Annotated in this window: 53 protein-coding genes (2 of these 53 running past the window's edge); 14 read left to right on the forward strand and 39 right to left on the reverse strand. The window is 71.1% G+C overall.

Annotation, left to right across the window (positions count from 1 at the left end):
* From ACY34K_RS00555 to ACY34K_RS00570, 4 genes are all read right to left on the reverse strand, one after another.
* On the reverse strand, positions 1-551 hold the 5' portion of the coding sequence (locus tag ACY34K_RS00555) for an antibiotic biosynthesis monooxygenase (protein WP_462742711.1). It extends 154 nt beyond the left edge of the window; the window shows 551 of its 705 coding nt (coding positions 1-551); its start codon is at positions 549-551; the stop codon falls past the left edge of the window.
* A 117-nt stretch (positions 552-668) separates the two neighbouring features.
* A complete protein-coding gene (locus ACY34K_RS00560; RefSeq protein WP_462741736.1) occupies positions 669-962 on the reverse strand; it encodes a DUF4235 domain-containing protein in 294 nt (97 codons plus the stop codon).
* A 6-nt stretch (positions 963-968) separates the two neighbouring features.
* On the reverse strand, positions 969-1,223 hold the full coding sequence (locus ACY34K_RS00565; protein WP_462741739.1) for a DUF3618 domain-containing protein: 255 nt from the start codon (positions 1,221-1,223) through the stop codon (positions 969-971).
* Entirely contained in the window at positions 1,220-1,609 is a 390-nt protein-coding gene (locus ACY34K_RS00570) for a phage holin family protein (RefSeq protein ID WP_462741742.1), read from the reverse strand. Before ACY34K_RS00570 ends, ACY34K_RS00565 begins: the two co-directional genes overlap by 4 nt.
* A 149-nt stretch (positions 1,610-1,758) precedes the next feature.
* On the opposite strand from ACY34K_RS00570, the gene dapA reads away from it, so the two are divergent.
* Entirely contained in the window at positions 1,759-2,658 is a 900-nt protein-coding gene (gene dapA / locus ACY34K_RS00575) for a 4-hydroxy-tetrahydrodipicolinate synthase (protein ID WP_462741745.1), read from the forward strand.
* Here dapA and ACY34K_RS00580 read toward each other — a convergent pair.
* Together ACY34K_RS00580 and dapD are read right to left on the reverse strand one after the other, a co-directional pair.
* A complete protein-coding gene (locus ACY34K_RS00580) occupies positions 2,634-2,846 on the reverse strand; it encodes a hypothetical protein (protein ID WP_462741747.1) in 213 nt (70 codons plus the stop codon). The two genes, dapA and ACY34K_RS00580, sit on opposite strands and share 25 nt — an antisense overlap.
* 99 nt (positions 2,847-2,945) lie before the next feature.
* The gene (dapD, locus tag ACY34K_RS00585; RefSeq protein WP_462741750.1) at positions 2,946-3,929 is read right to left on the reverse strand and encodes a 2,3,4,5-tetrahydropyridine-2,6-dicarboxylate N-succinyltransferase; all 984 of its coding nucleotides are present in this window, start codon (positions 3,927-3,929) and stop codon (positions 2,946-2,948) included.
* A gap of 562 nt (positions 3,930-4,491) precedes the next feature.
* Here dapD and ACY34K_RS00590 point away from each other — a divergent pair.
* Entirely contained in the window at positions 4,492-5,583 is a 1,092-nt protein-coding gene (locus tag ACY34K_RS00590; protein WP_462741753.1) for a hypothetical protein, read from the forward strand.
* On the opposite strand, the gene ACY34K_RS00595 is transcribed toward ACY34K_RS00590, so the two are convergent.
* The 9 genes from ACY34K_RS00595 to ACY34K_RS00635 are packed head-to-tail and all read right to left on the reverse strand — an operon-like array spanning position 5,573 to position 12,553.
* The gene (locus ACY34K_RS00595; protein ID WP_462741756.1) at positions 5,573-5,938 is read right to left on the reverse strand and encodes a VOC family protein; all 366 of its coding nucleotides are present in this window, start codon (positions 5,936-5,938) and stop codon (positions 5,573-5,575) included. The genes ACY34K_RS00590 and ACY34K_RS00595 overlap by 11 nt on opposite strands.
* Before the next feature lie 55 nt (positions 5,939-5,993).
* A complete protein-coding gene (locus tag ACY34K_RS00600) occupies positions 5,994-6,332 on the reverse strand; it encodes a metal-sulfur cluster assembly factor (RefSeq protein WP_462741758.1) in 339 nt (112 codons plus the stop codon).
* The gene (gene sufU / locus ACY34K_RS00605; protein ID WP_462741761.1) at positions 6,329-6,793 is read right to left on the reverse strand and encodes a Fe-S cluster assembly sulfur transfer protein SufU; all 465 of its coding nucleotides are present in this window, start codon (positions 6,791-6,793) and stop codon (positions 6,329-6,331) included. The genes ACY34K_RS00600 and sufU overlap by 4 nt, the downstream gene beginning before the upstream one ends.
* A gap of 12 nt (positions 6,794-6,805) precedes the next feature.
* A complete protein-coding gene (locus ACY34K_RS00610) occupies positions 6,806-8,074 on the reverse strand; it encodes a cysteine desulfurase (protein ID WP_462741764.1) in 1,269 nt (422 codons plus the stop codon).
* Positions 8,071-8,835 carry a Fe-S cluster assembly ATPase SufC gene (sufC, locus tag ACY34K_RS00615; protein ID WP_462741767.1) on the reverse strand — a complete coding sequence of 255 codons (765 nt, stop codon included), beginning with the start codon at positions 8,833-8,835 and terminating at the stop codon, positions 8,071-8,073. Before sufC ends, ACY34K_RS00610 begins: the two co-directional genes overlap by 4 nt.
* A gap of 7 nt (positions 8,836-8,842) precedes the next feature.
* Positions 8,843-9,160: a non-heme iron oxygenase ferredoxin subunit gene (locus ACY34K_RS00620; protein WP_462741770.1), complete on the reverse strand. Its 318-nt coding sequence runs from the start codon at positions 9,158-9,160 to the stop codon at positions 8,843-8,845.
* Positions 9,160-10,341, reverse strand: coding sequence for a Fe-S cluster assembly protein SufD (sufD, locus tag ACY34K_RS00625; protein WP_462741773.1), 1,182 nt, complete (start codon positions 10,339-10,341; stop codon positions 9,160-9,162). The genes ACY34K_RS00620 and sufD overlap by 1 nt, the downstream gene beginning before the upstream one ends.
* 56 nt (positions 10,342-10,397) lie before the next feature.
* Positions 10,398-11,813 (reverse strand): Fe-S cluster assembly protein SufB, encoded by a 1,416-nt coding sequence (gene sufB, locus ACY34K_RS00630; RefSeq protein ID WP_462741776.1) that lies wholly within the window; start codon positions 11,811-11,813, stop codon positions 10,398-10,400.
* Positions 11,810-12,553 (reverse strand): helix-turn-helix transcriptional regulator, encoded by a 744-nt coding sequence (locus tag ACY34K_RS00635; protein ID WP_462741778.1) that lies wholly within the window; start codon positions 12,551-12,553, stop codon positions 11,810-11,812. The genes sufB and ACY34K_RS00635 overlap by 4 nt, the downstream gene beginning before the upstream one ends.
* 461 nt (positions 12,554-13,014) lie before the next feature.
* Between ACY34K_RS00635 and ACY34K_RS00640 the strand changes: the two genes are divergently transcribed.
* The 3 genes from ACY34K_RS00640 (at position 13,015) to ACY34K_RS00650 (ending at position 15,904) form a co-directional block, all read left to right on the forward strand.
* Entirely contained in the window at positions 13,015-13,938 is a 924-nt protein-coding gene (locus tag ACY34K_RS00640) for an ABC transporter ATP-binding protein (protein WP_462741781.1), read from the forward strand.
* A 91-nt stretch (positions 13,939-14,029) separates the two neighbouring features.
* A complete protein-coding gene (locus tag ACY34K_RS00645; protein WP_462741783.1) occupies positions 14,030-14,815 on the forward strand; it encodes an ABC transporter permease in 786 nt (261 codons plus the stop codon).
* 129 nt (positions 14,816-14,944) lie between these two features.
* Positions 14,945-15,904 carry a COX15/CtaA family protein gene (locus tag ACY34K_RS00650; protein ID WP_462741785.1) on the forward strand — a complete coding sequence of 320 codons (960 nt, stop codon included), beginning with the start codon at positions 14,945-14,947 and terminating at the stop codon, positions 15,902-15,904.
* On the opposite strand, the gene ACY34K_RS00655 is transcribed toward ACY34K_RS00650, so the two are convergent.
* From ACY34K_RS00655 to ACY34K_RS00665, 3 genes are all read right to left on the reverse strand, one after another.
* Positions 15,901-17,004, reverse strand: coding sequence for an amidohydrolase family protein (locus tag ACY34K_RS00655; RefSeq protein WP_462741788.1), 1,104 nt, complete (start codon positions 17,002-17,004; stop codon positions 15,901-15,903). The two genes, ACY34K_RS00650 and ACY34K_RS00655, sit on opposite strands and share 4 nt — an antisense overlap.
* A gap of 82 nt (positions 17,005-17,086) precedes the next feature.
* On the reverse strand, positions 17,087-17,407 hold the full coding sequence (locus ACY34K_RS00660) for a hypothetical protein (RefSeq protein WP_462741791.1): 321 nt from the start codon (positions 17,405-17,407) through the stop codon (positions 17,087-17,089).
* A gap of 81 nt (positions 17,408-17,488) precedes the next feature.
* Complete coding sequence (locus tag ACY34K_RS00665; protein ID WP_462741794.1) at positions 17,489-18,430, reverse strand: heme o synthase; 942 nt, start codon at positions 18,428-18,430, stop codon at positions 17,489-17,491.
* A 378-nt stretch (positions 18,431-18,808) separates the two neighbouring features.
* On the opposite strand from ACY34K_RS00665, the gene tkt reads away from it, so the two are divergent.
* Genes tkt through pgl form a run of 5 tightly spaced genes read left to right on the forward strand, consistent with a single transcriptional unit; the run spans position 18,809 to position 25,471 of the window.
* Positions 18,809-20,911 carry a transketolase gene (gene tkt, locus ACY34K_RS00670; RefSeq protein ID WP_462741797.1) on the forward strand — a complete coding sequence of 701 codons (2,103 nt, stop codon included), beginning with the start codon at positions 18,809-18,811 and terminating at the stop codon, positions 20,909-20,911.
* Between the two features lie 35 nt (positions 20,912-20,946).
* Positions 20,947-22,065 carry a transaldolase gene (gene tal / locus ACY34K_RS00675; protein WP_462741800.1) on the forward strand — a complete coding sequence of 373 codons (1,119 nt, stop codon included), beginning with the start codon at positions 20,947-20,949 and terminating at the stop codon, positions 22,063-22,065.
* Between the two features lie 3 nt (positions 22,066-22,068).
* Positions 22,069-23,601 carry a glucose-6-phosphate dehydrogenase gene (zwf, locus tag ACY34K_RS00680; protein ID WP_462741803.1) on the forward strand — a complete coding sequence of 511 codons (1,533 nt, stop codon included), beginning with the start codon at positions 22,069-22,071 and terminating at the stop codon, positions 23,599-23,601.
* The gene (gene opcA / locus ACY34K_RS00685; RefSeq protein WP_462741806.1) at positions 23,598-24,668 is read left to right on the forward strand and encodes a glucose-6-phosphate dehydrogenase assembly protein OpcA; all 1,071 of its coding nucleotides are present in this window, start codon (positions 23,598-23,600) and stop codon (positions 24,666-24,668) included. Before zwf ends, opcA begins: the two co-directional genes overlap by 4 nt.
* Entirely contained in the window at positions 24,665-25,471 is an 807-nt protein-coding gene (gene pgl / locus ACY34K_RS00690; RefSeq protein ID WP_462741809.1) for a 6-phosphogluconolactonase, read from the forward strand. Before opcA ends, pgl begins: the two co-directional genes overlap by 4 nt.
* Before the next feature lie 28 nt (positions 25,472-25,499).
* Here the strand turns inward: pgl and ACY34K_RS00695 are convergent, their stop codons facing one another.
* From ACY34K_RS00695 to ACY34K_RS00770, 16 genes are all read right to left on the reverse strand, one after another.
* Positions 25,500-26,972, reverse strand: coding sequence for a PH domain-containing protein (locus ACY34K_RS00695; protein WP_462742714.1), 1,473 nt, complete (start codon positions 26,970-26,972; stop codon positions 25,500-25,502).
* Positions 26,973-27,151: 179 nt separating this feature from the next.
* Positions 27,152-27,652: a PH domain-containing protein gene (locus tag ACY34K_RS00700; protein ID WP_462741812.1), complete on the reverse strand. Its 501-nt coding sequence runs from the start codon at positions 27,650-27,652 to the stop codon at positions 27,152-27,154.
* Between the two features lie 4 nt (positions 27,653-27,656).
* Positions 27,657-29,309: a glucose-6-phosphate isomerase gene (gene pgi, locus ACY34K_RS00705; protein ID WP_462742717.1), complete on the reverse strand. Its 1,653-nt coding sequence runs from the start codon at positions 29,307-29,309 to the stop codon at positions 27,657-27,659.
* Between the two features lie 58 nt (positions 29,310-29,367).
* Entirely contained in the window at positions 29,368-30,582 is a 1,215-nt protein-coding gene (locus ACY34K_RS00710) for an MFS transporter (RefSeq protein ID WP_462741816.1), read from the reverse strand.
* A gap of 106 nt (positions 30,583-30,688) precedes the next feature.
* The gene (locus tag ACY34K_RS00715) at positions 30,689-31,024 is read right to left on the reverse strand and encodes an RNA polymerase-binding protein RbpA (RefSeq protein WP_003957010.1); all 336 of its coding nucleotides are present in this window, start codon (positions 31,022-31,024) and stop codon (positions 30,689-30,691) included.
* A 110-nt stretch (positions 31,025-31,134) separates the two neighbouring features.
* Positions 31,135-31,365, reverse strand: coding sequence for a preprotein translocase subunit SecG (secG, locus tag ACY34K_RS00720; RefSeq protein ID WP_126883620.1), 231 nt, complete (start codon positions 31,363-31,365; stop codon positions 31,135-31,137).
* A 167-nt stretch (positions 31,366-31,532) separates the two neighbouring features.
* Complete coding sequence (gene tpiA, locus ACY34K_RS00725; protein WP_462741829.1) at positions 31,533-32,309, reverse strand: triose-phosphate isomerase; 777 nt, start codon at positions 32,307-32,309, stop codon at positions 31,533-31,535.
* A gap of 6 nt (positions 32,310-32,315) precedes the next feature.
* Positions 32,316-33,527, reverse strand: coding sequence for a phosphoglycerate kinase (locus ACY34K_RS00730; protein ID WP_462741832.1), 1,212 nt, complete (start codon positions 33,525-33,527; stop codon positions 32,316-32,318).
* A gap of 103 nt (positions 33,528-33,630) precedes the next feature.
* Complete coding sequence (gap, locus tag ACY34K_RS00735) at positions 33,631-34,635, reverse strand: type I glyceraldehyde-3-phosphate dehydrogenase (protein ID WP_462741835.1); 1,005 nt, start codon at positions 34,633-34,635, stop codon at positions 33,631-33,633.
* Positions 34,636-34,821: 186 nt separating this feature from the next.
* The gene (locus ACY34K_RS00740; protein WP_462741838.1) at positions 34,822-37,773 is read right to left on the reverse strand and encodes a M14 family metallopeptidase; all 2,952 of its coding nucleotides are present in this window, start codon (positions 37,771-37,773) and stop codon (positions 34,822-34,824) included.
* A gap of 188 nt (positions 37,774-37,961) precedes the next feature.
* A complete protein-coding gene (gene whiA, locus ACY34K_RS00745; RefSeq protein WP_366130084.1) occupies positions 37,962-38,951 on the reverse strand; it encodes a DNA-binding protein WhiA in 990 nt (329 codons plus the stop codon).
* Positions 38,942-39,964 (reverse strand): gluconeogenesis factor YvcK family protein, encoded by a 1,023-nt coding sequence (locus tag ACY34K_RS00750; protein WP_462741841.1) that lies wholly within the window; start codon positions 39,962-39,964, stop codon positions 38,942-38,944. Before ACY34K_RS00750 ends, whiA begins: the two co-directional genes overlap by 10 nt.
* Entirely contained in the window at positions 39,961-40,929 is a 969-nt protein-coding gene (gene rapZ, locus ACY34K_RS00755; protein WP_462741845.1) for an RNase adapter RapZ, read from the reverse strand. Before rapZ ends, ACY34K_RS00750 begins: the two co-directional genes overlap by 4 nt.
* Positions 40,926-42,938 carry an excinuclease ABC subunit UvrC gene (uvrC, locus tag ACY34K_RS00760; RefSeq protein WP_462741848.1) on the reverse strand — a complete coding sequence of 671 codons (2,013 nt, stop codon included), beginning with the start codon at positions 42,936-42,938 and terminating at the stop codon, positions 40,926-40,928. Before uvrC ends, rapZ begins: the two co-directional genes overlap by 4 nt.
* A 105-nt stretch (positions 42,939-43,043) precedes the next feature.
* Positions 43,044-43,910, reverse strand: coding sequence for a hypothetical protein (locus ACY34K_RS00765; RefSeq protein ID WP_462742721.1), 867 nt, complete (start codon positions 43,908-43,910; stop codon positions 43,044-43,046).
* A 5-nt stretch (positions 43,911-43,915) separates the two neighbouring features.
* The gene (locus ACY34K_RS00770; RefSeq protein WP_462741851.1) at positions 43,916-44,503 is read right to left on the reverse strand and encodes a papain-like cysteine protease family protein; all 588 of its coding nucleotides are present in this window, start codon (positions 44,501-44,503) and stop codon (positions 43,916-43,918) included.
* 227 nt (positions 44,504-44,730) lie between these two features.
* Here ACY34K_RS00770 and ACY34K_RS00775 point away from each other — a divergent pair, with 227 nt between their 5' ends.
* Positions 44,731-45,672 (forward strand): hypothetical protein, encoded by a 942-nt coding sequence (locus tag ACY34K_RS00775; RefSeq protein ID WP_462741853.1) that lies wholly within the window; start codon positions 44,731-44,733, stop codon positions 45,670-45,672.
* A gap of 35 nt (positions 45,673-45,707) precedes the next feature.
* Here ACY34K_RS00775 and ACY34K_RS00780 read toward each other — a convergent pair whose 3' ends face one another.
* A complete protein-coding gene (locus ACY34K_RS00780; RefSeq protein ID WP_462741856.1) occupies positions 45,708-46,166 on the reverse strand; it encodes a Rieske (2Fe-2S) protein in 459 nt (152 codons plus the stop codon).
* A gap of 776 nt (positions 46,167-46,942) precedes the next feature.
* The gene (uvrA, locus tag ACY34K_RS00785) at positions 46,943-50,011 is read right to left on the reverse strand and encodes an excinuclease ABC subunit UvrA (protein ID WP_462741859.1); all 3,069 of its coding nucleotides are present in this window, start codon (positions 50,009-50,011) and stop codon (positions 46,943-46,945) included.
* 194 nt (positions 50,012-50,205) lie between these two features.
* Between uvrA and ACY34K_RS00790 the strand changes: the two genes are divergently transcribed.
* The 3 genes from ACY34K_RS00790 (at position 50,206) to ACY34K_RS00800 (ending at position 52,973) form a co-directional block, all read left to right on the forward strand.
* Positions 50,206-50,889: a maleylpyruvate isomerase family mycothiol-dependent enzyme gene (locus tag ACY34K_RS00790; RefSeq protein WP_462741862.1), complete on the forward strand. Its 684-nt coding sequence runs from the start codon at positions 50,206-50,208 to the stop codon at positions 50,887-50,889.
* 9 nt (positions 50,890-50,898) lie between these two features.
* Positions 50,899-51,555 carry an MBL fold metallo-hydrolase gene (locus ACY34K_RS00795; protein ID WP_462741865.1) on the forward strand — a complete coding sequence of 219 codons (657 nt, stop codon included), beginning with the start codon at positions 50,899-50,901 and terminating at the stop codon, positions 51,553-51,555.
* A gap of 122 nt (positions 51,556-51,677) precedes the next feature.
* Positions 51,678-52,973, forward strand: coding sequence for an MFS transporter (locus ACY34K_RS00800; RefSeq protein WP_462742724.1), 1,296 nt, complete (start codon positions 51,678-51,680; stop codon positions 52,971-52,973).
* A 42-nt stretch (positions 52,974-53,015) separates the two neighbouring features.
* On the opposite strand, the gene ACY34K_RS00805 is transcribed toward ACY34K_RS00800, so the two are convergent.
* The 3 genes from ACY34K_RS00805 to ACY34K_RS00815 all read right to left on the reverse strand — a co-directional run.
* Positions 53,016-53,312, reverse strand: coding sequence for a hypothetical protein (locus tag ACY34K_RS00805; protein WP_462741868.1), 297 nt, complete (start codon positions 53,310-53,312; stop codon positions 53,016-53,018).
* 128 nt (positions 53,313-53,440) lie between these two features.
* Positions 53,441-54,466, reverse strand: a complete 1,026-nt coding sequence (locus ACY34K_RS00810; protein ID WP_462741871.1) for a TerC/Alx family metal homeostasis membrane protein — start codon at positions 54,464-54,466, stop codon at positions 53,441-53,443.
* Between the two features lie 245 nt (positions 54,467-54,711).
* Positions 54,712-56,145, reverse strand: the 3' portion of a protein-coding gene (locus ACY34K_RS00815; protein ID WP_462741874.1) for a TerD family protein. 543 nt of this gene lie beyond the right edge of the window; only the last 1,434 of its 1,977 coding nucleotides appear in the window; the start codon falls outside the window, past its right edge; it ends in the stop codon at positions 54,712-54,714.

The raw sequence follows: 56,145 nt of genomic DNA on the forward strand, positions 1-56,145 counted from the left end.
TCCCACTCGGCGTAGTTGAGGACGCGCGTGCCGTCGACGCCGGTGTGGAAGTGGGCGGATATGCCTCCGGGGTGCGGGGCGGGATCGCTGTCCAGCGCGTCGAAGACGCTGTCGATCCAGGCGCGCTGCCGCTCGGCGTCCGGTCCGTCGAACTCGATCTCGACGATCGCCACGGAGCCGGGGACGCGGGAGTCGTTCTCGGCCGCGCCGCTGCGGTGGAGCGTGTAGAAGTGCAGCTCGACCCGTTCGATCCCGGGCACGGCGGCGTCGATCTCGGCGTTCCGGTCGTCGCGGGAGGTGGCGAAGTAGTCCCGGTAGGACTCTTCGTCCGCCCACTGCGTGTAGTGCAGCAGGGTGTCGCCGTCCTCCCCCGTGAGCACCGTGTACGACAGGAGCCCGGAGTGCGGCCAGTCACGGCTCTCCCAGGTCTTGGCGAGGGCGTCGACGGCGGCCCGCTGTCGCTCGGGCGTACCGACCCGCCAGGTGCTGACGGTCACGACACCGACTCCGGGACGGGCGAAGCGGGGACGGGCCTGGGGGTGCCTGATCACGTTCATGGGCGATGCCTCCTGTCGGCCGCGCCCCGGTGGCGCGGCGGCAGGACCATCGTGGAACGTGAAGCAAGGTTGAGGTCAAGCGCCTTCCTGCGCCCGGCGGTTGGGGCTGGTTCAGCCCGGCCAGGTACCCGTCAGACGGCGGACGCCCAACGCGCCGGAGCGGTCCACGGCCGCCTTGACCGTCGCGAAGATGGCGCCCTCCAGGGCGGCCGCCACCAGGATCTCCTTCCACTGGCGTTCCTCGTCCATGGCGTCCGGGGCGTCACCGTCGCCGACCACCGCCCACGCGCGGGAGAACAGGGCGCTCGCCAGGGCTCCGCCCGCCATGCCGAGGAGGAGACCGACGGGCCGGTAGAGGAGCTTCTGCTTCCTCTTCTTCTTTTTCTTCCGCTTGTCATCGGCCATCGCCGCTCACCCCCACGTTCCTGTGCGCCGCAGCTGCCACGCGACGAGCCCCGCGACCATCACGGAGGCGACGGCGACGAGGATCGGGCGGGGGTGCCTGCGGATCGGCTCGGGGGTCCTCTCGTGCACCAGATGGGCCGCGCGGGCCCGCACGTCCGCCCTGGCCATCAGCTGGTCGATGGTCTCGCCCAGTTCCTGCCGCTTGCGCGCGGCCTCCCGGCGCAGCTCGTCGGGCCCCGCCGGCTTCGGGGTGCGTGTCATCGGTGGACCCTCTCCTTGAGCTCGTGGATGTCGGAACGCATGCCGTCGATGGCCCTTTCCGGTTTGGGCGGGACCGCACGCTTGAGCTGGGCGCGTCCCAGGGCGGCCAGCACTCCGGCGATCACCAGGAACACGCCGGTCGCGATCAGTACCGCGGCCCATACGTCGAGCACGATGGCCAGCGCCGCGGCCACCGAGGCCCAGACGCCGATCAGCCCGACGTAGCCGACGGCCGCCGACGCTCCCAGTAGCCCGCCACCCTTGCCGGCGCGTTTGCCCTTCTGCGCCATCTCTGCCTGTGCGGTGCGGATCTCGACCTTGACGAGGTCGGAGAGCTGCTCCGACGCCTGCTTCACCAGCTCGCCGACCGACGGTTCTCCGGCCACGGCGGATCGCCTCCCATCTCGTACGGGGAGCACTCGGGTACCCGCAGGGCACGATGCCGAACGCGAAAGCGACTCTTCAGTAGTGCTAACCCCCCATCCCAAGAAGATCTAAGTGGACCTTCACGCTCGTGGGCCCGGAGACTACGGAAATGAGTCTTTCCACCACTGAGCGTCCCTTCGGGCGCGCGCTGTGCGCGATGGTCACGCCCTTCACCGCCGCCGGCGAACTGGACTCCGGCCGGGCCGGGGAGCTCGCCGCCGGGCTCGTCGCCGCGGGCTGCGACGGGCTGGTCCTGAACGGCACGACGGGAGAGTCCCCCACGACCACGGACGCGGAGAAGAGCACCCTGATCCGGGCCGTGCGCGACGCCGTCGGCCCCTCGCCGGCCATCGTCGCGGGCGTCGGCACGGCGGACACCCGGCACACGGTCGAACTGGCCCGGCAGGCGGAACGGGCGGGGGCGGACGGACTGCTGGTGGTCCCGCCGTACTACAGCCGGCCGCCGCAGGCCGCTGTCGAGGCCCACTTCCGCCGGGTGGCCGACGCGACGGGCCTGCCACTTGCGCTGTACGACATCCCCGGCCGCACGGGCACCCGGATCGAGCCGGAGACGATGCTGCGGCTGGCCGGGCACCCCCGCATCGTGGCGGTGAAGGACTGCGCGTACGACATGCTGGGCTCGACCAAGGTCATGACCCGCACGTCACTCGCCTACTACTCCGGCTGCGAGGAACTGAACCTGCCGCTGTACGCGCTCGGCGGCGCGGGTTTCATCTCCACGGTCGCCAACGTGGCCCCGCGTCGGATGCGCGCGGTGCTGGACGCGTTCGACGCGGGTGACACCGCGGGCGCGGCGCGGCTCAACGGACTGACGCTGCCGCTGGCCGAGTTGATGATGTCGTCGGGCCTGCCGGGCACGGTGACGGTCAAGGCGCTGCTGGACGCGGGGCCGGTCCGGGAACCGCTGCAGCCCGCCGGGCGCGAGGCGGCCGACGGGCTGCGGGCGGCGTACGAACAGCTGGTTCAGCTGCCGACGACCTCGTTGTGACCGCCGAGGACGGCGACGTGCTCCAGCACGTCCTCCATCGGGTCGTCGATCTGGCCGACGGAGACCAGGGCCACCCGGGGCGCCTCCGAAGCGTGCGTCTCGTCCGCGTGGGCGACGCCCGACGGGATCACGACCGGGAGCACGGCCGCCAGCGCGAGCACTCCCGGGACGAACAGCCTGGTCTTCATGTCGGTCCTCGCCTCTGCCGGTTCATATGACTCTGCGCCGACCTGCCTATCCACCCGAAGGGCGGAAAGGTCACGCATCATCACACGAATCGGTGGGCGTCAGTTGTGGCTGTGGAGGATGTCGTTGAGTCCGCCCCACACCGCGTTGTTCGGCCGGGCCTCGACGGTGCCGGTGACCGAGTTGCGGCGGAAGAGGATGTGGGAGGCGCCGGACAGCTCGCGGGCCTTGACGATCTGGCCGTCGGGCATGGTGACGCGCGTACCGGCGGTGATGTAGAGGCCGGCCTCGACCACGCACTCGTCGCCGAGCGCGATGCCGACACCCGCCTCGGCGCCGATCAGGCAGCGCTCGCCCACGGAGATGATGACGTTGCCGCCGCCGGAGAGGGTGCCCATCGTGGAGGCGCCGCCGCCGATGTCCGAGCCGTCGCCGATGACGACACCCGCGGAGATACGGCCCTCGACCATGGAGGTGCCGAGGGTGCCGGCGTTGAAGTTGACGAAGCCCTCGTGCATGACGGTGGTGCCGGCGGCGAGGTGCGCGCCGAGACGGACGCGGTCGGCGTCTGCGATGCGGACGCCCTTGGGGGCCACGTAGTCCGTCATGCGCGGGAACTTGTCGACGCTGGTGACCTGGAGGTGCAGGCCCTCGGCGCGGGCGTTCAGCCGGACCTTCTCGAGGTCGTCGACGGCGACGGGGCCGAGGCTGGTCCACGCGACGTTGGCGAGCAGTCCGAAGATGCCCTCGAGGCTCTGACCGTGCGGCTTGACCAGCCGGTGGCTGAGCAGGTGCAGGCGCAGGTAGGTGTCGTGCGCGTCGAGCGGCTTCTCGTCGAGCGAGGCGATGACCGTGCGTACGGCGACGACCTCGACGCCACGGCGGGCGTCCACGCCGACGGCCTTGAAGGCGCCCGCGCCGAGCAGGTTCGCGGCCTGGTCGGGGGTGAGCCGCTCGGTGCCGGCCGGGCCGGGCTCGTCGACGAGCTCGGGAGCCGGGAACCAGGTGTCGAGAACGGTGCCGTCGCCCGCGATGGTGGCGAGGCCGGCGGCGACGGCGCCGGTGGTGCGAGGTGCAGAAGTCATACCAGCAACCTAACCGGCGGGGTGGGGGCCGGGCGAACCGGTCTCAGGTGCCGGTCGCCGGACCCGGGCAGACCGGGTCGTGGCCGGTGCGGGCCGCCCGGAGCCGCCCGGCGGCCGGCGGCGGCCGGGGCCGGCACCGGAGGCGCCGGCCCGGGGGGCGTCGTCCCCGGAGGCGTCGTCCCCAGCCCGGAACCCCCGTACCGGAGCGGAAACGGACGCCGGATGTCAGGGGCGCTGCCCCGGCCTGTCCACGACCGCGGTCTTCGCGAGGGCGGTCGTCCCCACCACGGTGTCCTTCGTGGGGGGGTGTCGTCGAGCTTGCCGCCCGCGAGGCAGAGGGTGCGCTTGCCGAGGTACGCATGCGTCTTTCGGGTCGAGGAGCATCTGCTCGCGCAGTCCGTGCCGGTCCGGCACGGACTGGAAGACGGCGAGCGCCGGCCGCCCGAGCGCGTCCTTGGCGCCCTCGGGTTCACGTCCCACAGGGCCGGGCTCGGCCATGCGCACACCCGGCCGGATACCGTGTCCACGTCAGGGGGACCGAAAACCAACGGGAGAACAAGGCATGACGCACGACGCGGGGTGGGGAGCGCCGGGGCCGGCCGGCGCATACGGACCGGGCGGATGGGCGCCCCCGCCGCCACCCCGGCCGGGGGTGATACCGCTGGCGCCGCTCGGCCTCGGCGACATCCTGGGCGGCGCCTTCGCCACGATCGGGCGGCACTGGAAGCAGCTGCTCGGCATCGCCCTCGCCGCGTACGGCATGGCGGCGCTGGTGCTGGGCGGAGCGATCGCGCTCGCCGCCCTGTCGGTCGAGGAGATCCTTGACCGGGCCCTCGACGAGTCCGCCCCGGCGGTCGGCAAGGACGAGGTCATCACGCTGCTCATCACGTTCGGCTCGGTGTACCTCTTCGGCGTGGTGATCCTCCTGGTCGCGAACTCGGTGGTCTACGCGGCCTGCCCGGTCGTCCTCCAGGACGCGGTCCTGGGCCGGCGGTCGGCCTTCGGCGCCGTGTGGCGGCGCGCCTGGTCCGCGATGCCGTCGGTGCTCGGTACCAGCCTGCTGACCGGCCTGATCGCCGCGGTGCCGATCCTGATGTTCACGGCGGCGATCGTCGGGATGTTCGCCTCGCTGCTGTTCGCGGTCCTCGGGGACGACCACGGCGGCGGGCCGATGCTGGTGGTCCTGCTGTGCGGCCTCGGGGCCGTGCTGACCGGCCCCCTGGCGATCTGGCTGTGGGTGAAGTTCAGCCTCGCCCCGGCCGCGGCGGCCATCGAGGGGCATGGCACCCTCTCCGCGATGAGGCGTTCCTCGCAGCTCGTGCGTGGCGCGTGGTGGCGGGTCCTCGGGATCTCGCTGCTCGCCTGGCTCATCGCCGCCGTGGCGAGCTATCTCCTCCAGCTTCCCTTCACCGTGCTGGGCAACATGCCGGGACTCTTCGGTCCCACCGGCGAGACGTCCGACGGCGGGGTGGCGCTCACCTTCCTGATCACGTCGCTGGTCCTCGGTCTGCTGACGCAGCTGATCGCCCAGATCCTCACCGCGGCCTTCCCGCAGCTGGTGAACAGCCTCATCTACATCGACCAGCGCATCCGCAGGGAGAACCTGGGTCATGCGCTCGCGGAGGCCGCGGCGCGCCCTCACGTCAGTCCGTGAGCGACTTCTTCGGCCGCAGAACGCAGAACTCGTTGCCCTCGGGGTCGGCGAGGACCACCCATGTCACGTCCTCGCCCTGCCCCACGTCCACCCGCCGCGCCCCCAGCCCGATGATCCTCTCCACCTCGGCGTCCTGGTCGTCGGGCGCGAGGTCGAGGTGGAGCCGGTTCTTGCCGGCCTTCCCCTCCGGCACGGTGAGGAAGACGATCCCCGGCAGGGTGTTCCCGTCGGCGCCGATGACGACCTCCTCAGGGTCCTCGTAGAGCACTTTCCAGTCGAGCACCCGCGTCCAGAACCGGGCGAGCGCCGGGGCGTCGTGGGTGTCGATCGCGATCTGGTACAGAGAAACGGCCATGCCCGCCAGTGTGCCTGGGGGCATGGCCGCTCGCAGCCGAAAACCGGGGCGTGCGTCAGACGTTGAAGCCGAGCGCGCGCAGCTGCTCCCGCCCGTCGTCCGTGATCTTGTCCGGGCCCCACGGCGGCATCCAGACCCAGTTGATCTTCAGCTCGCTGACGATGCCGTCCGTCGCGGCCTTCGCCTGGTCCTCGATCACATCGGTCAGCGGGCAGGCCGCCGACGTCAGGGTCATGTCCAGGGTCGCGACGTTGGTGTCGTCGATGTGGATGCCGTAGATGAGGCCGAGGTTGACCACGTCGATGCCCAGCTCGGGGTCGACGACGTCGTACAGCGCCTCGCGGATCTCTTCTTCGGTCGCCGGCTTCGTCTGAGCCGTCTCGTTCTCGCTCATGCGCTCTTCCTCTCCGCGCCGTCACCCATGGCCTGGGCCGTCGCGTCCTTCCACGCCATCCAGCTCAGCAGCGCGCACTTCACCCGGGCCGGGTACTTGGAGACACCGGCGAACGCGACCGCGTCCTCCAGGATCTCCTCCATCGCGTCATCGGGTTCGATCTTGCCCTTGGACTGCATCAGCTCCAGGAACGTGTCCTGGATCCGCTGCGCCTCGGCGAGTTCCTTGCCGACGAGGAGTTCATTCAGCACCGAGGCCGAGGCCTGGCTGATGGAGCAGCCCTGGCCCTCGTACGACACGTCCTCGATGCGCGAGCCGTCGTACTTCACCCGGAGTGTGATCTCGTCGCCGCACGTCGGGTTGACGTGGTGCACCTCTGCGTCGCCGTCCCGCAAGCCCCGCCCGTGGGGGTGCTTGTAGTGGTCCAGGATGACGTCCTGGTACATCGAATCCAGCTTCACAAGTGGCCGCCTCTACCCGAAGAAGTTACGGACGTGCTCCAGGCCGTCGATCAGCGCATCGACCTCGGCCGGTGTGGAGTACAGATAGAACGACGCCCGCGTGGTCGCAGGAATTCCGTAGCGCAGGCAGACCGGCCGCGCGCAGTGGTGGCCGACCCGGACCGCGATGCCCTGCTCGTCGAGCACCTGGCCCACGTCGTGGGGGTGGATGTCGCCGAGCGTGAAGGAGATCGCCGCGCCGCGGTCCTCGGCCGTCACCGGGCCGATGATGCGCAGGCCGGGAACCTCCTGGAGGCGGCGGACCGCGTACTCCGTGATCGCGTGCTCATGCGCCGCGATCCTGTCCATGCCGATCGAGGACAGGTAGTCCACCGCCGCGCCGAGGCCGACGGCCTGGGCGATCGGGGGCGTGCCCGCCTCGAACTTGTGCGGCGCCGGGGCGTACGTCGACGAGTTCATCGAGACCGTCTCGATCATCTCGCCGCCGCCGAGGAACGGCGGAAGGTCCTCCAGCAGCTCCTGGCGGCCCCACAGCACGCCGATTCCGGTCGGACCGCACATCTTGTGGCCGGTGAAGGCCACGAAGTCGGCCTGGAGGGCCTGCACGTCCAGCACCATGTGCGGGGCGGCCTGGGACGCGTCGATCAGCACGAGCGCGCCGACCTCCTGGGCGCGGCGGACTATCGCCTCGACCGGGTTGAGCGTGCCCAGGATGTTGGAGACCAGCACGAAGGAGACGATCTTCGTCTTCTCGGTGATGATCTGCTCGATGTTCGACAGATCGAGCCGGCCGTCGTCGGTCAGGCCGAACCACTTCAGCTTCGCTCCGGTGCGCTGCGACAGCAGCTGCCACGGGACGATGTTGGAGTGGTGCTCCATCTCCGTGATGACGATCTCGGTCTCGCGGTCCACCCGGTAGGGCTCGTCGGCCCAGCCCAGCATGTTCGCCACGAGGTTGAGCGACTCCGAGGCGTTCTTGGTGAAGATCACCTCGTCGCGGCTCGGCGCGTTGATGAACGCCGCGACCTTGTCACGGGCGCCCTCGTACAGCGCCGTGGCCTCCTCGGCCAGCACATGCACGCCGCGGTGCACATTGGCGTTGTGCCGCTCGTAGTACTCGCTGAGCACGTCGATGACCTGGCGCGGCGTCTGCGAGGTCGCCGCGTTGTCCAGGTACACAAGCCTCTTGCCGTCGTGGAGCACCCGGTCGAGGATCGGGAAGTCCTTGCGGATCGTCTCGGTGTCGAGAAGGCCGGGGAGCCCCTGGCGGGGGTCTGTCACGCGGATACGCCACCCTTCGTGTACGACTCGTAGCCCTCGGCCTCGAGCTTGTCGGCGAGCTCCGGGCCGCCCGACTCGACGATCTTGCCGCCGGCGAAGACGTGGACGTGGTCCGGCTTGATGTAGCGCAGGATGCGCGTGTAGTGCGTGATCAGCAGGGTGCCGACCTCGCCGGTCTCGCGGACGCGGTTGACGCCCTCGGAGACGATGCGCAGGGCGTCGACGTCGAGGCCGGAGTCGGTCTCGTCGAGGATCGCGATCTTCGGCTTGAGCAGCTCCAGCTGGAGGATCTCGTGGCGCTTCTTCTCACCGCCGGAGAAGCCCTCGTTGACGTTGCGCTCGGCGAAGGAGGGGTCCATGCTGAGGCGCTCCATGGCCTCCTTGACCTCCTTGACCCAGGTGCGCAGCTTGGGGGCCTCGCCGCGGACGGCGGTGGCGGAGGTGCGCAGGAAGTTGGAGACGGAGACACCCGGGACCTCGACCGGGTACTGCATCGCCAGGAAGACACCGGCGCGGGCACGCTCGTCGACGGACATCTCCAGGACGTCCTCGCCGTCGAGAGTGACGGTGCCGCCGGTGATCGTGTACTTGGGGTGACCGGCGAGGGAGTACGCGAGCGTCGACTTGCCGGAGCCGTTGGGGCCCATGATGGCGTGGGTCTCGCCCTGCTTCACGGTCAGGTCGACGCCCTTGAGGATCTCCTTCGTGGCGTTGTCGGCCTCGACGGAGACGTGCAGGTCGCGGATTTCAAGCGTTGCCATGGGTGACTCAGGACTCCTGGGTGACGGAGACGAGCACATCGTCCCCTTCGATCTTTACGGGGTATACGGGGACGGGGCGCGTCGCGGGAAGGCCGGACGGCTTGCCGGTACGGAGGTCGAACGCCGACCCGTGCAGCCAGCACTCGATCTGGCAGTCCTCCACCTCGCCCTCCGACAGCGAGACGTTCGCGTGCGAGCAGATGTCGTGGATCGCGAACACCTCTCCATCGGTCTGGACGATGGAGACCGGCGTGCCGTCGAGTTCCACCCGCTTCGGGGTGTCCTCCTCCAGCTCGCTCAGCCCACAGGCTCGGACGAAGGCCATCAGACGGACGCCTCCAGCTCGGTCTCGATCCGGGCGATGAGGCGCTCCTCGACGTCCGGCAGGCCGATCTGCTGGACGAGTTCGGCGAAGAAGCCGCGGACGACCAGGCGGCGGGCCTCGGTCTCCGGGATGCCGCGGGCCATCAGGTAGAACAGCTGCTCGTCGTCGAACCGGCCGGTGGCCGAGGCGTGACCGGCGCCGGCGATCTCGCCGGTCTCGATCTCCAGGTTCGGTACGGAGTCGACGCGGGCGCCGTCCGTGAGGACGAGGTTGCGGTTCATCTCATAAGTGTCGGTGCCCTCGGCGGCGGCCCGGATGAGGACGTCACCGATCCACACGGCGTGGGCGTCGTCGCCCTGCAGCGCGCCCTTGTAGGCGACGTTGGACTTGCAGTGCGGCGTGTTGTGGTCGACCAGGAGGCGGTGCTCCTGGTGCTGGCCCTTGTCGGTGAAGTAGAGGCCGAAGAGCTCGGCCTCGCCGCCGGTGCCGGCGTACGCGACGCGCGGGTGGAGACGGACGACGTCACCGCCGAAGGTCACGACGACCGACTTGAAGGAGGCGTCCCGGCCGACCAGCGCGTTGTGCTGGGCGACGTGGACGGTCTTCTCGTCCCAGTCCTGGATGGACACGACGGTCAGCTTGGCGCCGTCGCCGATGAGGTAGTCCACGTTGGCGGCGAGCACCGCGTCACCGCTGTGGTCGATGACCACGACGGCCTCGGCGAAGGCGCCGAGCTCGACGACCTGGTGGCCGAAGGCGGTGCCGCCCTCGCCGTGCACGGAGATCCGGATCGGCTCGGTGAGCACGGCCTCCTTGGGGACGGTGACGACCGACGCCTTCTCGAAGGCGGAGTACGCCTGGGCGGCGACGCGGTCCACCGGGGTGCCCGCCTTGCCGAGACGGGCGTCGTCGCGGCCCACCGTCTCGACGGTGACGCCCTCGGGCGCCTCCACCTCGACGCGTACGCCGTCGCCGGTCGCGATCGCCGTGCCGTCGTGCAGACCGCGCAGCCGCTCCAGCGGCGTGAACCGCCACTCCTCCTCACGGCCGTGCGGGACGGGGAAGTCCGCGACGTCGAAGGACGGGGGGGCGCTCATGCGGGTGGCGACGGTGGACTCGGCGGCCACCGCGATGGAGCCGGCGGTGGTGGAGCCCGCCGGGAGGTTCTGGGCGTCAGCCATGGCTGTCGTGTTGCTCTCTTCCTACGTAAAGACCGGGATTGGACGGCGGGGCGGTGTCAGCCGACCGCGCCTTCCATCTGCAGCTCGATCAGCCGGTTGAGCTCCAGCGCGTACTCCATCGGCAGCTCCTTGGCGATCGGCTCGACGAAGCCGCGCACGATCATCGCCATCGCCTCGTCCTCCGACAGGCCGCGGCTCATCAGGTAGAACAGCTGGTCCTCGGAGACCTTGGAGACGGTGGCCTCGTGGCCCATGGAGACGTCGTCCTCGCGCACGTCCACGTAGGGGTACGTGTCGGAGCGGGAGATCGTGTCGACGAGCAGCGCGTCGCACAGCACGTTGGACTTGGCTCCCGGGGCGCCCTCGCCGATCTCGATGAGACCGCGGTAGGAGGTGCGGCCGCCGCCTCGCGCCACCGACTTGGAGACGATGTTGGAGGAGGTGTTCGGGGCCATGTGGACCATCTTGGCGCCGGCGTCCTGGTGCTGGCCCTCGCCCGCGAAGGCGATGGAGAGGGTCTCGCCCTTGGCGTGCTCGCCCATCAGGTAGACGGCCGGGTACTTCATCGTCACCTTGGAGCCGATGTTGCCGTCGACCCACTCCATGGTCGCGCCCTCGTAGGCCACGGCGCGCTTGGTGACCAGGTTGTAAACGTTGTTCGACCAGTTCTGGATGGTCGTGTAGCGGCAGCGGCCGCCCTTCTTGACGATGATCTCGACGACGGCGCTGTGCAGCGAGTCCGAGGAGTAGATCGGGGCGGTGCAGCCCTCGACGTAGTGGACGTAGGCGTCCTCGTCGACGATGATCAGCGTCCGCTCGAACTGGCCCATGTTCTCGGTGTTGATCCGGAAGTAGGCCTGGAGCGGGATGTCGACGTGCACGCCCTTCGGCACGTAGATGAAGGAGCCGCCGGACCACACCGCGGTGTTCAGCGAGGCGAACTTGTTGTCGCCGACCGGGATGACCGTGCCGAAGTACTCCTGGAAGAGCTCGGGGTGCTCCTTCAGGGCGGTGTCGGTGTCGAGGAAGATGACGCCCTGGGCCTCCAGGTCCTCGCGGATCTGGTGGTAGACGACCTCGGACTCGTACTGGGCCGCGACACCGGCGACGAGGCGCTGCTTCTCCGCCTCGGGGATGCCGAGCTTGTCGTACGTGTTCTTGATGTCCTCGGGCAGGTCCTCCCAGGAAGCGGCCTGCTGCTCGGTGGAGCGGACGAAGTACTTGATGTTGTCGAAGTCGATGCCCGACAGGTCGGAGCCCCAGTTCGGCATGGGCTTCTTGTCGAACAGGCGCAGACCCTTCAGCCGCAGCTTCAGCATCCACTCCGGCTCGTTCTTCTTCCCGGAGATGTCGCGGACGACCGCCTCGGAAAGGCCGCGCTGGGCGGCGGCACCGGCCGCGTCGGAGTCGGCCCAGCCGTACTCGTACCGACCCAGGCCCTCGAGCTCGGGGTGGCTGATCTCGGTGGTCATGCGGGGTTCCTCCCGGCCGTGCTGGCAGATGCTGGTGGTGTGGTGGTGCTGGTCTGTGGGGTGCTGTGCGGGATGTACGTGGTGCACACCCCGTCGCCGTGGGCGATGGTCGCCAGTCGCTGGACGTGGGTGCCGAGCAGGCGGGAGAAGATCTCCGTCTCCGCCTCGCACAGCTGCGGATACCGCTCCGCGACGTGGGCGACCGGGCAGTGGTGCTGGCACAGCTGCCGGCCGACCGGCGCGTTGCGCGCCGTGGCAGCGTACCCGTCGGCGCTGAGGGCCCTGGCGAGCGCCTCGGCGCGGTCCTCGGGGGCCGCGGCCTCGACGGCCTCGCGGTATGCCTCGGCCTGGGCCTCGATGCGGTCGCGGGCGAAGGCGGCGACCGCGGCCTCGCCGCCGGCGTTCTGCTCGATCCAGCGCAGGGCGTCGACCGCGAGGGAGTCGTAGGACTGGTCGAAGGCGTCCCGGCCGCAGTCCGTCAGGGCGAACACCTTGGCCGGGCGGCCGCGGGTGCGGGCGCCGTAGACCCGCTGTTCGCGGGGGGCGACGACATCGTCGGCCACCAGTGCGTCGAGGTGACGACGGACGGCGGCCTGAGTGAGGCCGAGCCGCTGTGCGAGCTCGGCCACGGTGGACGGGCCGTGGTCCAGGATCGACCGCGCCACCCGGTTGCGCGTGGAACGCTCCCCGGTGGCGAGCTCCTCCCCGGGAGCCTCGTGACCCTGCCCGACGTTTTTCACAACGCCATTGTTGCGTAATTCCTCGGAGAGTGACAAGCCGCGTCGGGATCACCCGACGGTGCCGTGCATCACTTAGGGAAACCTAACCTGACCTGCGGAAATGATCACGCCGGTCGAAGTGCTGACGCGTGCGCGGGGCCACCCCGGGGCTGCCCCGGGACCGCTCCTGACCCGCCGGCAAGCCCGCGGAGGCCGCCCCGAGGCCGCCCCGAGGAAGTCGTGAGCGGCTGCGCCGAAGAGGTGACGAGCCGGCGCCGGCCGCGGCCCGCCCGCGCTGGGCCTCGGCCGGCGCCCTCCCGTGGGGGAGCTCGGTGTGTCTTCGATCGTGAGGGGTGCGACGGCCGCCCGGGAAGGACGCCCAGGGTGCCGGTTCCGGCCATTTCCGCCGCCCACCCCCTCCGGCCCGGCGGTCCGCGGCCCCGGTGGCCCACAGCGCTCGCGCTCCTCTTTAGACTTCCGCCATGCGATACGAGTCCGTCGTCCAGGTCCGTGGCCTGGTCAAGCGGTACGGAGCCAAGACCGCGGTGGACGGGCTCGACCTCGACGTCCGAGCGGGCACCGTCACCGCCGTCCTCGGCCCCAACGGGGCCGGCAAGACCACCACCGTGGAGACCTGCGAGGGCTACCGCCGCCCCGACGCGGGCACCGTCCGCGTCCTGGGTCTCGACCCGGTCGCCGACGCTGCCGCGCTGCGGCCCCGCATCGGCGTGATGCTCCAGTCCGGCGGCGTCTACTCCGGCGCCCGCGCCGACGAGATGCTCCGCCACATGGCCAAGCTGCACGCCCACCCGCTCGACGTCGACGCCCTCGTCGAGCGGCTCGGGCTCGGCTCCTGCGGCCGCACCACCTACCGCCGGCTCTCCGGCGGCCAGCAGCAGCGCCTCGCCCTGGCGATGGCCGTGGTCGGCCGCCCGGAGCTGGTCTTCCTGGACGAGCCGACCGCGGGCCTGGACCCGCAGGCCCGCCGCTCCACCTGGAACCTGGTGCGCGAGCTGCGCTCCGACGGTGTCTCCATCGTCCTCACCACGCACTTCATGGACGAGGCGGAGGAACTCGCCGACGACATCGCGATCGTCGACGCGGGCCGGGTCGTCGCCCAGGGCAGCCCCGAGGAACTGTGCCGCGGCGGCGCCGAGAACACCCTGCGCTTCACCGGCCGGCCCGGTCTCGACCTCGGCTCGCTGCTCAAGGCGCTGCCCGACGGCACCGCGGCCGCCGAGCTGACCCCCGGCGCGTACCGCATCAGCGGCACGGTCGACCCGCAGCTGCTGGCCACCGTCACCACCTGGTGCGCACAGCACGGGGTCATGCCGGACGGCATCTCGGTGGAGCGCCACACCCTCGAAGACGTCTTTCTGGAGTTGACGGGCAAGGAGCTGCGCTGATGAAGCTGGACCACACCGCCCCCCGCCGGGGGTCCGGGGGTCGCCCCCCGGGAAAGCACAGCCTGCCGTTGACGGGCAAGGAGCCGCGTTCATGACCGCCGGTACCTACGCACCGAAGCCGGGTGCGGCGCCGGTCGCCCGGATGATCGCCGCGCAGGCGGCGCTGGAGACGAAGATGCTCCTGCGCAACGGTGAGCAGCTGCTGCTCACCGTGGTCATCCCGTCGCTGCTCCTGGTGCTGTTCTCGACGGTCGACATCATCACCGTCCCTGCCGGTGGGACGGGGGGCGCCGGCCGGCCCGTGGACTTCCTCGCGCCGGGTGTGCTGGCCCTGGCCGTGATGTCGACGGCCTTCACCGGCCAGGCCATCGCGACGGGTTTCGAACGGCGGTACGGGGTGCTGAAGCGGTTGGCCGCCTCCCCGCTCCCGCGCTGGGCGCTGATGACGGCCAAGACCCTGTCCGTGCTGGTCACCGAGGTCCTTCAGATCCTGCTGCTGACCCTGATCGCCCTGGCGCTCGGCTGGTCGCCGCAGGGCAGTCCGCTGTCGGTGCTGCTTCTGCTGGTCGCCGGGACGGCGGCCTTCTCGGGGCTCGGCCTGCTGATGGCGGGCACCCTGAGGGCCGAGGCGACGCTGGCGGCCGCGAACCTGGTCTTCCTGCTGCTCCTCGTGGGGGGCGGGGTCGTCGTGCCGCTGGACAGGTTCCCGGACGCCGCGCGGACGGTGCTGGAGCTGTTGCCCATCTCGGCGCTCTCGGACGGACTGCGGGACGTGCTCCAGAACGGCGCGGGCCTGCCGCCGGCGAACCTGGGGATTCTCGCGGTGTGGGCGGTCCTGGGCCTGGGAGCGGCGGCGAAGTTCTTCCGCTGGGAGTGAGCGGGTGCCCTGGAGCGAGCGCCGCGGGTTGCTCGGTGAGCGGGTGCGCTCGGTGAGCGCGGAGTGAGCGGCTTGTCCGTTGAGGACCCTCGTGAATCCGTGCACAAGCAGCCGCCTACGATAGGGCCCGTGTTGACCCCCCTCGCCTACATCGCCCAGCGCTGGACGCCCTCCCCCAAGACCGTCCGGCGTGCCGCGCTCTCCGCCCTCGTGATGACCGTCGTGATCATCGTGACGGGCGGCGCAGTGCGGCTGACCGGTTCCGGCCTCGGCTGCGACACGTGGCCGAAGTGCACGGACGACAGTCTCTTCACCACGTCCGAGCAGGGCATCCACGGTGCGATCGAGTTCGGCAACCGGCTGCTGACGTACGTCGTGTCCGCGGCGGTGGGCTGGGTGATCATCGCCGCCCGGGCCGCCAAGCCGTGGCGGCGGCAGCTGAGCCGGCTGGGCTGGGCGCAGTTCTGGATCGTCGCGCTGAACGCCGTCATCGGCGGCATCACGGTGCGCATGGAACTCAACCCGTGGACCGTGGCGGTCCACTTCCTCGCGGCGAACGCCCTGCTGACGGTGACCGCGATCACCTGGGTGCGCGCCGGTGAGGGAGACGGCGCGGCGCGCCCGCGCGTGCCGGGTCCGGTGCGCAAGCTCGGCTGGACCCTTGTGGTCGTCGCCGGACTGCTGGTGGCCGCCGGGACGACGGTGACGGGCTCCGGCGAGCACGCGGGTGACAGCAGCGACGTGCCGCGGATGCCGTTCGACTACACCGCGGTCGCCCAGGTCCACGCCCTGTTCGCGTGGGCGGTGTGCGCGCTGGCGCTCGCGATGTTCTTCGTGCTCCGGGTGGTGGACGCGCCGGACGACACCCGGGCCCGCGCCCGCGACCTGCTGCTGGTGCTGCTCGCGCAGGGCGGCATCGGCTATGTGCAGTTCTTCACCGGGGTGCCGGAGATCCTGGTCGGCCTGCACATGCTCGGCTCGTCGCTGATGTGGATCGCGGTGCTGCGGCTGGCGCTGAGTCTGCGCGAGCGTCCGTCGGCGCAGCCGGACGTGACCGCCCCGCGGACGACCGCGTCGGTCACGCCCTAGAACACTCCCCGCGGCGGTGCCGGGGGCAGGCCGTACACCCGCCGGGCGTTGCCGGAGGCGATGAGACCGGCGACGCGCTGGGCGTCCGTACGGGACCAGGCGCCGTCGCCGACCCACTCGGCCAGCACCCGGCCGAGGGCCTCACGGAACACCCGGGCGGCCACCACGTGCAGCTCGGGCAGTCCCCGGGCGCCGCTGGAGAACAGCAGCTTGCCGAAGGGCGCCAGTTCCAGACTCTCCGCCAGGACGGTCGCGGCCCGGGCGCCGGTCTGGGTGAGCGCCCCGCCCAGGTCCGCGTAGACGTGCGAGAAGACGCTCGTCAGATGGGCGGCCTGGCGGTGGTGCGGATAGCCGTGCAGGAGCACCACGTCCGTGCCGAGTCCCGCAGTCGCCGCCGCGAAGTCACCGAGCCGTATCGGATCGTCGACACCCACGTACAGCTGGAGCGGGCGCCCGGACGCCACGGCGATCCAGAGCAGGTGCCGCAGCAGGACGGGGTCGGTGAGCCTGCCGCCGACCGTGCGGCGCGCCAGCCAGCGCCCGGCAGCGCCGCGCACCTCGCCGGGACCCGGTGGCTCGGGGGCGTGGGCGAGTCCGTGCCGTACGGCGGCGACGGAGGCGAAGGCGACGGCGGAGGCGGCGGCGCCGTGCACGGCCTCCGCGAGGTTGGCGAGGAGCCCCTCGACCGTGCCGGAGGTGTCGGCGACCTGTTCGGCGAGCGGTTCGAGGCGGACGATCTCATGGGCCTCGGCGTCGCCCGCGGCGGCGATCTCCACCGGCCCGGTGAGGTCGCCGGGCGGTCCGGTGTCCACCAGATAGGCGGAGATACCGGTGGCCCTCAGCAGCCGCCGGCCGGATTCCAGCACGCCCAGCTCTCGGCGCCGGGCCAGGTAGCGGGCGGGCGGGCAGTGCGGTTCCAGGCCGAGCAGCGGGGGGCACCAGCGCCGGACCGCGAACCCGGTCTGGGTGTCGAAGAAGGTGGTGCCGGGCGCGGGCGGCCCGGCGGTCCTGCCGAGATGTGCCTCGAACGTGCCGAGGCCCAGCTCCGTGCGGAGCACCCCGTGGCAGTACTGGTCCACCAGGGTCGGGGTGTCGATCATGCGGGGGCTCCCTGCGATGGACGGGCCGTCACAGGTCCTAACGGGTGAACCCCACGCCAGGTGTTGCCTGAGTTGTGCTCACTCAGCCGTTGGAAGGGCCGCCGATCTGGAGGCCGGCCATGCGGCTCCACTCGTAGGGTCCGGTGCGGACCTTGGCGGCGAAGTCGCCGTCGAAGTCCTCGTGGAGGGTGAGACCGGCCTTCTCGGCCGCCTGCTTGGCGACCTCGTGGGTGGGGGCGACCAGATCGCCCCAGCCGCCGTCCTCGCCGACGAGCACGATACGGGTGCCCATCTGCCCGATGTAGGCGAGCTGCCCCTCGGCACCGCCGTGGGCCTCGGAGAACGCCTTGATCTGCTTGGCGAGCTTGCCCGCCTTGCGCTCAGCCTGCTTGGTGTCTGCCATGAACAGGATGCTACTCGCGGGTAGATCGACTGGCGACGGCTCGGCCGCGTGGCCTTGACCACGCCCCGTCGCCCGGCCGGGTCAGCGAAGGAAGGGGTCCACCGCGACGGCCACGAACAGCAGGGAGACATAGGTGATGGACCAGTGGAACAGGCGCATCTCCTTGAGCTTGCCGCCCGTCTCGCCCGCCTTCGCGCGCGCCTGGAGCGCGTGCGCCTCCCAGAGCCACCAGCCGCCGGTCGCCAGCGCGACCGCCGTGTAGAACCAGCCGGTGTAACCGAGGGGCTGGAGCAGCAGCGAGACCGCGACCATCACCCAGCTGTAGAGGACGATCTGCCGGGCGACGACCTTGTTGCCCGCGACGACCGGGAGCATGGGGACACCCACACGCGCGTAGTCCTCCTTCACCTTCATCGACAGCGGCCAGTAGTGCGGCGGCGTCCAGAAGAAGATGACGAGGAAGAGGATGACGGCGGCCCAGGACATCGAATCGGTGACGGACGACCAGCCGATCAGGACCGGCATGCAGCCGGCGATGCCGCCCCACACGATGTTCTGCGCGGTGCGCCGCTTGAGGATCATCGTGTAGATCACGACGTAGAACAGGAGCGCGCCGAGCGACAGCCAGGCGGACAGCCAGTTGACCAGCAGCCCGAACCAGAGCGTGGAGACCACGGCGAGGGTGAGGCCGAAGACCAGCCCCTCACGCGGCGTGACCATGCCGGTGACCAGGGGCCGCTGCGCGGTGCGGTCCATCAGGGCGTCGATGTCGCGGTCGATGTACATGTTCAGCGCGTTGGCGCCACCCGCGGAGAGGTAGCCGCCGACGCAGGTGCTGAGCACGAGCCACAGGTCCGGCACGCCCTGTTCCGCCAGGAACATCACGGGGACCGTGGTGATCAGCAGCAGCTCGATGATCCGGGGCTTGGTCAGTGCGACGAACGCCTTGACGCGGGCCCCGAATGGCCGGTTGCCCGTGCTCCCGTGAAGCACACCCGCTGGACGGGATTCGACGGCCGTCACGCACACCCCTGACAGAGACATCCCAGCGAGCCTCCACCGGACGTGAAGGGCCGGTCCAGGCTCGCGCGTACCACGCCACTCTAGACGTTGCCCATACCTCGCCCTTCGCGGGGGTGGCGTCGTGTTGGGAAGGGCGCCGCAAAGGGTGGATCGGACGCTCGATTGAGCGAAAAGAACCGCTCGATTGAGCGGTCAGATGAGCACCCCCGTATTCACTTGCCGAATGCGGTACGGCCCAGTCGGCAGGCGGATCCCAGCCGACGACCGCACTCTGGAATGACTCGAAAAAATGCACGTTCCTACGGGGGTAGGCTCGTCAGCGGCCGGTGAGATCGACGTCACCGGCATTCGACATGTGGAGAGGAGCCCTGACCCAGGGTGAGCACCAAGCCGACCACCACAGACCTCGAGTGGACCGAATTGGACCAGCGGGCCGTGGACACCGTCCGCGTCCTGGCAGCGGACGCCGTACAGAAGGTCGGCAACGGCCATCCTGGTACGGCCATGAGCCTGGCCCCGGCCGCCTACACCCTCTTCCAGAAGGTGATGCGGCACGACCCGGCGGACGCCGACTGGACCGGCCGTGACCGGTTCGTCCTGTCCGCGGGCCACTCGTCCCTGACGCTGTACATCCAGCTCTACCTGGCCGGCTTCGGCCTGGAGCTGGACGACCTGAAGGCCTTCCGGACCTGGGGTTCCAAGACCCCCGGCCACCCGGAGTACGGCCACACGGTCGGTGTCGAGACGACGACCGGCCCGCTCGGCCAGGGTGTCGCCAACGCCGTGGGCATGGCCATGGCCGCCCGCTACGAGCGCGGCCTCTTCGACCCCGAGGCGGCCCCCGGCACGTCCCCGTTCGACCACTTCGTCTACGTCATCGCCGGTGACGGCTGCCTGCAGGAGGGCATCTCCGCCGAGGCGTCCTCGATGGCCGGGCACCAGAAGCTCGGCAACGTGATCATGCTGTGGGACGACAACCACATCTCGATCGAGGGCGACACGGAGACCGCGGTCTCCGAGGACGTCATGCGGCGGTACGAGGCGTACGGCTGGCACGTCCAGCGCGTGGAGCCCAAGGAGAACGGCGACCTCGACCCGGCCGCGCTGTACGCCGCGATCCAGGCGGCGAAGGCCGAGACGGAGCGTCCCTCCTTCATCGCGATGCGCTCGATCATCGCCTGGCCGGCGCCGAACGCGCAGAACACCGAGGCCGCCCACGGCTCGGCCCTCGGCGACGAGGAGGTGGCCGCCACCAAGCGCGTCCTGGGCTTCGACCCCGAGAAGTCCTTCGAGGTTTCGGACGAGGTTCTCGGCCACACCCGTGAGGCGCTGGACCGCGGCCGCGAGGCGCGGGCCGAGTGGGAGAAGCGGTTCCAGGAGTGGCGCAGCGCCAACCCGGAGCGCGCCGCCGAGTTCGACCGCATCGCCGCGGGCGAGCTGCCGGCCGGCTGGGAGGAGAAGCTCCCGGTCTTCGAGCCCGGCAAGAGCGTCGCCACCCGGGCCGCCTCCGGCAAGGTCCTGCAGGCGCTGGGCGCGGTCATCCCCGAGCTGTGGGGCGGTTCGGCCGACCTGGCCGGCTCGAACAACACGACGATCGACAAGACGTCGTCGTTCCTGCCGAAGGGCAACCCGCTGCCCGAGGCCGACCCGTACGGCCGGACGATCCACTTCGGTATCCGTGAGCACGCCATGGCCGCGGAGATGAACGGCATCACGCTGCACGGCAACACCCGGGTCTTCGGCGGCACCTTCCTGGTGTTCTCCGACTACATGCGCAACGCCGTCCGGCTGTCCGCGCTGATGCACCTGCCGGTGACGTACGTGTGGACGCACGACTCGATCGGTCTGGGCGAGGACGGCCCCACGCACCAGCCGGTGGAGCACCTGGCCTCGCTGCGCGCCATCCCGGGTCTGAACGTGGTCCGCCCGGCCGACGCCAACGAGACCGCCATCGCCTGGCGCGAGATCCAGCGCCGCTGGACGAAGGAGTTCGGCAAGGGCGCCCCGCACGGTCTGGCGCTGACCCGTCAGGGCGTGCCGACGTACGAGGCGAACGACGACACGGCGAAGGGCGGGTACGTCCTGTTCGACGCCGAGGGGTCCGACGGGCAGACCGTCGAGCCGCAGGTCGTGCTGATCGGCACCGGCTCCGAGGTGCAGCTGGCCGTCGGCGCCCGGGAGCAGCTGCAGGCCGCCGGCATCCCGGCCCGCGTGGTCTCGATGCCGTCCGTCGAGTGGTTCGAGGAGCAGGACCAGGGGTACCGGGACTCCGTGCTGCCGCCGTCCGTGAAGGCGCGGGTCGCGGTCGAGGCCGGCATCGGCCTGACCTGGCACCGGTACGTGGGTGACGCGGGCCGCATCGTGTCGCTGGAGCACTTCGGCGCTTCGGCGGACGGCAAGGTCCTCTTCCGCGAGTACGGCTTCACCGCCGAAGCGGTCGCGGCCGCCGCCCGGGAATCGATCGAAGCCGCCGCGCGCTGACGCCGGTATACGAACTAGTAGGAGATGCAACTCTCATGACAGACGCACTCAAGCGCCTCTCCGACGAGGGCGTGGCGATCTGGCTGGACGACCTGTCCCGCAAGCGGATCACGTCCGGCAACCTGGCCGAGCTGATCGACCAGCAGCACGTCGTCGGCGTCACCACCAACCCCTCGATCTTCCAGAAGGCGATCTCGCAGGGCGACGGCTACGAGCAGCAGCTGTCGGACCTGGCCGCCCGTGAGGTCACGGTCGAGGAAGCCATCCGCATGATCACGACGGCGGACGTCCGCGACGCCGCCGACATCCTGCGTCCGGTCTTCGACGCGACGCAGGGCCAGGACGGCCGGGTCTCCATCGAGGTAGACCCGCGCCTGGCGCACAACACCAAGGCGACCGTCGCGGAGGCCAAGCAGCTCGCGTGGCTGGTGGACCGCCCGAACACGCTCATCAAGATCCCGGCCACCCAGGCGGGTCTGCCGGCGATCACCGAGGTCATCGGCCTCGGCATCAGCGTCAATGTGACGCTGATCTTCTCGCTGGAGCGCTACCGCGCGGTCATGGACGCCTATCTGGCCGGTCTGGAGAAGGCCAAGGAGCGCGGCCTGGACCTGTCGAAGATCCACTCGGTGGCGTCCTTCTTCGTGTCCCGCGTGGACACCGAGATCGACAAGCGCCTGGACGGCGTCGGCACCGACGAGGCCAAGGCCCTCAAGGGCAAGGCGGCGGTCGCCAACGCGCGCCTGGCGTACGAGGCGTACGAGGAGGTCTTCTCCTCCGACCGCTGGGCCGCGCTGGACAAGGCGCAGGCCAACAAGCAGCGTCCGCTGTGGGCCTCGACCGGCGTCAAGGACCCGGCGTACAAGGACACGCTGTACGTCGACGAGCTCGTCGCCCCGGGCACGGTGAACACCATGCCGGAGGCCACCCTCGAGGCGACCGCCGACCACGGCGCTGTCACCGGCAACACCATCGCCGGGACCTACGAGCAGGCTCGCGCGGACATCGCCGCGGTCGAGAAGCTGGGCATCAGCTACGACGACGTGGTCCAGGTGCTGGAGGACGAGGGCGTCGACAAGTTCGAGACGTCCTGGAACGACCTGCTCAAGTCGACCGAGGCGGAGCTCAAGCGCCTCTCCCCCGCGGAGGCCTAGACCTTGACCGGTTCACACGGAGCCAACCCGCTTCGTGACGCCGCAGACCGACGGCTCCCGCGTATCGCGGGGCCGTCGGGCCTGGTCATTTTCGGTGTCACGGGCGATTTGTCCCGTAAGAAACTGATGCCCGCCGTTTATGACCTCGCCAATCGGGGCCTGCTGCCGCCGGGCTTCTCGCTGATCGGGTTCGCCCGGCGCGAGTGGCAGGACGAGGACTTCGCGGACGAGGTCTACCAGGCGGTCAAGCAGCACTCCCGGACGCCGTTCCGCGAGGAGGTCTGGCAGCAGCTCAGCCAGGGCATGCGCTTCGTCCAGGGCAACTTCGACGACGACGAGGCGTTCGAGACCCTGAAGAAGACGATGGAGGAGCTCGACCAGGCGCAGGGGACGGGCGGCAACTTCGCCTTCTACCTCTCCGTGCCGCCGAAGTTCTTCCCCGTGGTCGTCCAGCAGCTGAAGAAGCACGGACTGGCCGACGAGAAGGGCGGCTCCTGGCGCCGCGCGGTCATCGAGAAGCCGTTCGGGCACGACCTGAACTCCGCCAAGGAGCTCAACGAGATCGTCCACGAGGTCTTCTCGCCCGACCAGGTCTTCCGGATCGACCACTACCTCGGCAAGGAGACCGTCCAGAACATCCTGGCGCTCCGCTTCGCCAACACGCTCTTCGAGCCGATCTGGAACCGGTCGTACGTCGACCACGTGCAGATCACCATGGCCGAGGACATCGGCATCGGCGGCCGCGCCGGGTACTACGACGGCATCGGCGCCGCGCGCGACGTCATCCAGAACCACCTCCTCCAGCTGCTGGCGCTCACCGCGATGGAGGAGCCCGCCTCGTTCGACGCGGACGCGCTCGCGGCCGAGAAGACCAAGGTGCTGGGTGCGGTCCGGCTGCCCAAGGACCTCGGCAGGTCCACGGTGCGCGGCCAGTACGCCGCGGGGTGGCAGGGCGGCGCCAAGGCCGTCGGCTACCTGGAGGAAGAGGGCATCGACCCCAAGTCGAAGACCGACACCTACGCCGCGATCAAACTGGAGATCGACAACCGCCGCTGGGCGGGCGTCCCCTTCTATCTGCGGACCGGCAAGCGCCTCGGCCGCCGCGTCACCGAGATCGCGGTCGTCTTCCAGCGCGCCCCGCACTCCCCCTTCGACCACACGGCGACGGAGGAACTGGGCCAGAACGCCCTGGTCATCCGGGTCCAGCCGGACGAGGGCGTGACCATGCGGTTCGGCTCCAAGGTGCCGGGCACCTCGATGGAGGTCCGGGACGTCTCGATGGACTTCGCGTACGGCGAGTCCTTCACCGAGTCCAGCCCCGAGGCCTACGAGCGGCTCATCCTGGACGTCCTGCTCGGCGACGCCAACCTCTTCCCGCGCACCGAGGAGGTCGAGCTGTCCTGGAAGATCCTCGACCCGATCGAGCAGTACTGGGACCGGCACGGCAAGCCCGCGCAGTACCAGTCCGGCACGTGGGGTCCGGTCGAGGCGGACGAAATGCTCGCACGAGACGGACGGAGCTGGCGCCGGCCATGAAGATCGACCTTACGGACACCACGTCCAGCAAGATCAACAAGGCGCTGGTGCAGGGCCGGCGGGCCATCGGTACGCCGGCCGTCGGCATGGTGCTCACGCTGGTCATCGTCACGGACGAGGAGAACGCGTACGACGCTCTCAAGGCCGCCAACGAGGCCTCCCGCGAGCATCCTTCGCGCACCCTGGTCGTCATCAAGCGGGTCTCGCGTTCGCCGCGGGACCGCTCGAAGGCCCGGCTGGACGCCGAGGTGCGGGTGGGCGCGGACGCGGGCACCGGCGAAACGGTTGTCCTGCGGCTGTACGGCGAGGTCATCGACCACGCCCAGTCGGTGGTCCTGCCGCTGCTGCTGCCCGACGCTCCCGTCGTGGTGTGGTGGCCCGTCGGCGCGCCGACGGACCCCGCCAACGACCCGCTGGGCTCCCTCGGACAGCGCCGTGTCACCGACACGTACGCCGCCGAGCACCCCATCCAGGAGCTGACGGCCCGCGCCGACGCCTACACCCCCGGTGACACGGACCTGGCCTGGACCCGCATCACACCGTGGCGTTCGATGCTGGCGGCGGCGCTGGACCAGGTCACGTGCGACGTCACGTCGGCCGAGGTGGAGGGCGAGGAGTTCAACCCCAGCGTGGAGCTGCTGGCCATGTGGCTGGCGGACCGGCTGGACATCCCGGTGAAGCGCATGACCTCGGGGGGCCCCGGGCTGACCGCCGTACGCCTGGAGACCACCTGCGGCCCGATCGTGCTGCACCGCCCGGACGCCTCGCTCGCCACGCTGTGCATCGAGGGCCAGCCGGACCGCGCGGTCGCGCTCAAGCGCCGTGAGACCTCCGAGCTGATCGCGGAGGAGCTGCGGCGCCTCGACCCGGACGACACCTATGCCTCCGCCCTGCGGTACGGCCTCGACCGGCTCGGTGAGCGGACGAAGTCCTCCGCCGGGAACACGGGCGGGGCGGCCGGGGCAGACGGCGCCACGGCCGAGGAGTCCGGCGGCAGCGCCGGGGCGTCCGGCGACAAGGCGGCTCCCGCCAAGAAGGCCCCGGCCAAGAAGGCGGCGGCGAAGTGAGCGCTCCTCAGCTCGTCGTCCACCGCGACAAGGAGCTGATGGCCCAGGCCGCGGCGGCCCGGCTGATCACGAAGATCGTGGACGCCCAGGCCGCCCGTGGCTCGGCCTCGGTGGTCCTGACCGGCGGCCGCAACGGCAACGGCCTGCTGGCCGCGCTGCGTTCGGCTCCCGCCCGGGACGCCGTCGACTGGTCGCGGCTCGATCTGTGGTGGGGCGACGAACGGTTCCTGCCGGCGGGCGACCCCGACCGGAACGACACCCAGGCCCGCGCGGCGCTGCTCGACAGCGTCCCGGTGGACCCGGCGCGGGTCCACACCATGCCGGTGTCGGACGGCGTGTACGGCAACGACGTGGACGCCGCCGCGGCGGCGTACGCGGCGGTACTGGCCGCGGCGGCCGGGCCCGAGCACTATCGATCGGCGACTACCGTCGCGGGCGGCCCGGTGCCCACCTTCGACGTCCTGATGCTGGGCGTCGGACCGGACACCCATGTCGCGTCGCTCTTCCCGGAGCTTCCCGCGGTGCGGGAGACCGAGCGCACCGTGGTCGGCGTCCACGGCGCCCCGAAGCCGCCGCCCACCCGTGTCTCCCTGACGCTTCCGGCGATCCGGGCGGCGCGCGAGGTGTGGCTGCTGGCGGCGGGCGAGGACAAGGCGAAGGCCGTGGCGATCGCCCTGTCGGGCGCGGGCGAAGTCCAGGCCCCGGCCGCGGGGGCCTACGGCCGCTCCCGGACGCTGTGGCTCCTGGACGCGGCGGCTGCCTCCCGGCTGCCGCGCGGTATGTACCCGCCCGCGTCGCCCTGACGCGGATTCAGCACGGGCCCGGTTCACCTCACGGTGAGCCGGGCCCTTCGCGTTCGAGGAAGGGCTCCAGCAGGCCGGGCACGGCCCGGGCGGCGAAGTCCAGGCCCTCGGTCGTGTCGGCGTCGTACACGGCGTAGGCGCCCGCGCCGGCGGCCGTCGTCGCGGTCACGGTCACCAGGCCCGCCCGGCGCTGGAAGAAGGACTGCTTGACCGTCCAGCCGATGACCCCGCCCCGCTGAAGAGCGACCGTGCTGCGCCGCACCGTGCCGGAGCGGGTGACCAGGTACGCGCCGCGGACGCCGTGCCCGAGGTTGCGGTGGGCGTCACGCGCGAGGACCACGGCGAGCGGCGGCAGGACCAGTGCGCAGCCCGCCGCCACCTGGAGCAGCACGCTGGTGAGGAGGACACCGAGGACGGCGAGGATCAGGACGGGGACCAGCACGGCCGTGAGGGCCCAGCGCAGTCGTCGTGTGCGCGCCGCGCGAGGATGACCGGTGAGCGGGGTCCCGGTGGGCGGGGCGGGCTCCCGCAGGACCCGCGCCACCACGTCGTCCGCGACGGCGCGGGGCGCGGCGGGAAGCAGCGTCCTGTGGTCCGCGTGCTTGTCGTCCTCGTCCTCGACGAGGCCGGTGGCGACCGCGTCGACCCGCGCGGCGCGGCACATCCGGATGCCGAGCGGTTCGACCAGCTCCACTCCCCGCAGCCGCCGCTCCTCGATGGAGAGGGAGCGGGCGGTGAACAGACCGCGCCGGACCCGGAGCGTGCCGCCGGGCTCGCGCTCCAGACGGTAGTTCCACCACATCTCCACCCAGAGGCCGAGCGCCCCGACGGTGCCGGCGACGGCCGCCGCGCCGGCCAGGCAGAGGATCAGCCAGATGATCGAGGTGCCCCGGAAGAGCTCGCCCACCCAGTCGATCACCGCGGCCTGGGCGCCGAACCACTCGCTGACCTGCATGACGGCGCCGGCCGCCGCGCCGCCCAGCAGCGGGGCGACGAACGATATGGGGGCGTACCGGATCCAGGCCGGGTCGAGGGCGGCGAGCTCGCCCTCGCGGTCACCGCCGTCGGTCCGCGCGGCGGTCCGGTCCAGCAGCTCACGGCGCAGCCGCTCGCCCTCGGCACGGGTGACCGGGTCGAGGGCGAGGGTGGATTCGCCGCCCCCGGCGTGCTCGCCGGTCCCTATACGGACCTTCACCAGTCCGAGGACCCGCAGCAGGAGATGAGCCGTCAGGTCGACGGTGCGGATGCGCTCGCGGGCGAGGGAGCGGCGTTTGACGAGGAGGAGCCCGGTGTGGAGCTCGGCGCGCTCGGGCCCGATGCGATAGCGGGTCCGGCGCCACCGTACGTAGTCCGCCCCGGCGGCGGCGGCGATCACCAGCGCGCCGCCGGCCAGGACCAGCAGCAGCGCCTGCCAGGCGGCCATCGCGCCCGACATCCCGACGAAGGTGGGCACCCCGCCTCCGAGGACCACTCCCGACATGGCGAGGGACGTGACGAGCACGGTGCGCCGGTCGAGCCGCTGCCAGTCGTCCGCCGGCGCCCCGGAAACAGCGGTGCCGGCTTCCGTGCCGGTGACCGCCGGGTCCGTGGTCCCGGTGCCGGTGACCGCCGCGCCGGTGCCGGTCGCAGCGGTGGCCGGGACGGCCTCGGAGGGGCCGGGGACGGCCGGGTCCGCAGCGGTCACGTCGCGTCCCCGGGCGTGGCCCGGGTGATCCGGGTCAGCCGTTCGGCCAGCTCGGCGGCCAGCTCGTGGTCGAGTCCCTCGATCCTGATCGCGCCCTTGGCCGACGCCGTGGTGACGGTGACCGTGGCCAGCCGGAACGCCTGCTCCAGCGGTCCCCGGACGGTGTCCACGGTCTGGATCCGCGACATCGGCGCGATGCGCCACTCCTGCCAGAGCGCCCCGGAACGGACGTACACCGCGGTGTCGGTGACCTCCCAGCGGTGCACCTTGAACCACCAGCGGGGGAAGAACGCGGTACAGATCAGCCCGGCCCCGGCGAGGACCGCGGCGGGCAGCAGCAGCCAGAACCGGGCGGGTTCGACCAGCGCGCCCAGCACGGCGAGGACGGCGACGGGCACCCCGGTGAGCAGCAGCCACTGCACCCGCCACCAGGTGACGGCCCGTTCGTTCAGCGTGTTGTTGGGCGGCCGGAGCCGCACCGCGTTCTCCCCCGTCAACGGACTACCTTCCCCGCAGCTCCCGGTAGGCGGCGGCCAGCGTCGCGGTCGAGCTGTCGAGCTGCTCGCCGCCCCGGCCCTCGGTGAGCACCGGTTCGATCTTCTTGGCCAGGACCTTGCCGAGCTCGACACCCCACTGGTCGAAGGAGTCGATGTTCCAGACGGCGCCCTGGACGAAGACCTTGTGCTCGTACAGCGCGACCAGCTGGCCCAGCACGGCGGGGGTCAGCTCGTCGGCCAGGATGGTGGTCGTGGGGTGGTTGCCGCGGAACGTCTTGTGCGGGACCAGGTCCTCGGCCACGCCCTCGGCCCGGACCTCCTCGGGGGTCTTGCCGAAAGCGAGCGCCTGGGTCTGGGCGAAGAAGTTCGCCATCAGCAGGTCGTGCTGGGCGACGAGGCCGGGCAGCAGGTCGTCCACCGGCCTCGCGAAGCCGATGAAGTCGGCCGGGATGACCTTCGTGCCCTGGTGGATCAACTGGTAGTAGGCGTGCTGTCCGTTGGTGCCGGGCGTGCCCCAGACGACCGGGCCGGTCTGCCAGTCGACCGGGTTGCCGTCGCGGTCCACGGACTTGCCGTTCGACTCCATGTCGAGCTGCTGGAGGTACGCGGTGAACTTGGAGAGGTAGTGCGAGTAGGGCAGCACCGCGTGCGACTGGGCGTCGAAGAAGGCGCCGTACCAGATGCCGAGGAGGCCCAGGAGCAGCGGAGCGTTCTCCTCGGGGGGCGCGGTCCGGAAGTGCTCGTCGACCAGGTGGAAGCCGTCGAGCATCTCGCGGAAGCGGTCGGGGCCGAGGGCGATCATCAGCGAGAGGCCGATCGCGGAGTCGTAGGAGTACCGCCCGCCGACCCAGTCCCAGAACTCGAACATGTTGGCCGTGTCGATGCCGAAGTCCTCGACCTTCTCGGCATTGGTCGACAGGGCCACGAAGTGCTTGGCGACGGCCTCCTGGCCGGCCTTCAGCTCCGTCAGCAGCCAGTCGCGGGCGGAGGTGGCGTTGGTGATGGTCTCGATGGTGGTGAACGTCTTGGACGCGATGATGAAGAGCGTCTCGGCCGGGTCGAGGTCCCGGACGGCCTCGTGCAGATCGGCACCGTCGACGTTGGAGACGAAACGGAAGGTCAGATCACGTCGGGTGTAGGCGCGCAGCACCTCGTACGCCATCGCCGGGCCGAGGTCGGAGCCGCCGATGCCGATGTTGACGATGTTCTTGATGGGCTTTCCGGTGTGGCCGGTCCACTCTCCGGAGCGGATGCGCTCCGAGAACGCGGCCATCTTGTCGAGCACGGCGTGCACGGCGGGCACCACGTTCTCGCCGTCGACCTCGACCACGGCGTCGCGCGGGGCGCGCAGGGCGGTGTGCAGGACCGCGCGGTTCTCCGTGGTGTTGATCTTGTCTCCACGGAACATGGCGTCCCGCAGTTCCGCCACGCCGGTCGCGGCGGCCAGCTCGCGCAGCAGCGTCAGCGTCTCGTCGGTCACGAGGTGCTTCGAATAGTCCAGATACAGATCGCCGACGCGCAGGGTGTACTTCCCGCCGCGCTCCGGGTCGGCGGCGAACAGCTCACGCAGATGCGTCTGTCCCAGCTGTTCACGGTGCTTGCCGAGGGCACTCCACTCGGGCGTCTGGTTCAGCCTGGTGCGGCCTTCTGCTGTCATCTCCGACATCAGCCCACTTCTTCTCGTACCTGCCTGCTTGCCCCGCTGCCCCTCCAACCTAATTGATCTGGCGCGCCAGTGACGCGACGGCCGAGGTGAACAGTGCGGCGGCGAGCAGGGCGGGGGCGTTGCCCGCCCACGCCGCGGCCGCCGCCCCGCCGAGCAGCGCGCCGAGCGGGGCTCCGCCGACGGCCAGAGTGCGGAAGGCGGCGCCGATCCGGCCGAGCATGCCGTCCGGGCCGCGCTCCTGCATCAGCGTGACCTGGTTGACGTTCCACACCGCGCCCATGAACCCGAAGACCGCCATCGCGGCAACCGTCACCGCCGGCTCGCGCACCGACCCCATCGCCACGAGGGCGCCCGTCTGGACGGCCCCGGCGGCGAACACGCCCCGGATCAGGCCCAGTCGCCGGGCTGTCCGCCGGGCCGCGAGACCGCCGGCGACGCTGCCCGCTCCGTAGGCCGTGACGGTCGCGGCGTAAGCCCCGCTTCCGGCCCCGAGCCAGCCGGTGACGTGTACGACGAGGGTGGCGATGAGCGCGCCCACCCCGATGTTGGCCAGTGTGGTGGCCACGCACAGCCCGCGCAGGGTCCTGTCCCGCCACAGGACGCGCAGGCCTTCCGCCATCTCCGCACGGAGTGTCGAACCGGCCTCGCGGGGCGCCCGCTTCGGCGCGTCCGCCTTCAGCGACGCGACGAGGAGCGCCGCGATCCCGTAGGTGACCGCGTCCGCGGCGTACGGGACGGCGGCGCCCGCGAGCAGGAGTACCGGCACCAGCGGGGCGGCCAGGAAACCGCCGGCCACCTGCTGGCCGGTCAGCAGCCGGGCGTTGGCGCTCGCCAGCGCATCGGCGGGCACCAGTGACGGCAGCAGGGACGTCGCCGCGTTGTCGAAAAGGGTCTGCAGGGTGGTGAGCGCGAAGGCCAGCGCGATAAGCAGGGCTGTCGAGGCGTGGCCCAGGGCGACGGCGGCGGCGAAGCCGGCCATCAGCACACCGCGCACCCCGTCGACGGCCCACATGGCGCGCCGCTGGTCGACGCGGTCGGCGACGGCCCCGCCGAGCAGCCCGAAGAGCAGCCACGGCAGATAGCCGCAGGCGGTGACGGTGGCGATCAGCAGCGGGTCGTCGGTCAGGGAGGCGGCGAGCAGCGGCATCGCGGCGGTGCGCAGCGCGTCGCCGAACCTGGAGACGACGGCGGCCGCCCACAGCCGGCCGAAGCCGCCCCGCCACCTGGGTACCGGCCCGGCGGCCACCGTTTCCGCTGTCGCCACAACTCCCCCTGCCCGCCCGGACGATGCGTCGCCCACGACAGTAGGGGGCAGCACTGACAACGGGCCCCGCCGGTGATGTCCACCGGCGAAGCCCGTTCTCAAGCTCTCAGATCTCGCCCCGCAGTTTGGCCAGCGCCTCGGCCAGGATCGCCTCGCCGTCCGCGTCGCTGCGCCGTTCCCGCACGTACGCCAGGTGCGTCTTGTACGGCTCCGTGCGCGGCGGGTCCGGTGGGTTGTCCCGGTCCTGGCCGGCCGGGAACCCGCACCGCGGGCAGTCCCAGGTGTCCGGAACCTGTGCGTCACTGGCGAAGCTCGGCTGCGTCTCGTGCCCGTTCGAGCACCAGAAGGAGATGCGGAGACGCGGCGCGGATTCTCCCCGCTCGGCCTCCCCCATCGGCCCCGCTCCGACCCGGCTTCCCCGGATCGCGTTGCCACTTGCCACGGTCGTAACTCCCTGCGTGATGGTGCTCGAAGATGCCCCAGTCTACGTAAGGCCCAACGCGCGTCCAGTGATTGGAGTTACACCCGGCCACGGGACGCGGAACCGAAGGCTCAGTTGTCCAGCTTCATCAGAAGCGCAAGGACGACAATGCACGCGAACCACAGCAGACCGACCACCACGGTGATGCGGTCCAGGTTGCGCTCGGCGACGGAGGAGCCGCCGACGGACGACTGCATACCGCCACCGAACATGTCGGAGAGGCCGCCGCCCTTCCCCTTGTGCATCAGCACCAGCAGCATCAGCAGCGCGCTGAAGACGATCAGGGCGATCGAGAACCCCATAACCACGGCTGGACCCTACTTCCTGGCAATTCTCGGACTTCTACGGACGACGGGGGCCCAGGCCCCGCCACGCGGCCGAGCCGCATGTCGGTGAGCCTCGGCCCCCGCAAGGGTACGACGGATCCGCCCTGCCGCATACTCGCACCTGCGCGATCGCGGCAGGGTTCTCACTGGTCGCGGAACCGGACGATCTTGACGAACTCGTCGGCGTCCAGTGCGGCACCGCCCACCAGGGCGCCGTCCACGTCCGGCTGCGCCATGATCGCCGCGACGTTCCCGGCCTTCACCGAGCCGCCGTACTGGATGCGGACCTTGTCGGCCAGCTCCTGCGAGTACAGCTCGGCGAGGCGGCCGCGGATGGCCCCGCAGACCTCCTGGGCGTCCTCGGGCGTGGCGACCTCGCCGGTGCCGATGGCCCACACGGGCTCGTAGGCGATCACGATCGTCTCGGCCTGCTCGGCCGGGACGTCCTTCAGGCCTCCGTCGATCTGGGCGAGGGTGTACTCGACCTGATTACCGGCCTTGCGGATGTCCAGGCCCTCACCCACACAGAGGATCGGGGTGAGGCCGTGCCGGAACGCGGCCTTGACCTTGGCGTTGCAGATCTCGTCCGTCTCGGCGTGGTACTGCCGGCGCTCGGAGTGGCCGACGGCGACGTAGGCGCACTTCAGCTTGGCCAGCATGGAGCCCGAGATCTCACCGGTGTAGGCACCGGAGTCCTGCGCCGAGAGGTCCTGGGCGCCGTACTTGATCTTGAGCTTGTCGCCGTCGACCAGGGTCTGCACGGAGCGCAGGTCGGTGAAGGGCGGCAGGACGGCGACCTCGACGGAGTCGTAGTCCTTGTCGGTCAGGGCGAAGGCGAGCTTCTGGACGTGGGCGATGGCCTCCAGGTGGTTGAGGTTCATCTTCCAGTTACCCGCCATCAGCGGGGTACGGGCAGTCATTGAGGGTCAGTCCTCCAGAGCGGCGAGGCCGGGAAGCGTCTTGCCCTCGAGGTACTCGAGGCTCGCGCCGCCACCGGTCGAGATATGGCCGAATGCCTTCTCGTCGAAGCCCAGGGTCCGCACGGCCGCGGCGGAGTCCCCGCCGCCGACGACCGTGAAGGCCGGGGAGTCGACGAGCGCCTGGGCCACGGCCTTGGTGCCCTCGGCGTAGTCGGGGTGCTCGAAGACGCCCATCGGACCGTTCCAGAAGACGGTGGCCGCGTCGGCGAGCTTCGATGCGTACAGCTGGCGGGTCCGGGGACCGATGTCCAGACCCTCCTGGTCGGCCGGGATGGCGTCCGCGGCGACCGTGGTCGGGTTGGCCGGAGCCTTGGTCTTCAGGTTCGGGAACTCGGCCGAGACGAGGACGTCCACGGGGAGCACGAACTCCACGCCCTTCTTCTCGGCGCGGGCCAGGTAGTCCAGGCACGCCGGGACCTGGTCCTCCTGCAGGAGGGAGATGCCGACCTCGTGGCCCTTGGCCTTCAGGAACGTGTACGCCATGCCGCCGCCGACGAGGATGCGGTCGGCCTTCTCCAGCAGGTGGTCGATGACCCCGAGCTTGTCGGAGACCTTGGCGCCGCCGAGCACGACGACGTACGGGCGCTTGACGTCCTCGGTGAGCTTCTTGAGGACGCCGACCTCGGAGGCGATCAGGTAGCCGGCGTACTGCGGCAGCAGACGCGGGAGGTCGTACACGGACGCGTGCTTGCGGTGCACGGCGCCGAAGCCGTCACCGACGTACACATCGGCGAGGGCGGCGAGACGGGCGGCGAACTCGGCGCGCTCGGCGTCGTCCTTGGACGTCTCGCCCGGGTTGAAGCGGAGGTTCTCGAGCACGGCCACCTGGCCGGGCTGCAGGTTCTCCACGGCCGAGTGGGCCTCGGAGCCGATGGTGTCACCGGCGAAGGAGACGGGCCGGCCGAGCAGCTCACCGAGGCGGGAGGCGGCGAACCGCAGCGTGAAGGCCGGGTCCGGGGCGCCCTTGGGGCGGCCCAGGTGCGAGGCCACGACCACCTTGGCGCCGGCCTCGGTCAGTGCTTTGACCGTGGGCAGCACGGCGCGGATGCGGCCGTCGTCGGTGATGGTCTCGCCGTCCAGCGGCACATTGAGGTCGGCGCGGACGAATACCCGCTTGCCGTCGACCCCCTGGGCGAGAAGTTCGTCGATCGTCTTCATCTGTTCCTGACTCCTTGGAAGATCAAGGCAAGGGACAGGGCTCGTACAGCGCGGCGTTGCGCTGCCCGAGCCCTGACCTACATCGAGGTGCCTGCCCTGGTTATCAGAGCTGGCCGCCCACGAAGACAGTGAGGTCGACAAGGCGGTTGGAGTAGCCCCACTCGTTGTCGTACCAGCCGACGACCTTGACCTGCTTGCCCTGGACCATGGTGAGCTGCGAGTCGAAGGTGCAGGAGGCAGGCCAGTTCACGATGTCCGAGGAGACGATGGCGTCCTCGGTGTACTCGAGGATGCCCTTGAGCTGCCCCTCGGCGGCCTTCTGGAACGCGGTGTTGATCTCGTCCTTGGTGACCTCGCGGTCGAGCTCCAGGACCAGGTCGGTGACCGAGCCGGTGGGGACCGGGACGCGCATGGCGATGCCGTCCAGCTTGCCCTTGAGCTGCGGGAGGACCAGGGCGGTCGCCTTCGCGGCACCGGTGGAGGTGGGAATGATGTTCTCCGCGGCGGCGCGGGCGCGGCGCAGGTCCTTGTGCGGGAAGTCCAGGATGCGCTGGTCGTTGGTGTACGCGTGGACCGTCGTCATCATGCCCTTGACGATGCCGAAGTTCTCGTCCAGGACCTTGGCCATCGGCGCCACGCAGTTGGTGGTGCAGGAGGCGTTGGAGATGACGTGGTGGTTGGCCGCGTCGTACTTGTCCTGGTTGACACCCATGACGATGGTGATGTCCTCGTCGGAGGCCGGAGCCGAGATGAGGACCTTCTTGGCGCCGCCGGCGAGGTGCTTCGCGGCGTCCGCCTTCTTGGTGAAGATGCCGGTCGACTCGATGACGATGTCGACGCCCAGCTCGCCCCACGGAATGTCGGCCGGGTTGCGCTCGGACAGCACCTTGATCGTGTGACCGTCGACCGTGATCGTGTCGGCGGTGTGGGTGACCTCGGCCTTCAGACGGCCCAGGATCGTGTCGTACTTCAGCAGGTGAGCGGTGGTCGCGGTGTCACCCAGGTCGTTGACAGCCACGATCTCGATGTCGGCACCCTGCTCAAGGAGCGCGCGGAAGTAGTTGCGACCGATGCGGCCAAAGCCGTTGATGCCTACGCGGATCGTCACGAACCGATCTCCTCGTTAGGTACGCCGGGTTTCGACGCCGGCGAGTTCTTTTTTAGGGATGTCCCCGACCGCTTATGACCCTACCTCTCCGGCGGCGCGGGAGTGACATCGAGCGCACCCGTACGATCCCGGGGCCGCACCTACTCATGAGTACGGCTCCCGGGGGTACGTTTCGGCTACTCAGGGTCAGTGACGGAGCGCTCTGAGCGCCTGTTTCACGAGCCTGGCGCGCTCGGCCGGGGCGGTGACGTGCTCCAGTCCGAAGCCCAGGAGCACGGTGTTGCGGGTGGCGACGGCCGCCTGCGAGTGGAACAGCGCGGGCGACCGGAGCCAGTCGGTGGCACCCGCCGCGGTGCCGGGCGGCGGCCCGGGGACGGACCAGGCGCCGAGGGAGGTCTCGAAGCCCTCGCGGTCCCGGACGGTGCCGCCGGCGACGAGCTGGGTGTCGTCGACGAAGACGCCCGTCTCGCCGCTGCCTCCGTCCGTCACATAGGACAGGGAGAGCTCGACCTTCTTGCCCGCGTAGGCGGTCAGGTCGACCGATGCCTGGCGCCAGCCGTTGGAGGCGCCGGTGAAGGCGTGCCACGCGCCGGTCGTGCCGGTGGCGGAGCAGCCGTCGTCGCGCACGGTCAGGTAGTGCGCGAGGAACGGGTGGCCTTCGACGTAGAAGCCCGCCTCGCACTGGGTGGGCACCTGTGGCGAGGTGTTGCCGTTGGCGTCGGGCAGGGTGGTCCAGTCGTCCTGGCCGGGGGTGTGGGCCTCGACGATCGCGTTGTCGTACCCGGGTTCGGTGTCGTGGCTGATCTGGAACCGCAGCGCGGGCCGGGCCGCGGCGTCGACGCCGGTCAGGTCGACGGTGCGGGTCAGCCGCATCCAGGCGTTGTGGGCATGGCGTGCGGCGCCGAAGGAGGACCCCTCGGCCGGTTCGAAGGGGGTCCGGACGCCGGGGTAGTCCCCGGCGGCCTCGCTGCGGAACTGCGGGAACCGGTCCGGGGCGAGGGTGTCGGACGTGACGGTGTACGCGCCGGCGTCGTCGAGCGGGTTGCCGGGGGCCGCGCCGAGCCCGGCCCTGCCGCCGGCGAGGGGACCGCCCCCGGCGAAGGACGCCGGCGCGGACAGCCCGGCCCGGTGGTAGGCGCCGAGGTAGTACTGGGCGAAGTCGTTGGACTGGGCGCCGCCGAGGTCGACGAATCCGCCGGACTGCTCACCGGCGTTGATCAGCTTGCCGCCCTCGTTGACGTGGGCGCGGACGGCGAGCGTGGTCGCGGCGGCGGGGCGGTTCGCGCCGGTGTACCAGACGACGGTGCGGAAGTTGCCGAGCACGGCGAGTGGGTGCGGGGCGCCCTGGGTGGCGACGTCCCAGACCACCGCGCGGCGGCCGCTGTCGGCGAGCGCCCTGGTGTACAGGGCGGCGTGCCGGGCGGCCGTGGTGCCGCCCTCGTCGGCGAGGATCAGGATGTCCCCGCGCGGCCGTTCGGCGATGGTGTAGGTGAAGGGTGCGGAGGAGACGCGTTCGCCTTCCCGGGTGCGGGCGGTGAACCAGACCTCGACCTCGTCGCCGGGTTCGCCGTCCTGGACCTCGGCCCGGTACTGGTCGTAGTAGAGGTTGTCCTCGCCTCCGTAGGTCTCACCGCCCTCCCAGGCCTCCAGCCGCTGGTCGTGCGTCCGGCCGCCGTTGACGCGGTACTTGAGCTCCTTGTCCCGGAGCGACTTCCGCGCGGTCACGGCGACTTCCTGATCTCCGCCGCGCGAGTAGGAGGTGGTGAAGGTGTCCGGCACGAAGGCGGGGGCGTCCGTGCCGACCGGGGAGACCGGCCGGTCGGGACGGGCGGACGACTCGGCGACGGCGAGCGCGAACGGGATGTTCTTGGCGAACTCCTGCTGGATCAGCTTCTCGTCGTCGGGGAAGGTGAAGATGGATGCGCAGTCGGCGGGGTCCCAGGCGTCACCGGGGTCGACGCGGGAGGCGGTGGCGCAGGTCGACATCTCCGGGGTGAACATCTGCATGCCGTTGACGTTCGCCGCGTGTCCGTCGGCCTCGCCGTTGGTGGTGTAGAGCTCGGAGGAGACCTGCGGACGGTAGCCGGGGACCGCCGACTTGGCGGGGGTGCCGGCGAGTGCCTTGAGCGGGACGTCGTCGGGGGTGTCGGTGGCGACCTGCCAGCCCACTCCGTAGAGCAGCAACTGGGCCGCGGAGTGGTAGTTGATGCCGTACTGGAAGCCGATGCGCTTCTGGAAGGCGTCGAGCGCCTTCGTCTCGGGCTCGGACATGGGGCCCGTGCCGCGGTAGGTCTCGCTCGCCGGGTCGGGGGACGAACCCTCGTCGTCGTAGCCCCACTTGTAGGAGAAGTTGCGGTTGAGGTCGACTCCGTCGCCGGGTGCGATCCTCCCGTCGCCGTCGTTGTCGCGGAGGTTCTTGCGCCACAGGCGCCGGCCGTCGGCGGCGTGCGTGTAGTCGTAACCGTCGGGGTTGGCGGAGAGCACGAACCACAGCTCGGTGCTGTCGACGATCTTCGTGATGCGCGGGTCCTTGCCGTACCCGGCGAGGTAGTGGTGGAGGAGCCGCCGGGTCATCTCGGGGGTGATCCACTCGCGGGCGTGCTGGTTGGACATGTACAGGGTGGCGGGCTTCGAGCCGTCCTTGTGCTTCTTGGCTCCCTTGCTGAGCTTGAGAGCGAGGATGTCCTGGCCCTTGACGGACTTACCGATGCTGACGACCTTGGTCAGGGCGGGGTGGGCCCGGGCGGTCGCCAGGATCTCCCGCTGGAGTCCGTTCTCTCCGCTGTACGGGCGGAAGACACCGTCGCCCGCCGCTTCGACGCGCTTCTCGGCCGACGCGGAGAGATCGTGCTCGGTGAGGCGGACGCCCTTGCCGCGCAGCACGCCGGCCTGGTCGTCGGTGAGGTACAACTCGACGGTGGCGGTGCCCTTCGGGGGCACCTGCTCGCTCAGCTCATGGCCGTCGGTACCGGCTTCGAGGAGCAGCGGGACCTGTTCCTTGCTCACGTGCGCGTGAAATACGGACAGTTGGTCGCCGTCCGGGTCGTCGTTCCGCTCGGCTCCCGCGACGGGTGCCGCCGCGAGGCCGGTCATCAGCAGTGAAGCCGCGGCGAGGATCGATCTCGCTCTGCGTCTCATAAGCCCCCCTTGCTGTCGTCTGCCACGAAAGAGACAGACGCCAGGCTCATGACCCCTCATGATCATGTCAAGAGTGCCCTTTCGGGTGCGCGACGGCCTGAAAACACCACTGCCGGCACCCGCGAGGGGTGCCGGCAGTACATCGGCGGGTGGCCCACAGGTGGCCGGGCCGTCAGGTGGCCGGGCCCTCAGCCCACCAGGCCGTCGGCCATTTCCTCGGTCAGATTGGATTCCGTACCGGGAATGCCGAGGTCCTGGGCCCGCTTGTCGGCCATGGCCAGAAGCCGGCGGATACGGCCCGCGACCGCGTCCTTGGTCAGCGGCGGGTCCGCGAGCGCGCCCAGCTCCTCCAGCGACGCCTGCTTGTGCTCCATGCGCAGCCGGCCCGCGGCCGCGAGGTGCTCCGGCACCTCCTCGCCGAGGATCTCCAGGGCGCGCTGCACCCGGGCGCCGGCCGCGACCGCGGCCCGGGCCGAGCGGCGGAGGTTGGCGTCGTCGAAGTTGGCCAGGCGGTTGGCGGTGGCACGGACCTCGCGCCGCATCCGCCGCTCCTCCCACGCCAGCACGGACTCGTGCGCACCGAGCCGGGTCAGCAGGGCGCCGATGGCGTCGCCGTCCCGCACCACCACGCGGTCCACGCCCCGGACCTCGCGGGCCTTGGCGGCGATGGACAGCCGACGGGCCGCGCCGACCAGCGCGAGCGCGGCCTCCGGCCCCGGGCAGGTGACCTCCAGCGAGGAGGAGCGGCCGGGCTCGGTCAGCGAGCCGTGGGCCAGGAACGCCCCGCGCCAGGCGGCCTCGGCGTCACAGGTGGCGCCGGAGACCACCTGCGGCGGCAAGCCCCGGATGGGACGGCCGCGGCCGTCGACCAGGCCGGTCTGGCGGGCCAGCTGGTCGCCACCGGCCACCACGCGGACCACGAAACGGGAGCCGCGGCGCAGCCCGCCGGGCGCCATCACGATCAGCTCGGAGTTGTGGCCGAAGATCTCCGCGATGTCCCGCTTCAGCCGCCGGGCCGCCATCGCCGTGTCCAGCTCGGCCTCGATCACGATCCGGCCGCTCACCAGGTGCAGCCCGCCCGCGAACCGCAGGATCGACGAGACCTCCGCCTTTCTGCAGCAGGTCCGGGTGACGGGAAGCCGGGAGATCTCGTCCTTCACCGCTGCCGTCATCGCCATGGGCCGATCCTTCCATGCATCCGAAAAATACGGTCGTACGCGGCGGCCAGCAGCTCCGGGTCGTGCTTCGGCGAGCCGTCCTTCCTCGCCACCGGGGCGAGCTCGACCGCTGCCCCGAGGCGCTTGGCGGCGTCGGCGAGGGAATCGCGGTCGGGCACGGCGGCCTCGTCGGCCAGCACCACGTCCAGGGCGAGTTTAGGGGCGTGTCGTCCCAAAACCTCCAAATGACGCTGCGGAGAGAAGCCCTCGGTTTCTCCGGGCTGCGGCGCGAGGTTCAGCGACAGGACGCGGCGGGCCTTGGTCTCGATCAGCGCGTCCAGCAGCTCGGGGACGAGCAGGTGCGGGATCACCGAGGAGAACCAGGAGCCGGGGCCGAGCACCACCCAGTCCGCGTCGAGCACCGCCGCGACCGCCTCGGGGACGGCCGGCGGGTCGTTCGGCACCAGGTGGACGGACTGCACCTCGCCGGGCGTGAGCGCCACGGTCGCCTGGCCGCGAACGGTGTCCACGTCGTCGGGCCGCTCCGGGTCGTGCCCCTTGACCAGCGCCTGGAGCTCCAGCGGCACGGCGGACATGGGCAGCACCCGGCCGTGCGCGCCGAGCAGCTTGCCGACCAGGTCCAGCGCCTGGACGTGGTCGCCCAGCTGTTCCCAGAGGGCGACGATCAGCAGATTGCCGACGGCGTGCTCGTGCAGATCCCCCTTGGACTGGAACCGGTGCTGGATGACGCGGGCCCATGTCTGGCCCCAGTCGTCGTCGCCGCACAGGGCCGCCAGGGCCTTGCGCAGGTCACCGGGCGGCAGGACCCCCAGCTCCTCCCGGAGCCGGCCGCTGGAGCCGCCGTCGTCGGCGACGGTGACCACGGCGGTGAGGTCACCGGTGATGCGGCGCAGCGCGGCGAGGGACGCGGACAGGCCCATGCCGCCGCCCAGGGCGACGACCTTGGGCTGCGCGCCGCGTCGGCGGAGCGTACGAACGGACAGGGAGCTCGTACGCCGGCGGTACGGCTTCACTCGCGCCCCATGTCCCGGTGTACGACGACGGTCTCGACCCCTTCGGAGGCGAGGCGGGCGGCGAGCTTCTCGGACATGGCGACGGAGCGGTGCTTGCCACCGGTGCAGCCGACCGCGATGGTGACGTACCGCTTGCCCTCGCGGCGGTAGCCGGCGGAGATCAGCTGCAGCAGCTCGGAGTACCGGTCGAGGAAGTCCTTGGCGCCCGGCTGGTTGAAGACGTAGCCCGACACCTCCTCGTTGAGGCCGGTGAACGGGCGCAGCTCGGGAACCCAGTGCGGGTTGGGCAGGAACCGGCAGTCCACCACCAGGTCGGCGTCGACGGGCAGGCCGTACTTGTAGCCGAAGGACATGACGGTGGCGCGCAGCTCCGGCTCCTCGTCGCCGGCGAACTGGGCGTCCATCTTGGCGCGCAGCTCGTGGACGTTGAGGCTGGAGGTGTCGATCACCAGGTCGGCGTCGCCGCGCAGCTCGCGCAGCAGGTCGCGCTCGGCCTCGATGCCGTCGACGATGCGGCCGTCGCCCTGGAGCGGGTGGGGACGGCGCACCGACTCGAAGCGGCGCACCAGGGCCTCGTCGGAGGACTCCAGGAAGACGATCCGGCGGGTGACCTGCTTGGCGTCGAGGTCCGCGAGGGACTCGCGCAGGTTGTCGAAGAACTGGCGGCCGCGCACGTCGACGACGACGGCGATGCGCGCGACGTTGCCCTGGGAGCGGGCGCCGAGCTCCACCATGGTGGGGATCAGCGCGGGCGGCAGATTGTCGACGACGAACCAGCCGAGGTCCTCCAGACACTTGGCGGCGGTGCTGCGTCCGGCGCCGGACATGCCGGAGATGATCACCAGCTCGGGAATGGCCGCCTCGGCCGCCTCTCCGGCCTCGATCGTCGTGCCCGTACTCACGTGTACTGCTCCGTCTTCTCGCTCTTCATCGTGCTCTGCGGTGTCGCGGTCGTGCTCGGTCATGGCTGCTGCCCCCGGTGCTCGTCGTGCGCGGTGGCGTCGTCTTCAATGATCTCTCCTGTCGCCGTGTTCACGGCGGGAGCGGCCGGGGCGGCCTGGGCGAGGGCCACGGCCACGGCTTCGGCGGTCTTGCGGCCGAGGCCGGGCACCTCGCAGATCTGCTCGATTGTCGCCTGTCGCAGCCGCTTCACCGAGCCGAAGTGCTTGATCAGTGCCTGCTTGCGCGTGTCGCCGAGGCCGGGGACGGCGTCCAGGGGGCCGGTCCTGATGCGCTTGGTCCGCTTCGAGCGCTGGTATCGGATGGCGAAGTCGTGAGCCGTGTCACGCACCCGCTGGAGGAGGTACAGCCCCTCGCTGGACCGGGGCAGGACGACCGGGTCGTCCTCACCGGGCAGCCAGACCTCTTCGAGGCGCTTGGCGAGGCCGCAGACGGCGACGTCGTCGATGCCCAGCTCGTCGAGGGCCCGCTTGGCGGCGGCGACCTGGGGCTGTCCGCCGTCGACCACCACGAGCTGCGGCGGGTAGGCGAATTTCTTCGGCCTGCCCTCGTCCTCCGGGCGGTCGGCCGGGACCTCGCCGTCGGCCTCCTCCACGGCCCACTCGCCGGTCTTCTCCCGCTCGGCGAGGTACCGCTTGAAGCGGCGGCTGATCACCTCGTGCATCGAGCGGACGTCGTCCTGGCCCTCGAAGCCCTTGATCTGGAAGCGGCGGTACTCGCTCTTGCGGGCCAGTCCGTCCTCGAAGACGACCATGGACGCCACGACGTCCTCGCCCTGCAGGTGCGAGATGTCGAAGCACTCGATGCGCAGGGGGGCGGTGTCCAGGCCGAGGGCGTCGGCGATCTCCTCCAGCGCGCGGGAGCGGGTGGTCAGGTCGCTGGCCCGCTTGGTCTTGTGCAGGACGAGGGCCTGCTGGGCATTGCGCCCGACGGTCGCCATCAGGTCCTTCTTGTCGCCGCGCTGCGGAATGCGCAGGGACACCTGGGAACCGCGCCGGCCGCTGAGCCACTGGGTGACCGCGTCCAGGTCCTCGGGGAGGGCCGGGACGAGGACCTCCTTGGGGACGGCGTCACCGCTCTCCTCGCCGTACAGCTGCTGGAGGGCGTGCTCGACCAGGCCGGCCGTGTCGACGGCCTCGACCTTGTCGGTGACCCAGCCGCGCTGGCCGCGGACCCGGCCGCCGCGTACGTGGAAGATCTGCACGGCGGCTTCCAGCTCGTCCTCGGCGACGGCGATCAGGTCGGCGTCGGTGGCGTCGGCGAGGACGACGGCGCTCTTCTCCATGGCCCGCCTCAGGGCGCCTATGTCGTCGCGCAGCCGGGCCGCCTTCTCGTACTCCATGTCCTCGGCGGCGATCATCATGTCTTTTTCGAGCCGGCGGATGTACGTGCCGGTGCGGCCGGCCATGAAGTCGCAGAACTCCTCGGCCAGTTCACGGTGCTCGTCCGGGGAGATCCGGCCGACGCACGGCGCCGCGCACTTGCCGATGTACCCGAGGAGGCAGGGGCGGCCGGTGCGGGCGGCGTTCCTGAACACCCCGGCGGAGCAGGTGCGCACGGGGAAGACGCGCAGCAGCAGATCGACCGTCTCGCGGATGGCCCAGGCGTGGCTGTACGGCCCGAAATACCTGACGCCCTTCTTCTTCTGGCCGCGCAGGACCTGGACGCGGGGGTACTCCTCGTTGAACGTGACCGCGAGGTACGGATAGCTCTTGTCGTCGCGGTACTTGACGTTGAACCGCGGGTCGAACTCCTTGATCCAGGAGTACTCCAGCTGGAGCGCCTCGACCTCGGTGGACACCACGGTCCACTCCACGGAGGCGGCCGTGGTGACCATGGTGCGCGTGCGCGGGTGCAGGCCCGCCAGGTCCTGGAAGTAGTTGGCGAGCCGCTGGCGCAGGGACTTCGCCTTCCCGACGTAGATCACCCGGCGGTGCTCGTCGCGGAATTTGTAGACCCCCGGCGAGTCGGGGATCTGTCCCGGCTTGGGGCGGTAGCTGGAGGGGTCTGCCATGCTCACACCCTACTGGCGCGGACTGACACTCCGGGTGCCCGCGGAGCACCCCCGGTGGGGTCGGGAGATGCCCCGCGGGCTCGTTCCGGCCGGCGACCGGCGGGTTCAGCCGCCGCTGCGGCGCCGCAGGGCCCAGGTGCCGGCCAGGGCCAGCGTGATCAGCGCCCCGGCGGTGGCCGCGGCGGCGGTCACCGCGGCTCCGGACGGTGCGGCCGGCTCCGCGGCGGGCTGTGCCGGACCGGCGACGGGACCGGCGGCGGGCGCGCCGTACCCGCCGGCCCGGCCCTGGTGCGCGTACGCGGTGCCGGGGAGCTTGTCCCCGTACGCCGCCTTCACGCGGTCCTGGTAGGCGGCGAGCGTGATGCCGCGGGCACCCACCGCGCGGGTGGCGTCCTCGTCCAGGGGAAGCAGCCGGGTGCCCTTGTGGACGTACCAGGCGTCGATCTGCGGCTCCCTGAAGACCGTGCCGCCGGGCAGCCTGCGGATGCCCTCCCGCGCGTACCGGGTCTCGTCGTCGCCGGTGGCCATGTTCACCACCTGCCAGACCCCGTCGCGCCGGACGGTCCACACCGAGGCCTTCCGGCCGTCCGGCGCGACCGCCGTGCCGGCGTGGAACTCGACGCGGGCGACGGCCGCACCCGCCCGGCCCGCGACGAAGTCCGGGGACAGCACGCGGACCGGGACGCTCCGGCCCTCGATGCGCGGCGGGGCGGCCGCGGAGCGGGCTCCCGCGCCGTCGCGGGCGAAGAAGCGGGAGAGCGCGTCGAGTGTGGCGGGGGCGGTGACCGCCTGGTCGGGGGTGGCCGGGGGTGGGATCTGCGCGGCCGGGGCCGGTGCGGCACCCACGACGAGGAGCGCCGCGGTCAGGGCGGTGGTGGCCGCCCCCCAGGACCACGAGATCTGACCGGTTTGCCGGGTTTGCCCGCTGTGTTGCGTGTGCTGGATCTGCCGGGCGCGGTGGGTACGGGTCATCTGTCTCACGCCCCGATCCGGTAGAGCGAGTGGGTCCATGAGAACGAGCTGTTGTCGACGTACCAGGCGTGCGACGCCCAGTTGTAGCGGTCGCTGGAGGGCCATGGATCGCCCCAGTACACCCAGCTGTTGGTGTCGTCGAAGCCGTAGATCACATGCATGTGACCGCCGCCGCTCGACCACTGGATGCGGGTCTCGACCGGCCGGTCGGCGTTGATCTCGGTCCGCACGGTTGAGTAGCGCAGCCAGCCGTCGACGTACGAGCCCGGGCTGACGCCGGACCAGCGCAGCGCGGTCTGGACATTGCCCAGGGTGGCCTGCCAGTTGGGGCACTCGGTCCCCTGCTGACGGCTGAACGCGGCGTTGCAGAACTGGTTCTGGGTGTGGTTGCGGCCGAACCAGGCGGCGATGGTGTTGCCGGCCGCGGCCCAGCACCAGTTGCTCTTCGACTGTGCCTGCATGGTGATGTTCAGGCGCTTGGCGGCGAGTGCGGAGTGATCCTCGGCGGTGGCGGCGGGCACCGGGACGAGGACCGCTGCGGCGGCGAGGAGCACCGCCAGGACGAGCTGTCTGGCCTTGCGTGGATGGCGCATCGCGTTCCTCCGGGTGGGGATGTGGGGAGGGAGGATCGCGTCCGGACGCTGGTGAGGAGCATCGAACCGTTGTCGGGGGCAGGTCAACACGCTTCAATGCGGAATGACATCGCGCTGTGAACGAAGTAGTTGCTTTGTGAACAGTCGCCGTTGCCCCCACCTGCCCGCCCTCCCCCCACCGGCGCGGCGCCGCACCGCCCCGTCGTGAACGTTCACTGAGGACACCCATGGGACACACCGAGACCGATCTGGCGCGGATCCTGCAGACCGGCCCGTTCCATCTGGCGCTGCGCGCGGCGCTTTCGGTGCGCGGGCTTCCGCTCCAGCGGGTCCAGCACCATCTGGCGCACCGGGGCATCAAGGTGGGTGTGACGAGCCTGTGTTACTGGCAGCAGGGTGCCCGCCGGCCGCAGCGGCCCGAGTCGCTGAAGGCGGTGCGGGCACTGGAGGAGCTGCTGCGGCTGCCCGGCGACTCGCTGATCCGGCTGCTCGGGGAGCCGGGCGGGGCCGACAGCACGCGGACCGAGGGCGCGGCGCGGCCCGCGGGCCGCTCGTACCGCTCGCTGGTGGAGGCGTCGGGCGCGGTCGAGGAGCTGATAGCCGGGCTTGGCTCACCGGCGGACGGCGGGCTGCACACGGTCGGTCATCACGAGCGGGTGCGTATCGGGGCGGGCCGCGAGCTGGTGGGCCGCCAATCCCAGCACATCGTGCGGGCCCACCGCGACGGCGTCGACCGCTATCTGGCGATCCACCACGGCGACCCAGGCTGCGATCCCGCGCGGGTCACGGTGCGGGCGGGCGAGAACTGCCGGACCGGCCGGGTCCGCCGGCACGGCGAGTCCGGTGTGGTGGTCGCCGAACTGCTCTTCGACGCGCGGCTGCGGGCCGGGGAGACGTACTTCTTCGGCTACGGCTTCGAGGACGGCACCGGCGGACCGAGCGAGGAATACGTGCGCGGCTTCAGCTTCGCCGGCGGGCAGTACGTCCTGCAGGTGCGGTTCCACGAGGACGCCCTGCCGGCGCGCTGCCGCCGCTTCGCGCAGACGTCGGCGGGCGCCCCGCGCGGTGCGCGCAGCGATCTGACGCTCAGCGGCGTGCACCGGTCCGTGCACTTCGTGGAGCAGGGGGTGCGCCCGGGGATCCTGGGGATCGACTGGGACTGGGAGTGAGCCCCGCGGCCGCGGATCGGACCCGCCCGCGCCGCTCAGCCGTTCTCGGGGCCCGCGACGAGCTTGCCCTCGGCGACCCTGATCGGCACCTCGGGCAGCGGGGCGGTCGCCGGGCCCTTCAGCGCCCTGCCGGTGGTGACGTCGAACCGGCTCCCGTGGCAGGGGCAGTTCCCCTCGGTGCCCTCGACCTTGTCGAAGACGCAGCCCGCATGGGTGCACTGGGCGCTGAACGCCTTGTACTGGCCCTTCGCCGGACAGCTGACCACCAGGCGCTGCTCACGGAAGAGCTTGGCGCCGCCGACCGGGACGGCCTCGGCCGAGCCGAGGTCCACGGGGGCGGTCGGCGTCGGGGTCTGGGCGTGCCCGAGCTTCGACTCGGTGGAGCAGGCGGCCACGCCGAGCCCCGCGGCCCCGGCGAGCGCCGCGCCTTTCAGCACGGTGCGGCGGGCCGCGGGGACCTCACGCGGCGCGGAGGCGGGGGGCTGACCGGGCATGGGGACTCCACGGTGAGATCGGGCGTAGGTGACCCAACCGACGATACCGGCGTAGATCGGAGGTCCGTCGGGCGGCCCCGTCGACCGCCTGACGCGTCCGCCAGGCGGCCGGAGGCGGCGGCCGAGCCCGAGGGCGCCGGACACGACCGGGGGCCGACCTATGGCCGGGGGGCGACGTACGGCCGGGGGGCGACGTACGGCCGGGGGCCGACCTATGGCCGGGGGCCGACGTACGGCCGGGGGGCGACGTACGGCCGGGGGGCGACGTACGGCCGGGGGGCGACGTACGGCCGGGGGGCGACGTACGGCCGTGTGGCGACGTACGGCCGTGTGGCGGGATGCGGCCGAGGAAGCCGGCATGGGCACGGAGCTGGGACACGGCCGAGGGGCGTCGGGACGCCGCGGGAACGCGCGAGGACCCGGCCGACGGCCGGGATGCGCCGGTATTCGGCCTGAAGGGCCGGCATGCGGCCGGGGCCGAAGCCGCTGGAGCGCCGTGATGCGGCCGAGGCCCGCCGGGAAAGAACCGGGGCGGGACGCGCGAGGACCCCGTATACGGCCGAGCGCGTGACGCGGCCGAGGACCCCGGCAGGAGGCCGGGGAACGCCGGGACACGGCTGGGGGCGGGGAACGCCGGGACGCGGCTGGGGGCGGGGCACCCCGAGGACGACCCGGCAGGCGGCCGGGAGCGCCGGGGGCCACGGGCCCGCGCACAGACGCGCGCGGGCCCTGCTGGGGTGCGGCTGGGGCCGCGGGTCCCAGCAGGGCCGGGCGGGTCAGGACGTGCGGGAGCGGGACGGCGCGGCCTTCTTGGCCGCCGTCTGCTTGGCCACCGTCTGCTTGGCCGTGGCCTTCTTCGCCGTGGCCTTCTTCGCCGTCGCCTTCTTCGCCGTGGTGGTCCTGGCCGTGGCCGTCTTCCGCGCGGGGGCGGCACCGGCGGCCGCCACCGTCTTCCTGCCGGCCCGCTTGCGCGCCGCGGGCACCGTCGCGTCGCTGATCCGGTCGGCGTCGAGGATCTCCCGCAGGAACTTGCCGGTGTGGCTGGCCGGGACGCTCGCGATCTGCTCGGGCGTGCCCTCGGCGATGACGAGACCACCGCCGCTGCCGCCCTCGGGGCCCATGTCGACGACCCAGTCGGCGGTCTTGATGACGTCCAGGTTGTGCTCGATGACGATCACCGAGTTGCCCTTGTCGACCAGGTTGGACAGCACCGTGATGAGCTTGGAGATGTCCTCGAAGTGCAGACCGGTCGTGGGCTCGTCCAGCACGTACACCGTGCGCCCGGTGGACCGCTTCTGCAGCTCGGAGGCCAGCTTCACGCGCTGGGCCTCACCGCCGGAGAGCGTCGGTGCGGGCTGGCCGAGCCGGACGTACCCCAGGCCGACCTCGGTGAGGGTGCGCAGATGGCGCGAGATGGTCGGGACGGCCTCGAAGAAGCCCAGGGCCTCCTCGATCGGCATGTCCAGCACCTCGGCGATGGACTTCCCCTTGTAGTGGACCTCCAGGGTCTCCCGGTTGTAGCGCGCGCCGTGGCAGACCTCGCACGGGACGTACACGTCCGGCAGGAAGTTCATCTCGATCTTGATGGTGCCGTCGCCGGAGCAGTTCTCGCAGCGGCCGCCCTTGACGTTGAAGGAGAACCGGCCGGGCAGATAGCCGCGGACCTTCGCCTCCATCGTCTCGGCGAACAGCTTGCGCACATGGTCGAAGACACCGGTGTACGTCGCCGGGTTCGACCGGGGCGTGCGGCCGATGGGCGACTGGTCGACGTGGACGACCTTGTCGACCAGGTCGTCGCCGTCCACACGGGTGTGTCGGCCGGGCACGGACTTGGCGCCGTTCAGCTCGCGCGCCAGGTGCGTGTACAGGATGTCGTTGACCAGGGTCGACTTGCCGGAGCCGGAGACACCGGTGACGGCCGTCAGGACGCCGAGCGGGAACGACACGTCGATGTCCCGCAGGTTGTTCTCCCGGGCACCGTGCACGGTCAGCACGCGTGACGGGTCCATGGGCCGGCGGATGGCGGGCGTGGCGATGGACCGCTTCCCGGACAGGTACTGCCCGGTCATCGACTCCTTGTTGGAGAGCAGCTGCTTCAACGGGCCGGAGTGGACGACCTTGCCCCCGTGCTCACCCGCGCCGGGGCCGATGTCGACGACCCAGTCGGCGACCTTGATGGTGTCCTCGTCGTGTTCGACGACGATCAGTGTGTTGCCCATGTCGCGCAGCCGGACGAGCGTCTCGATGAGCCGGTGGTTGTCGCGCTGGTGCAGGCCGATGGACGGCTCGTCCAGGACGTACAGCACGCCGACGAGACCGGAGCCGATCTGGGTGGCGAGCCGGATGCGCTGTGCCTCGCCGCCGGACAGGGTGCCGGCCGCGCGGTTCAGCGAGAGGTAGTCCAGGCCGACGTCGACCAGGAAGCGCAGCCGTTCGTTGACCTCCTTGAGCACCCGCTCGGCGATCTTCTTGTCGCGGGCGTTCAGCGTCAGCCGGCCGAGGAACTCGGCGCACTCGCTGATGGACATCGCGGCGACCTCGGCGATGGACCTGTCCATGACCGTGACCGCGAGAACGATCGGCTTGAGGCGGGTGCCCTCACAGGTGGGGCAGGGCACCTCGCGCATGTACCCCTCGAAGCGCTCGCGGCTGGAGTCGCTCTCGGCCTCGCTGTGCCGCCGCTTGACGAAGGAGACGGCACCCTCGAAGGCCGGCGTGGTGTACGCCCGCTCCCTGCCGTACCGGTTGCGGTAGCGGACCTGGACCTGCGTCTTGTGACCGTGGAGCAGGGCCTTCTTGGCGCGGGCGGGCAGCCCGGCCCACGGCATGTCCATGGAGAAGCCGAGGGCGTCGGCGAGACCGCCGATCAGGCGTCCGAAGTACTCCTTGGTGTGCCCGTGCGACCAGGGGTGGATCGCACCCTCCTCGAGGGACTTCTCCTCGTCGGGGACGATCAGCTCCGGGTCCACCTCCATGCGGGTGCCGATACCGGTGCAGTCGGGGCAGGCGCCGAACGGCGAGTTGAACGAGAAGGAGCGGGGCTCCAGCTCCTCGAAGGAGAGGTCGTCGTACGGGCAGTACAGGTGCTCCGAGTACATCCGCTCGCGATCGGGGTCGTCCTCGGGGAGGTCGACGAAGTCGAGCACGACCATGCCGCCGGACAGGCCCAGCGCGGTCTCGACGGAGTCGGTCAGCCGGCGCTTGGCGCTGTCCTTCACCGTCAGGCGGTCCACGACCACCTCGATGGTGTGCTTCTCCTGCTTCTTCAGCGTGGGCGGCTCGGCGAGCTGGATCGTCTTCCCGTCCACCCGGGCGCGGCTGTAGCCCTTGGTCTGGAGGTCGGCGAACAGGTCGACGAACTCGCCCTTGCGCTCCCGCACGAGCGGCGAGAGGACCTGGAAGCGGCTGCCCTCGGGCAGCTCCAGCACCTTGTCCACGATGGCCTGGGGCGACTGGCGGGAGATCGGCCGACCGCACTCGGGGCAGTGCGGCTTGCCGATCCGCGCGAAGAGCAGACGGAGGTAGTCGTAGACCTCGGTGATGGTGCCGACCGTGGAGCGCGGGTTGCGCGAGGTCGACTTCTGGTCGATCGAGACGGCCGGGGAGAGGCCCTCGATGAAGTCGACGTCCGGTTTGTCCATCTGGCCGAGGAACTGCCGGGCGTAGGAGGAGAGCGACTCGACGTACCGGCGCTGCCCCTCGGCGAAGATCGTGTCGAACGCCAGGGACGACTTGCCCGACCCCGAGAGCCCGGTGAAGACGATGAGGGAGTCACGCGGCAGGTCGAGCGAGACGTTCTTCAGATTGTGCTCGCGCGCGCCACGGACGATGAGACGGTCGGCCACGCCGGTCCGCACCTTTCTTGAGAGAAGCGGGGGCACAGCCCCCGTCCCAGCTGTGTTCCAGCCTAGGGGGCCGCCAGGTCGATGAATGCCTGACTTTCAAGGATGCCTCCACCGAGCGTATAGCACGCGCATTCGATTTACGGTCGCGCTGTGCCACCTTCACCCGAACGTGTGGCGGCGCTAAGGTCGGCGGCATGATCGACCATGTGCACGACCTGGCCTCTGTACGTGAGGCGACCGATCGGCTGCTCACCGCAGCCGCCGGACTCGACGACGCGGCGGTCGCGGGACCGTCACGGCTTCCGGGCTGGACGCGCGGCCATGTCCTCGCCCATCTCGCCCGCAACGCCGACGCCCTCGTGAACGTCCTCCAGGGCCTTCCCATGTACGTCAGCGGCGAGGCCCGTGACGCCGACATCGAGCGCGACGCCCCCCGCCCGCTGGCGGTCCAGCTCGACGACGTGCGCGCCACCGCCGCCCGGTTCCAGGCCGAGGGCGAGGTCCCGGCGGACTGGGACCGCACGGTCGAGCTGCGCAACGGCGTGAAGGACCGGGCCGTGCGGGTGCCCTTCCGCCGTCTCGTCGAGGTCGAGCTGCACCATGTCGACCTGGGTATCGGCTATGAGCTGGAGGACCTCCCCGAGTCGTTCACCGAGCGCGAGATCGCTTTCCTGGCCGACCGTTTCGCCGGCAACCCGACGGTCCCCCCGACCCGGCTGCTCGCGGCCGGCAAGGAATGGAGCACGGGCGGCTCGGAGGGCGTCGAGGTGACCGTCTCCGGCCCCGCCGCGGACCTCCTGGGGTGGCTCGCCGGCCGCCGCGACGGAGCCGCCCTGGACACCGCGGGAGCCCCCCTTCCGGCACTCCCCCCGCTATAGGCTGGGCCCATGACGTACAGCGGTGTGGTGAAGGTCGGCGGACCCGCGGATGTGCACGAACTGACGGACCTGATGATCTCCAAGGTCGCCGTCGGGCCGATGGACAACAACGCGTATCTGCTGCGCTGCCGGGCCACCGACGAGCAGTTGCTGATCGACGCGGCGAACGAGGCGGGCACCCTGCTCCGCCTGATCGGTGACGACGGCATCGCGTCCGTCGTCACCACCCACCGGCACGGCGATCACTGGCAGGCGCTCTCCGAGGTCGTGGCGGCGACCGGCGCGCGGACGTACGCCGGGAAGTACGACGCCGAGGGCATCGACGTGCCCACCGACGTGGCGGTCGAGGACGGCGACACCATCCGGGTCGGCCGGGTCGAGCTGACCGCCCGCCGCATGGTGGGCCACACCCCCGGCTCGATCGTGCTGGTCTACGACGACCCGCACGGCCACCCGCACGTGTTCACCGGCGACTGCCTCTTCCCGGGCGGGGTGGGCAACACCTGGAAGGACGCCGAGGCGTTCGCCAGCCTGATCCGGGACGTCGAGACCAAGCTGTTCGACGCACTGCCGGACGAGACCTGGATCTACCCCGGCCACGGCCGGGACACCACGCTCGGCGACGAGCGCCCGCACCTCGCGGAGTGGCACGAGCGCGGCTGGTGAACCAGGCGGACGGAGAGGGGCGCACCTGCTTCCGTGCGCCCCCGTAACCGCCGGGCGGTCCGGGTAGTTGGCGCGACATGTGCCAGAGTCACACTCCTCCTGCCGATCCCCCAGGGCCGTCCATCGGACGGCTCGCGGCCGCCTCGCTCGCCGGCACCGCCGTCGAGTTCTACGACTTCTTCGTGTACGGCACGGCCGCCGCGCTGGTCCTGGGCCCGTTGTTCTTCCCGAGCTTCTCGCCGCTGGCCGGCACCCTCGCGGCGTTCGGTACCTTCGCGGTCGGATTCCTCTCCCGTCCGCTCGGTTCCGCGCTCTTCGGGCACATCGGCGACCGGTACGGGCGGCGGCCCGTGCTGTTCGCCTCGCTGTTGCTGACCGGCCTGTCGACGGTCGCGGTGGGCTGCGTCCCGTCGTACGCCACACTCGGCGTGGCCGCTCCCGTGCTGCTGCTGGTGCTGCGGTTCCTGCAGGGGCTGGGCCTGGGCGGCGAGTGGGGCGGGGCGGTGCTGCTGACGGCCGAGCACGCCCCGGAGCGGCGGCGCGCGCTGTGGTCGAGCTTTCCCCAGATCGGGCCCGCGGTCGGGTTCCTGCTGGCCAACGGAGTGATGCTGGCCCTGTCGGCGACGCTCACCGACGCCCAGTTCCGGGAGTGGGGCTGGCGGGTGCCGTTCTGGGCGGCGGGCCTGCTCGCGGCCGGCGGCCTGCTGCTGCGTACGTCGCTGACGGAGACGCCCCAGTTCCGGGAGCTGGCCGAGAGCGGCACCCGCGCGAACGCTCCGCTGATGGAGGTGGCGCGCGGCCACTGGCGCCTGGTGCTGACCACCGCCGGTGCGCTGGCGGTCGGGTACGCCGTGTTCTACGCGGTCTCCACCTGGGCCCTGGCATACGGCACCGAGCGGCTCGGCGTGAGCCGTACGGTGATGCTCGTCTGCATCATGGGGGCGGTGGCCGTGAAAGGCGCGGTGACCCCGTTCGTCGCGATGCTGGCCGACCGGTACGGGCGGCGCCCGCTGTGCCTGCTGGGCTGCGCGGCCTCCGCGGTGTGGATGTTCCCGATGGTGGCGTTGCTGCACACCGGGCGGCCGCTGCCGATGTTCCTCGGCTTCACGGGGGCGATGCTGGCGTTCATCACCATGTTCGCGGTGGTCGCCGCCTATCTGCCGGAACTGTACGAGCCGCGGGTACGGTGCACCGGCGCGGCCGTGGGGTACAACCTGGCGGGTGTGATCGGCGGGGCACTGACCCCGATCGTGGCGACCGCGGCGTCGAACGGCGCCGGGCCGCCCTGGGGTGTGGCGGCGTATCTGACCGGCATCGCCCTGCTCAGCCTGGGGTGCTTCGCACTGCTTCCGGAGACCCTGGCGGCTCCGTCGGCGAAGGCCGGTGCGGAGCCCGCGGAGGCGCGGGCGGTGGCCTGAGGGCGCCCGTCGGGATGAGGCGCCCGGGACCTCGGGCGTCCCTCAGAGCCGCTGGTCGATCACATCGCAGTTGATGAAGCGCGTGGGCCGCTTGCAGAGGGCCTGGAACTGCTCGGCCATGCTCGAGGTCTGGGGGTCCTCGCTGTTCCGCATGGCTTCCTCGTACGAGGCGAACTCGGCGACGACGTAGAAGCGAGCGGCGTTGTCCCGGTCCTTGAGGACCGTCACGCGGCCGGGCGCGTAGTCGCGCGCATCGGACTGGCTGTCCATGTCGTCCATCAGGGCGCGCATCTCGTCGATGCGGTCGGTCTCGAAGTCGACGATCTGCACGAATCGCATGGTGAGCTCCTCATCCGCCGGGCCGCCACGGGCCGAGCCGTTCGCCGTCCACGCAAACACCGGCCGGGTTGATCGGCAACCCGGCCGGTGTGCGTAGGTGCGGGGTGGGCGGTGGGCCGCCCGGTGGGTCAGGCCTCGACGCTGTCCTTGCTGGACTTGTCGGTGACCTCGTCGGCGGTCCCCTCGGCGGCCGCCTCGGCCGCCTCCCGCTCGGCCTGCTTCTTGGAGGCGATCAGGCTGGTGATCGTGGTGATGACCAGGACGGCACAGATGAACGCCAGCGAGAACGGGATGGAGATCTCGGGGACGTGCACTCCGGACTCGTGCAGGGCGTGCAGCACGAGCTTCACACCGATGAAGCCGAGGATCACCGACAGGCCGTAGCTGAGGTGGACGAGCTTCTTCAGCAGTCCGCCGATCAGGAAGTACAGCTGGCGCAGACCCATCAGGGCGAACGCGTTGGCGGTGAACACGATGTACGGGTCCTGCGTCAGGCCGAAGATCGCGGGGATCGAGTCCAGCGCGAACAGGACGTCCGTGGTGCCGATGGCGAGCATGACGACCATCAGCGGGGTCATCACACGCTTGCCGTTGACGCGGATGAAGAGCTTGGTGCCGTGGTACCGGTCGGCGACGCCGAAGCGGTTCTCGATGGACTTGAGGAGGCGGTTCTCCTCGAACTCCTCTTCCTCCTCGTCGGAGCGCGCCTCTTGGATGAGCTTCCAGGCGGTGTAGATCAGGAACGCGCCGAAGATGTAGAAGACCCACGAGAAGCTGGCGATGATCGCCGCACCGGCGGCGATGAAGATCGCGCGCAGGACCAGGGCGATCAGCACACCGATCAGCAGCACCCGCTGCTGGAGGTGGGAGGGCACCGCGAACTTCGCCATGATCAGCACGAACACGAAGAGGTTGTCGACACTGAGCGACTTCTCGGTGATGAAGCCGGCGAAGAACTCGCCGGAAGCCTGGCTCTCGCCGAAGACCAGCAGGCCGAGGCCGAACAGCGCGGCGAGGACGATCCAGACGACCGTCCAGATTCCCGCTTCCTTGATCGACACGTCATGGGGCTTGCGCCCGATGAAGAAGTCGACCGCGATCAGGGCGGACAGACCGAGAATGGTCGTCACCCACATGGTCATCGAAACGTCCACTGCGCCTCCGGCGTCGTACGGCTACTGATCAGCGTCGTCGCTGCCGGAGGTCTCTTCCACCCGGGCGGCCCCGCTTCGTCGCTGGGCCTGCACCACGGGCCGGCGCCCCGGGACCTGGTCTCTGTCCGACCGTCCGTACTGACGGGCACGCCGCACGTGGGAGTACTCCCCTCCGCGCAAAGAACAGTACAGCAAAACCCAAAAGAAGGTAAAGGGAAGAGTAAAAGGACCCTCAAGTTCCCAGGTCAGCGGCGCCCGTTCCGGCGGGCGTCGGCCACCTGTGACAGCACGAGCCGCAGCACGTCACTGCCCGGCGGCAGCAGCGGCGGCTCGTAGGTCCAGGCATGTCCGACCCATGGATCGGCGAGGTGGTCGTCCTGGACGGGCGTGAGGCGCAGCAGGGAACGCCACAGCGGGTCGAGGAGTGGACCGTATGCCCCGGCGTCCTCACGGTCGGCGACCATCAGCAGGTGCACGCCCACGGCCGGGCCCTCGTCCGCCAGATACCGGAGCTGGGTGACGGCCCGGTCGTCGAAACCGTGCGGGAAGTCGTTGACGATCAGGAGCTGCTCGGCGGTGTCCAGGTCGGGCGGCAGGGCATCGGTCGCACCGCTGCGGATCGCCATCTGGACGAGGTCCACCCGCTGGGTGAGCCTGGCGAGCAGGGCGGTGACGCCGGCCGCGCCGGCCTCCGGGGGCGTCGCCAGGACGCCGGCCGCGGTCAGCGGCGCGAGCGAGGCCGCCCCGGAGCCCGCCGGGTCGATGACGTGGACGCTGTACTCGCCCGCCGGGTGGATCGCGAGGAGCCGCGCCGCGTGGGCGACCGCCGTGTCCATCGCGAGACGGCGCAGCTCGGCTTCGTCCGTCAGCGCGGCGGCCTCGGAGCCGGAGCGCCCGCTGTCGATCCACAGGCCGCGTTCCAGCGGGAGCCGGACCAGCATCGGGATGCGCAGGTCCGGGCGCTCGGGGAGGTGGAGGTCGCCCAGGCGCAGTGCCATGGGGTTCTCCGTGGGGACGCGGTGGGCGTGCCAGACCGGGTTGTCCCAGCGGGCGTACGCGGCCGGCAGGGCGGGCTCGACGACACCGGACTCGGCGGCCAGCTGCGCGAGGTCGCGGTCGAGCGCCTCGCGGGCCCGGTCCGTCAGCTCGTCGCGCTTGGCGCGGGCCGCCTCGCGGGCGGCGTCGCCGGCGGAGCCGATGCGGCTGCGCGGGTCGGACAGAACGCGGTCGAGCTCCTGGTCCATGCGCGACTCGGCGAAGTCCACGGCACTGCGGTACGCGGCGGTGGTGCGGGCCAGGTCCTCGAACATGCCCCAGACCTGGTTGTAGAGGCGCTCCTCCATCGACCAGCCGCCGGCGTCACCGGCCACGGGCGTGCCGGGGGCGGCGGCCGGGGGCGGCGGCGTCGGAGGCGCGGACGCCCGGCGGCGGGGGTGGGCGTAGTCGATGGGTCCGCCGGACGGCACCGGCTCCCCGGCGGCGGGCTGGGCGTCCGCGGGCTGCGGGTTCCCGGGCTGCGTGGACGTGGACCCCGACGGTCCGGTGACCGGGGCACCGGGCGCGGGGTCGGCCGGCTGTGCCCCGGTGGCGCCCGAGGCGGCGAGCGGGGCGCCTCGGCGGGCGCGGTCGGACTCGGCGGTGCGGGGCGGTGGCGCGGCGACGGACCGGGCCATGCCGCC

It is taken from the genome of Streptomyces sp. STAM6, assembly GCF_054963715.1.

What these genes read in the sequence shown, in the direction of transcription:
- ACY34K_RS00560 (WP_462741736.1), bottom strand. Translation starts at nt 962, where the DNA reads ATGGCCGATGACAAGCGGAAGAAAAAGAAGAAGAGGAAGCAGAAGCTC.
- ACY34K_RS00565 (WP_462741739.1), bottom strand. Translation starts at nt 1,223, where the DNA reads ATGACACGCACCCCGAAGCCGGCGGGGCCCGACGAGCTGCGCCGGGAG.
- dapA (WP_462741745.1), top strand. Translation starts at nt 1,759, where the DNA reads ATGAGTCTTTCCACCACTGAGCGTCCCTTCGGGCGCGCGCTGTGCGCG.
- ACY34K_RS00580 (WP_462741747.1), bottom strand. Translation starts at nt 2,846, where the DNA reads ATGAAGACCAGGCTGTTCGTCCCGGGAGTGCTCGCGCTGGCGGCCGTG.
- dapD (WP_462741750.1), bottom strand. Translation starts at nt 3,929, where the DNA reads ATGACTTCTGCACCTCGCACCACCGGCGCCGTCGCCGCCGGCCTCGCC.
- ACY34K_RS00590 (WP_462741753.1), top strand. Translation starts at nt 4,492, where the DNA reads ATGACGCACGACGCGGGGTGGGGAGCGCCGGGGCCGGCCGGCGCATAC.
- ACY34K_RS00595 (WP_462741756.1), bottom strand. Translation starts at nt 5,938, where the DNA reads ATGGCCGTTTCTCTGTACCAGATCGCGATCGACACCCACGACGCCCCG.
- ACY34K_RS00600 (WP_462741758.1), bottom strand. Translation starts at nt 6,332, where the DNA reads ATGAGCGAGAACGAGACGGCTCAGACGAAGCCGGCGACCGAAGAAGAG.
- sufC (WP_462741767.1), bottom strand. Translation starts at nt 8,835, where the DNA reads ATGGCAACGCTTGAAATCCGCGACCTGCACGTCTCCGTCGAGGCCGAC.
- ACY34K_RS00620 (WP_462741770.1), bottom strand. Translation starts at nt 9,160, where the DNA reads ATGGCCTTCGTCCGAGCCTGTGGGCTGAGCGAGCTGGAGGAGGACACC.
- sufD (WP_462741773.1), bottom strand. Translation starts at nt 10,341, where the DNA reads ATGGCTGACGCCCAGAACCTCCCGGCGGGCTCCACCACCGCCGGCTCC.
- sufB (WP_462741776.1), bottom strand. Translation starts at nt 11,813, where the DNA reads ATGACCACCGAGATCAGCCACCCCGAGCTCGAGGGCCTGGGTCGGTAC.
- ACY34K_RS00640 (WP_462741781.1), top strand. Translation starts at nt 13,015, where the DNA reads ATGCGATACGAGTCCGTCGTCCAGGTCCGTGGCCTGGTCAAGCGGTAC.
- ACY34K_RS00645 (WP_462741783.1), top strand. Translation starts at nt 14,030, where the DNA reads ATGACCGCCGGTACCTACGCACCGAAGCCGGGTGCGGCGCCGGTCGCC.
- ACY34K_RS00655 (WP_462741788.1), bottom strand. Translation starts at nt 17,004, where the DNA reads ATGATCGACACCCCGACCCTGGTGGACCAGTACTGCCACGGGGTGCTC.
- ACY34K_RS00660 (WP_462741791.1), bottom strand. Translation starts at nt 17,407, where the DNA reads ATGGCAGACACCAAGCAGGCTGAGCGCAAGGCGGGCAAGCTCGCCAAG.
- tal (WP_462741800.1), top strand. Translation starts at nt 20,947, where the DNA reads ATGACAGACGCACTCAAGCGCCTCTCCGACGAGGGCGTGGCGATCTGG.
- opcA (WP_462741806.1), top strand. Translation starts at nt 23,598, where the DNA reads ATGAAGATCGACCTTACGGACACCACGTCCAGCAAGATCAACAAGGCG.
- pgi (WP_462742717.1), bottom strand. Translation starts at nt 29,309, where the DNA reads ATGACAGCAGAAGGCCGCACCAGGCTGAACCAGACGCCCGAGTGGAGT.
- secG (WP_126883620.1), bottom strand. Translation starts at nt 31,365, where the DNA reads ATGGGGTTCTCGATCGCCCTGATCGTCTTCAGCGCGCTGCTGATGCTG.
- tpiA (WP_462741829.1), bottom strand. Translation starts at nt 32,309, where the DNA reads ATGACTGCCCGTACCCCGCTGATGGCGGGTAACTGGAAGATGAACCTC.
- ACY34K_RS00730 (WP_462741832.1), bottom strand. Translation starts at nt 33,527, where the DNA reads ATGAAGACGATCGACGAACTTCTCGCCCAGGGGGTCGACGGCAAGCGG.
- ACY34K_RS00740 (WP_462741838.1), bottom strand. Translation starts at nt 37,773, where the DNA reads ATGAGACGCAGAGCGAGATCGATCCTCGCCGCGGCTTCACTGCTGATG.
- whiA (WP_366130084.1), bottom strand. Translation starts at nt 38,951, where the DNA reads ATGGCGATGACGGCAGCGGTGAAGGACGAGATCTCCCGGCTTCCCGTC.
- rapZ (WP_462741845.1), bottom strand. Translation starts at nt 40,929, where the DNA reads ATGACCGAGCACGACCGCGACACCGCAGAGCACGATGAAGAGCGAGAA.
- uvrC (WP_462741848.1), bottom strand. Translation starts at nt 42,938, where the DNA reads ATGGCAGACCCCTCCAGCTACCGCCCCAAGCCGGGACAGATCCCCGAC.
- ACY34K_RS00765 (WP_462742721.1), bottom strand. Translation starts at nt 43,910, where the DNA reads ATGACCCGTACCCACCGCGCCCGGCAGATCCAGCACACGCAACACAGC.
- ACY34K_RS00770 (WP_462741851.1), bottom strand. Translation starts at nt 44,503, where the DNA reads ATGCGCCATCCACGCAAGGCCAGACAGCTCGTCCTGGCGGTGCTCCTC.
- ACY34K_RS00775 (WP_462741853.1), top strand. Translation starts at nt 44,731, where the DNA reads ATGGGACACACCGAGACCGATCTGGCGCGGATCCTGCAGACCGGCCCG.
- ACY34K_RS00780 (WP_462741856.1), bottom strand. Translation starts at nt 46,166, where the DNA reads ATGCCCGGTCAGCCCCCCGCCTCCGCGCCGCGTGAGGTCCCCGCGGCC.
- ACY34K_RS00790 (WP_462741862.1), top strand. Translation starts at nt 50,206, where the DNA reads ATGATCGACCATGTGCACGACCTGGCCTCTGTACGTGAGGCGACCGAT.
- ACY34K_RS00795 (WP_462741865.1), top strand. Translation starts at nt 50,899, where the DNA reads ATGACGTACAGCGGTGTGGTGAAGGTCGGCGGACCCGCGGATGTGCAC.
- ACY34K_RS00805 (WP_462741868.1), bottom strand. Translation starts at nt 53,312, where the DNA reads ATGCGATTCGTGCAGATCGTCGACTTCGAGACCGACCGCATCGACGAG.